Below are 55975 nucleotides of genomic sequence, written 5' to 3' on the forward strand. Positions count from 1 at the left end.
CGGTCCGGCCTGGAGCCTGTTGCGCAACCCGGCGGCGGGGGCCGCCACCTCAAGCAGCGGGCGCAGCCGCTTCGCGAGGTCCCGGGCGTCCGCCGCTGCCCTGTGCGCCTGCGGCCCGGCTTCCCGCAGAACCCAAAGAAGGCGAACCAGTTCGGGGTCGGGTGCCCCGTCGAGCGACCCGTGACGGCCGGCGTCCCGCACCGCGTCCACCGCCCGCGCGTAGTCCTCGGCTGCCCACCCGGCAGCCTCGGCCAGCCGGGTCGCGCGGCGCACGAGCCGCGCCTCCACGCCGAGGATCCGGGGAAGAGCGCGGAGGTTGCCGCCGACCAGCCCGATCAGGATGAGCGCCACCCCCAGCAGCAGGAGGGTGTCCGAGGTGGTGAAGCCGTCCTCCGGGAAGGCTTCGAAATCGTCCAGGTCCCCCCGGTCCGGCCCTTCCGTGAACATGAACCCGGTCGCCCAGCCGTAGCCCCGGCTGTCCGGGTAGTTCGGCGCCTTGAGGCTGTCGTCCCGGCCGGCGTCGCAGTGGTACGGCCCCTCCCGCGTCTTCTTCTCGTAAGGGTCGTTCCACCGGACCTTGCAGGTGCCGTCAGCCTTCTCATCGACCACCGCCAAGTCGATCTGACGCGTCGCGGGCAGCTCCGGATCCGACTGGATCGCGTACAGCCACGCCGAACACGCGAAGAGCATGAAACCGGCCGTCAGAACCCAGCGGAAGAAAGGTGTGTGCCTCATGTCGTCATCCCCCCGCCGTCAGCCTCGCACAGCGCAGGCAGGTGAGCGAGAGGCCGGCTCCGGCAACGTGTCGCCACCGTCCCTGCCCGGATCCGGCAGGGCGCCGCGTCCGGTCCGCCTCGCTGGCGCTCCGCCCGCAACACGGCGATGGATGAGAGGTGCGGAAGGATGCCCGCCTCGAACCACGCAACTCTTCGACACCGTGCCCGGTGAACCGCTGACGAAGGCTACGAGCTTCGAACTCGCAAGGTCTCACCGCCCTTCACACGGTTTCCGACTGTCCGCGCGGCCGTACGGGGGGCGTTCGCGAGGGTTCAACGGGGCAGGTCAGACGGGGTGTGCGTGCGGAGGTGAACGGTGACGGTCACCGGTGCATTGGACAGCGACCTCGGGTCATACGGCTGGTCGGGTGGGTCTTCATCGTGTTGTCGTTGTACCCGCTCGTCGCCGAGACGATCCGACTGTTCGTGTAGGTCTGTACACGGTCCTGAAAATCGTCGTGGCGCGAGTCACCGCGGGTTCATATCCCACACCCACTGCCATTTCAGAGAACGTGCAGGCCAGAGGCCGTGTCCCGCAACTGGGACACGGCCTTTCCAGGGAGTGTGCCGATGCTCGGTCAAACACCCCGTTCATGCACGGGTGGGTGCCCGCTCCTCCTCTGCCGCGAGGATCAGCGTTGCGGCCCGTGCGGCGCTCGCCTTCCCGGCCCGGCCGGTGGTCCACAGGGCGACGGCGAGCACGACGACTCCGCAGCCCACGACGATCCACCAGCCGGGGCGGGTTGCGGTGGCGAACCCGGTGGTCATGGGGCCGTGCAGGTTGTCGGCGAGCACGGAGCCCATGACGGCCACGCCGAGGGAACTACCGATCTGCTGGGTGGTGGACGTGATGGCGGAGGCGACGCCCGCCTGAGAGCGGGGCATGCCGGACATAGCGCTGTTGATGATAGGGGGGCCGACCCAGCCCATCGCGATGCCGAAGACCAGCCCGGACATGATGACGTACCAGATGGGCGAGGAGTCGGTCATCTGGGTCAGCATCAGCCCGCCCGCGATCAGCCCGGTGCCCGCGATGACCAGGGGGATCCGGGAGCCGCCGCGGGCGGCGATCGTCCGGCCGGCCAGCGGCGCGGACGCCGCGAGCATCAGCGCCATCGGCAGCAGACACAGCCCCGTGGTCAACGGTGAGTACGCGCGGACATCCTGCAGGTACAGGACCATGAGGAACAGGAAGCCGCCCATGGCCAGCAGTGCGGAGATCGCCGTGACGGCCGCACCGGAGAACGGCAGACTGCGGAAGAACCGGAGATCGATGAGGGGCTCGGCGCGGCGGGGCTCGTAGGCGAGGAGAATCACCAACGCGACGAAGGCTACCGCGAAGCAGGCCAGGATTCGGGCCGAGCCCCAGTCATAGGTCGGGCCCTCGATGATTCCGTAGGAAAGGGTGCCGAGCAGGAGGATGATCAGGGTCTGGCCGGCGGGGTCCAGTGTCCGGGTCCGGGCCGCCTTGCTCTCGGGGACGTACAGGGCGGTGAGGATGATGGCGGCGATGCCGACCGGGACGTTGACCCAGAACACGCCCCGCCAGCCGACCGAGTCGATGAGCGCGCCGCCGATCACCGGGCCGAGCGCCATCGACATGCCGAAGACGCTGACCGTGACGCCGATCGCCTGGGCCCGTTCCTTGGGATCGGTGAAAACGTTCGTGATGATGGACATCGTGACCGGGTTCAGCATCGATCCGCCGACGGCCTGCAGGCCGCGGAATGCGATGAGCCAGCCGAGGCTCGGCGCCAGGCTGCAGGCCAGCGAGCCGATGGTGAACACCGGCAGGCCGATCTGGAACACCCGGCGGCGGCCGATCTTGTCGGCCACGGATCCGGACAACATGAGCAGGCTGGCCAGGACCAGCAGGTAGGCATCGATCGTCCACTGCAGCCCAGAGACGGGCGCGCGCAGCTCGCGTCCGATGGAGGGCAGTGCCACGTTGGCGATCGTGGAGTCGATGCCCACGAGGAACAGGCTCAAGCAGCAGGTGGCCAGCACGAGATAACGACGCTGGCGTGTCAGCTCCGGCAGCGCGATCCCTCCTCCAGGACGGTGGGGGTGACGACGCTCGGCTCGAACATGCCCGCCGCCGCCCCGGCGTACCCGGCTGCGACGCCTTCCGAGAAGTTCCCGTCCTCGTCAACCATGCCGGGCACCGTACCGTTGCGCGCCGCGGAGGCGCCTGTCGTTTTCTCGCCGCCCGTGCGGACGCCCGCTGAGCTGGGATGGCGTTGACCTTGCGGCGGAGTGGCTGTCTCACTCCGATTCCCCGTGGTTCGCCGCCCGGCACCGATTGATCGGGCACGCATGGGGCATGAGGACTCAACGTGGGTGAGCAGGGCGCTTGGTCGGTGGAGCTCGGCAACGCTCATGATCAGTCGTCCTCGATGTACTCGGGAGCCGGTGACCACGACGGCGGCAGTTCATCGCCCGGCTGGCCGAAGACGCGGCGAGGGTAGCGATCGTGCCACCACCTGCCGTTTCGCCGGCCTTCGGCCTCCTTGCCCTGGGTCGGGGCTGTCGCAGCGGTGAACCGATCATCCATCTCGTCGAGAAAGGGCTGGCGTAGTGCGCGTACCCGATCGGTCAGGAGTGGCCATGCTTCACACAGCCAGTCACGGCAGGCCAATTCGTGGTGGTACTCCCAGACCCACTGCGTGTCGAAACCCTCCTCAATGTCTGTCACCACCTGGCCAGCGCCTCGTTGAGCGTCAAACCGCTGCGGTATCGACCGGTCAAGGTGTGCATCGCCGTGAGCACGGACGCGTAGTCCTCTTCCGTCAGTGGGGCGTCTGCCTGTTCATCCACGCAGCGCACCGTAGCCTGTGGGCCGGTGGAGTCTTAATGACCGGGTCAAGCCTTTGGAGCGCTGGTTCCTTCTTCCCAACCCCACTCGTGGCGGCAGTCGAGGCAAGTTTCGCGAGCTTCTTGTAGCAGGTCAGGGCGGTGGCCATGGCCAGGCCTCCGCCCTGCCAGTCGTTGCGGACCACGTACGGGATCTTGAGACCACGAGCAGCCCGTGGCAGGCTCATGCCGCATGATCGATGAATTCGCGAAGGACAACCTGCACGGGAGACTGCGGCGGGACCGCAAGGCGCTGCTCTGGAAACTCGACGGCTTGTCCGAATACGACGCCCGCCGACCTTTGACAGCGACCGGGACCAACCTCCTCGGCCTGGTCAAACACGTAGCCACCGTCGAGGCCAGGTACTTCGGCGAGGTCTTCGACCGCCCTTCCCCTGAACCGCTGCCCCGGTGGCAGGACTCCAACGGCGGCGATCTGTGGGCGACCGAGGACGAGACCCGCGATCAGATCATCGGGTTCTACCGGCGCACGTGGGAACACTCGGACGCGACGATCAACGAGCTTCCCCTCGAAGCCCCCGGGCACGTGCCGTGGTGGCCGGAGCCTTATGCCGACACGAACCTGTTCGCCATCGTGGTCCATGTCCTTGGCGAGTCCATCCGGCATGCCGGGCACGCCGATATCCTGCGCGAGGGACTCGACGGCCGGACTGGGTTGCGCGCCGAACACGAGAAGCAGATCAACGAGGAAGCCCGTGCAGCCTACTGTGCGAAGATCGAGCAGGCCGCCAGGTCGGCCGCACCGATCAAGGCTTAGAACCCTTAGCTTGTGTCGCAGGCGGGGTATGTGAGGGACCATCTGACCTGCTTCTTTCGTCGAGCGCAGCTCAGCCGCTTTGCCATGCTCAGTGGGCCGGCAGAACCCGTTTTGCGCAGCAACTCGATGCCGGCAGCCGAACGTCTTGCGCTTGAGCGTCCTCAACGACACCGGAGTTCCACGGCTGCGAGACGTCGGCGATGACGGCGTGGAGGTCGCGTTCCAGGTGCCGGGTGAATCGCTTTGCCCGCCGTGACGGGTGCGTGCGGCGGTGCCCGCCCCGCTGCGTGCCGGTCTCGTCAGCCGAGTGTGCGCACCACCCCGTCCAGGTGGGCCCGGTACGTCCGTAGGGCCGTGAGGCCGGCGGTGTAGCGGTCGCGGTGGCGGGCGATGTCCGCGGCCTGTTTCTGCGCCCGTACGGTGTGCCAGATCTCTGCCGTGTGGTGGCGTTGCTTGCAGGTGACGTCCGCGACGGCGGTGGCCCGCTCCGCTTGTGTGTGCCGGGTGTTGCCGTCGCTGCCCCGCTGCCAGGCCGGGTCCGTATAGGCGGCGACGGGGTCGGGGTAGCGGGTGAATCCTTGTGCGGCCACACAGCGGGACCACACATCCCAGGTCGCGCGCAGACGCGGGTCGTCCTTGACCGCCTTGTCGACCTCGACCGCCCGCCGGCCTGCGTAGAGCCAGTCCCGTGTGATGTCGATGCCGCGCATCAGGTCCCGGGAGGTGTCGGCGTTGCAGGCGGGCCAGTCCGCGTACTCGGCGCTGGTCATGCGGCGGCCCTTCGGCAGGGGGGACGGGTGCCGCGCCGGGTCCCAGCCGTAGCCCCAGCGGCCGGCGGTGTCCGGGTCGAGGACGCCGTAGTCGGTGGCGACGGCGGTGGCGACGATGGGGTCGCGGGGGAAGCGGGGGTCGAGCGGGAAGTCGCGGTGGCCACGGCCTGCCATGCACTGCCGGACCAGCAGCGCGGACGCCTGCTGGGAGCGCCGGTAGTCCTGCGCCGTCAAGGTGTAGCGGTCGGCCGGCAGGGGGCCGAGGTCGGAGGCCGCGCGCACGAGCTGCGGCTGCTCCGGTCCCGAGGCGCAGATCGCCGCCAGCACCGCCACGCCCGCCACGGCGCCTGTCCGCCATCCCCGCCACTTCATGGCACAGGATGCTAGCGGGCGGCATGTCCACGACCAGCCGCGGCCCCCACCCGCGGTACCGGGTGGTGGCCTTATCCGAGTCGGGCTCCCTTGGCCGCTGCTTCCTCCTCGAAGCGTGCCGTGTCGGTGCCGAGTGTGCCGGAGGCGTTTTCCAGGTGTGCTCGCACGAACCACTGGAACTGCTCGAGGTCGCGCAGCTGCTCGATCAGGAGGTCCTCAGTGGCGGGGTCGACCTGGCCCGCCTCCTTGGTCGAGGTGCGCACATCCTCGATCAGGCCGGTGTAGACCAGGTCGAGGGCTGCGAGATGGGCGAGGGCGTCGGCGCGGCCGATGGCGTAGTCGTCCCAGCTGCGTTCGCTCACCAGTGCGCCCGGGGTGCCTTGCGCCACGCCGCCCAGTGCGGCGAGGCGTTCGGCGACGTCGTCGGCCATGTCACGGGCCCGGTCGACCTGGGGGTCGATCATTTGGTGGACGGCGATGAAGTGGGGGCCGACGACGTTCCAGTGGACGTGCTTGAGCGTCAGGTGGAGATCGCTGAGGGCATGAAGCCGCATCCGCAGCAGGCCGATCAGCCGGCCGGCCGCCTCACGCTCGATACCGGGGACGGTGTACTTGGGGGGTCAGGTCACGGATCTCCTTGGCCATGGTTCACCTCGTGTCACTCAGCTACGGCATGCGATCGTGCATGAGCTCTGGTGCCCCGCCGCGGCGCTGTCAGACATGTCCGGTCCGCCAGTAGTACTGCCGGTCGGGACCGGCACGTGCACGGGGGAGCAGCCGGTGAGCCTGCCGCACAACCCTGCGTGCTCTCCCGCTAGGGGTCGTCAGGCGTGTTGGCCCAGCTCCTGAGGCAAGGGCCCGTGACGCGGAGCCGCGCTAGTAGTAGCCCTTCGCGCCGTCGAGCAGTTCCCGGACGATGTCCGCGTGCCCTGCGTGCCGACCCGTCTCCTCGACGAGGTGGATCAGCATCCAGCGGAGGTTGGCGCTGCCGGAGCGGAAGCCGGGGTGGCGGCCGACGTCGTCCAAGGATGCCGCGGCGACGATCTCGTTGCTGCGGGCGCACTGGGCCTTGTACTCCGCGAGGAGTTCGGTGAGGGGGCGGCCATCAGTGTGCCAGTCGGCGTCGTCGGTCGATTCGTCGAACGACGGGTTCTGCATCTCGTCGCCGCCGAGGAACAGCACCTCCAGCCACATGTGCTCGGTCCAGCGCATATGGGCGATGAGACCGGCCATCGGCATGAGCGGTGAGGTCGGGATGACCGGGCGGTACGCGTCCTCATTGCTCAGTCCCTCGCATTTCCAGCGCAGGATCTGCCGTTGCAGGCCCAGCCAGCCGATCAGCGCGGTGCGTTCGTCCGCTTGGAGCGGGGGCGTTCCAGTTCCGATGTCATGCCGGCGCACGTTACCGGGGCGGCCGGGAGGGGACACCTGGATTTGGGTCGAACCATCCAGGCCAACATACATCTGACCAATTGCGTAAGAGCCCGTTGGGTGCATGGTGTCCCTCCCGCGCCGATGTGGGCGCGGGTGCCGGCATGGTGCTGAGGCCGACGCGCAGACTTTCAGGGGACAGGACAGGGGGACCGGCAGGTCTGCCTCTGTTGCTGCCCGTGCGTACCTTCCGTGGACGGCTGCAGCCCGTCAGGCTGGCCATTTGCGGACATGCGAGGGGCCGGTCGGCCGTGGTGGCGGCCTGTACGACGGGAGTGGTGGGGAAGCGGTGCGTGCACGAGAAGAAGAGCCGGGCCCGGCACGGGCCGGTGCCGCCGTCCGCAGTGCCCTGCGGGCAGGAACCGGCAGGCCCCTGTCCGGTCCCGCTGCCGCGCTCGGCGAACTCCAGGCGACGGTGGGCAACTCGGTCGTGGCCGAGCTGGTGGCCCGAGCGCATGCTCCGGCGCCCCAAGTTGTGCCGCCGGTGGCCGTCCAGCGCGCCGGGAACGGTGTGAAGGAATACTGGGTGTCGACCAAGGAAGCCGGGCAGGGCTTCCTGCGAAAGGAAGGGGACCTGTTCAGCTACGACCCTCTGGCCGGCGAACGTCTGGCGGGCCTGTCCCAGAAAGAGATCGGCAAAAAGATCGGCCGCTTTGAGGACTTGGGTGCTGATCCTTTCGTCTCTCGTCCGCCGGACGAGTTGACCAACGCCACCGGCATCCCGGGCATGGTGATGGAGTTCGACGACTCGCCCTTCTCTTTCGCCCACCGGTCCTACAACGGCACCTCGGTGGGAGCGAACGGGCGTGTGCAGCCGAACGACCATCTCACCGTCGAGAACTCCCTGGCGGCGATGCTGGCCCACGCCCGCCACGCTCCAAGTTACATGCACCCGTTCCTCACCGAGCGCATGAAGAAGATGAAGCCGGACTTCAACGATCAGTTGGGTTGGCACGAGTACGGAGAGGTCGACAATCTCCACTTTCGGCCCGGAGCCGAGGACCAGCGACGGGCCAATGGAACCGCGGTCGAGGCGTCCGGTGTGGACACGGCCGTCTCACTGGGGCAATTCCTCGACTTCGTCGACGACACGGCGGAAAGGCTGGGGCTCCACGCCACGATCCGCCGTGGGCTCAGAGCGTCAGCCGAACAGGTCCAGGGCCGGATGGGGATAGCTGTCGACCGCATGTACTTCGGTGTCTCCGGCAGGCGCGACCTCGCGAAGTTCGTCGTTCTGGCACGGCAGCTGACGGGCCAGTCTGTGCCCCACGAGTTGCAGGGGTTGTCCAGACCGAGGGCGAAGCTGCCCTACGGCGGCGTGATGTGCACGGAGGGCAGTCCGGGTTTCACCGATGCGGTCAAGGAGCTCATCGGCGGCGAGCGGCCGGGAAGGTTCTGGCCGCAGATCGTGGCATGGGCGACGAACCTCCAGCCGGCGGAGTCCGCCGCCACCGCCACTCGCTGAGCCGTCCGGGCTTGTGTGCCTTTGGTCGTGGGACGGCGCAGGAGCCCGGCGCATCCCCCGGCCGCGGACCGTGGTGAGGAGCGAGGCCGTAGGGGGCCGCGTCGATTGCCCGTGCGGCCATGCGACCCTGCCCATCGGTACCTGGTGCCCGCAGCCGTCCACCGCGTAGGTAAGAGGGGAGTCGGTATCCCTTCTTTCAAAGAGGCTGTTGTGCGGGACCACGAACACGCCGAATCGGTTCGGACCGAGAACCGCCGTACTCCGGCGGCCGGAGCGGGCACACCGTCCTGGGGGCTGCTCGCCCTGCAGAGCTCCGCCGGGAACGCGGGTGTCGTCCAGATGCTCCGCCGGGCAGGGCACTCCTGGGAGCGGGGACAGCATGAGCATGACGCCGACTGCGGCCGGCAGGCCGAGCCGCCTGTCGTGCAGCGTTCCGCCGTCCACGATGTTTTGCGTGGCGGCGGGCGGCCCCTGGACGAGGCGACCCGGTCCGACATGGAGGCCCGGTTCGGTACGGACTTCTCCGACGTCCGTATCCACAACGATGCCGCGGCAAGGGTGTCCGCCGCCGAAGTCGGCGCCCGCGCCTACACCTCGGGCAGCCACATCGTCATCGGCGAGGGGGGAACCGACAAGCACACCTTGGCCCACGAGTTGACGCACGTCATCCAGCAGCGCCAGGGCCCGGTGGCGGGCACCGACAACGGCGCGGGCCTGAAGGTGTCCGATCCGTCCGACCGGTTCGAACGCGAAGCGGAAGTCAACGCGACCCGGGTGATGGCCCGATCGGCCCCCGAGAGCGCACCGGCTGCAGACGGGGGCGGGGTGCCTGCGACGGGGACGGTGCAAAGGGCCATCGACATCGGTCTGTGTGTGGTCGACGGGAAGCACAAGACGATCGATGAGCTCGCTCGCTGGAAGGCGAACGTGCCGACCTTCTTCACCTTCGGCCAGTCGGCAAAGCGTAGATGGGGTATCCGGAACACAAGTGACGAGCAGCGCGTGCAGGGCGAGCTGTTCGCCACCCTGAACCGCTTGATCGACTCCGACGAGCGATTCGAGGCCAAGACCGCGGATAAGCTCAGAAACCTGGTCAAGGACACGCACGGAAAGTCGCCCGCTGCTTCGGCTGCGACTCCCGGACCGTCCGCCGCCGTCGGCGCGAGTGATGACTCGGCTGTACAGGCGGGCGCGCGTACGGTCTTGACCGAGCTGACGGCGATGGGGGATCGCGCCTTCCCCCGGGACGAGATCCAGTCCCTGGCGCGCAAGGCAGTGCCGGGCAGCGGATGGTTGTACGAGCTCCAGATGGGTCTGATGGAGCTGAACGAGGACCCGCAGTGCGTGGTCCAGTTCGGTGCATGCAGCCGGGACGACATCAACCACTACCTCGGCAGGGCTTCGGGCGCGGAGGGCGGCGGCAACCACATCGCCGCCTATGAACCGGACAAGCGGTCCGGCAACGTCGGCGCCGACTGGGTGATCTGGCGGCCCGTCGCCCCTGGCGGGGACACAAGCGCCAGGGCTCAGGCGGCCGACATGTACACGGGCGAGTTCGTCCAGGCGAAGCAGACGGTCGAACGGAACTTCGCCGCCAATCTCAAGGCGGCCGCATTCCAGCTCGAAGGAAAGAACGCCAGCGGGCAGGGCAACGCCACGACCCAGCCGGAGCTCACCCTGCGTTCGGAACCCGGCAGTGCGAACCGCCACAGAGGAACCATCGCCATGCAGGTCACCGATGACATCCGGGACGTGCGCAAGGTCGAGAACGCCATTGAGAAGGAGCTCAGGGGCCCGGGCAGCAGAAACCCGAGGAACTACGTCGACCGCGTCGTCCTGGAAGAGGCCGCGGCGGGTGGCAAACGCACGGTGTACGAGCTCAGCAACGGAAGGATGGTGAAGACGACCGTACCCGCGACCCGGACGCAGTCGGCCGCGACGGACCAGCGATGACGGCGGCTCTCTTCCCCCGCGGGGCGCAGGTCCCCGGCGACGGCCCGCCGAGGGATTGCCCACCCGGCGGACGGCGGCAGGGTGCCGACGGCTGCTGGGGCGGGCCGGGCCTGCGCGCCGGTGCGGCTACAGGAAGCGGCGGATCGGGGTGATGGCGGCTTCCTTGGCGCGTTGCAGGACCGCACGCCGTTTCCAGCGGGTCAGGTCGATGGCGACGCTGTGTTCCAGATCGCGTTCGTAGTCGGCATCGAGGGCGGCGGTGAACGTCTCGTCCAGGACGGCGAGCATGACTTCTTCGTCGTGGTCCATGGAGCGGCGGTTGAAGTTGGTGGAGCCGATGAGGGCGGCGACCGAGTCCACGGTGATGATTTTGGCGTGCATCATCGTCGGCTGGTATTGGCGGATGTGCACGCCCGCCTGAAGCAGGCGCGTGTAGTGGTGCTGGCCGGCGAGTTGGCAGGCGCGCTGGTCGGTGTGCGGGCCGGGCAGGAGGATCTCCACGCGCACGCCGCGGCGGGCGGTTTCGCACAGCAGGTCGACGAAGTAGGTGTCGGGGGCGAAGTAGGCGGTGGCGAGGCGAAAGCGTTGCTCGGCAGAGGTGAGCATGATGCGGATGAGGGTCTGCATGTCCTGCCAGCCGATGCTGGCGGAGCCGCGTACGACCTGGACGATGGACGAGCCGGCCTGCGGGTGGTCGGTGAAGCGGTCGTGGTCGTCGAAGAGTTCGTCGTGGCATTCGGCCCAGTTCTGCGCGAACGCGGCGGCGATACCGTCCACGGCGGGGCCGCACACCTTTACGTGGGTGTCGCGCCACTCGCCGGGGTTGCGGGCGTTGCCGCACCATTCCTGCGCGATACCGACGCCGCCGGTGAACGCGGTGTGCTCGTCGACGATGAGGGCCTTGCGGTGGCAGCGGTGGTTCTGTTTGAACGGTGACAGCCAGACCGGTTTGCGGAACCAGGCCACCTGCACGCCGGCGGCGTCCATGAGGTCGAGCAGGCGTGGTTCGATCTTCTGGGCCCCGAACCCGTCGAGCAGCAGCCGCACCCGCACTCCTGCGCGGGCGCGTTCGGCCAGGGCGGCGGCGAAGTCGTGGGCGATCTGGCCGCGCCAGTAGACGAACGTCATCATGTCGATGGTGTGCCGGGCCGAGCGGATCGCGCCGAGCATCGCGGGGAAGATCTCGTCGCCGTTGCGCAAGGGGGCCAGTTCGTTGCCTTCGGTGGCGGCCACGCCGATCAGCCGCTCCAGGCGGCGACGCAGGCGCTGCTTGCGGGCCTGCACATCGGCTTCGGCGCCGGGCTCAGCGGGTGCGGGTATGCCGTCGAGGATCACGCCGGAACTCCCGTAGAGGCAGAAAGGACTAATAAGACAGTGCGGGCCGCCTGAGGCGCCCGCAAGAGCAGATGCCCGGCAACCCCCGCCTCACTCCTGGCACCGTCTCGACGCTAGCCGCGGCACCAGGACCCCGCGCGCTGCGGTACTACCGGGCGCGTAGCTTCGAAAGGCGGGTGTGCCGTGAGTAAGGGTGGCCTGCGGTCCATGCCTGCGCCCTCGACACTGCATGTCTCGACATCCGATGAGGCGGGCCACGTGAGACCGTATGGCCGAGGCCCGGCCGTCGTGGACGGTCGGGCCCCGGCAGGGGTGTGTGTATGCGCCGGTCAGGTCACCATCGGTACCAGCGGCCGCGGCTGCCGCCTGCGGAGGTGGAGCGCATGAGGAAGCCGAGCAGCCAGACCACGAGTACGGCCAGGGCGATCCACCACAGGATTTTGACGGCGAAGCCGGCGCCGAAAAGGATGATCGCGAGCAGCAGAACAAGAAGCAAGGGAACCATTGTTATCTACCTCCTGGCCCGCCGTGTGCCCTTGCGATGTTCGTTCATTCGCGAAGGGTGCCTTGTTTGTGTAGGGGGAGTTGGGGCACGTGGGTGTCACCGCGACAGCGGCACCCACCCCGGTTGTGAGGAGGCATGTTCCATGAGTGCGGGCGAGAAGGCGAAGGCGAAGACCGAGCAGGCCGAGGGCAAGGCCAAGCAGATCCTGGGAAGGGCCCTCGGCAACGACCGTATGGCTGCCGAGGGGCAGGCGGAGAAGAGCTAACGGATCGAGGCGGGACGCGGGCCGCTGAACGCTGGCCTTTACGCAGGCCCGGGCCGCCGCACACGACGCCCCCTTCTGACGCCGCACCACCAAGCCCTTCATCGGCGGGAGCCGCATTTGTCGGCTCACGAGGACGTCAAGGGGAAGACGCCTGTTCTTGCCCGTCATGACCAGTGCGGCGAGTGTGCGCGGATGACCGGATGGCCGCGCATGAACATGGCTCCGCTCATCAGCTCCCCTTGGAATCGATCATCTAGGCTGGCGTGGTGACTGATGAGCAGGAGCGGGTGCAGCCGTCGGGAGTGTGGGCCACGGCGGTGGGGGTGGCCAGGGTGCGGGCGCTGGAGACCGAGCGGGAGAACGCGCTGTTCCGCGACCCGCTGGCACAGGCCTTCGCCACCGCCGGCGGCTTGTGGCCCTCCTTGCCGCCGCTGCCCGATGACGAGGCGGCGCGCCGACGCTGGCTGGGCGTGGCGTTCTCCATCGTCATCAGGACGAAGTTCCTCGACGACCTGTTGCAGCAGGCCTCCGAGTCCGGGGTCCGGCAGGTCGTGCTGCTCGGAGCCGGCATGGACAGCCGGGCCTTCCGGATGGACTGGCCCGAAGGCACCCGGCTGTTCGAGGTCGACACCGCCGCGCCACTGGACTTCAAGGCTTCGGTGCTGCGCCGGGAGCGGGCCGTCGCACGCTGCGAGCGGATCACCGTCGCGGCGGATCTGCGTGAGGACTGGCCAGGCGCGCTGGCCGCCGCAGGGCACGACCCGGCGGTGCCGACCGTGTGGATCGCCGAAGGGCTGCTGATCTATCTGCCCGAGGACGCGGTGGAGCTGCTGCTGGCCCGGATCAGCGCGCAGTCGGCGGCAGGCAGTTGGATGGGGCTGACGTTGGGCTCGCGCGGCGTGATCGAGCGCTTCGGCGCGGACGCCGTGCCGGGATCGGCGGCGTCCATGTGGGTCTCGGAGATGCCCGACGACCCGGTGGGCTGGCTGGCCGGGCACGGCTGGGAGGCCGACAGCCACACCCTGCGCGAGCGCGCTGCCGCCTACGGCCGCCCGATCAGCACCCCGCCGCAGCGCGAGGAGCGGCCCGGCGGACTGATCGCGGCGGTCCGCCGGTAGAGCGCCTCCTCCCGGTTCCCCACCGAGGACGTAAGCACCTGACCGGTGTCAGTTCGCATCGACATTTTCCGGCCCTGTGATCATCAAGTGCTGCCCGGACTCGGTGATAAACGATGTCGCACGTCAGTTACGAAGCCAAGGTGCCCTAACCGCGTCACCGGGGAACTCGCCTACTACCGCTGTTTGTCGCCCCAGCAGGTGCGTCTGGCCGTGCTGACGCGCGTCGCCGGGTCGAGACAGCGGATGGAAGAGACCTTCCAGGCCGCAAGGGGGGTGACCGGACGGGGTGAGCGTCGGGTCCGCTGCTGTCCCTCCTGGGCCCGTTACGAACTCCTGACTGAATGACTCGGGGATGGGGTGAGCGGGGTGGCGGTCACTCGACGTTCGTTGCCACGGTGGACGGCTGCCGCCCTCCGATCCGGCCAAAGGGGGGACCTGGCCGCCCCGGGTCCGGCTTGCCCCCGGTCGGCTGTGACCCGGAGCGCTTAGGCTGTCACCGCTACGGAAGGGGTGCGATGGATGCTGACTCTCGGACCAGGGCCGCGGTCGAGGACCATTGGCGGGCCTCGGATCGTGGGGACGCCGAAGCCGAGCACGCCATCTACGCCACGGACGCGATCCTGGACTACCCCCAGTCAGGCGAGCGGTTCCGGGGCCGAGCGGCGATCTCGGCGCAACGCGGCGGGCACCCGGCCGACCGGCACTTCACCGTCCAGCGGATCACCGGCCGTGGGGATCTGTGGGTGAGCGAATGCCTCATCACCTACGACGGTGTGCCTTCGTACTCGGTGAGCATCATGGAATTCGCTGATCAGCGCGTGGTGCACGAGACGCAGTACTTCGCCGACCCTTTCGGCGCGCCGGCCTGGCGGGCCGCGCTCGCGGAGCGGATGCCGGGCCGGACTATCGCCGGAGCCTGATTCTCGGCCTTGCTCGGGTCAGCCGGGTCACTGGCCTGTCACGTTGTTGAAGTTCCAAGAACTCCTGTTGCGGGGGCTTCAAGCGCCTCCAGCAGATGAGCGCGCATGCGAGGGTGAGGAAGGCTTCGTGGATGTCGCCTGCGGATCTCCTAGCGGATCCGCAGGCCACGCAACCAGGCCAGGTGGGCGAACGCACGCTCCACGACCCAGCGTTGAGTGCCGAGTTAGGAACCGTGCTCGGTGCCGCGCCGGGCGATCAGCGACTTCACGCCGAGGTCCCAAACCAGCCGACGGTACTTGTCGTGGTCGTGGTCGTAGCCGCGGTCACCCAACACCACAGTCCGGGTCCGCGGGTGAGGTCACGCGAGGTGCCGTGTTTGACGGTCTTTTGGGGGCCGGGGGTGCATGGGGGCCGGTCGGCGGGCAATCCGCGAGGGGTGACGCGTATGGGAGTTGTCGTGGGTGCCTTGCTCGCCGGGCTCGGGGCCGTTGTGGCCGCGGTCAGACCGGCCTGATCGGCAACCCGGCGGCGGCAGCGGCTCTGAAGGACGCCGACACCCTCCTGCTGCTCGGTACCGACTTCCCCTACCGGGACTGGTATCCGAACGATCGCACCGTCATCCAGGTGGACACCGACGCTACCCACATCGGGCGCCGGGTACCGGTCGACGTCGCACTCGTGGGCGACACCGGCGCCACCGTACGCGACCTCCTTCACCACCTCGCTTGCCCACCCGCCGGCACGGACGGCGCACGCGACCGCTCGCACCTGACCCGGGCCCGCGAACGGTTCGAGCAGTGGCGCACCGGTCAGGCGCGGCTGGCCGACCCCGCGCACGACACGGGTCTGGTCGGCCGCGTCCGCTCCGCCCTGGACAACCGCGCCCACGACGTCCGCCCCGAGGCGCTGGCCGCGCTCATCGACCGCGTCGCCGCCGAGGACGCCGTCTTCACCTCCGACACCGGCATGGCCACCGTATGGCTGTCGCGTTTCGTTCAGATGCGCGGCCGGCGAGCACTCATCGGCTCCTACAACCTCGGTTCGATGGCCAACGCGATGCCCCAGGCCCTTGGCGCACAGTGCCTGGACCGAGACCGGCAGGTGGTGGCCTTCTGCGGGGACGGCGGGCTGAGCATGCTTCTGGGCGACCTGATGACCCTCAAGACCTACCGCCTGCCCGTCAAGCTCGTCGTCTTCGACAACCGGCGGCTGGGCATGGTGAAACTCGAACAGGAGCGGGTCGGTCTGCCCGGGTTCGGTACTGTCCTGGACAGCCCTGACTTTGCCGTTGTCGCCGGCGCGATGGGTGTCACCGGCGTCCGTGTGACGGGTCCGGGCGACTTGGTGGGCGCCGTACGCCGGACCTTCGACGCTCCCGGCGCGGTCCTCCTCGGCGTGGTGACCAAGCCCGACGAGATCGCGGTGCCTGCCGAGCCGGCCGTCGGGCAGGGTTGGGGTTTTGGGGTGGCCAAGGTGAAGGACGTCCTGCGTAGTCACACCGTCATCCGGGAGGGCGGCCACTGAGGAAAACCCGAAAGGAATTTCAGGAATGATGGTTCGGTGGTCGGGTACGCGTCTGCTTGCCGGTGGACAGGCCGGCGGGGTGAGACCGGACGAGCGGGAGGGGCGCGTCGTGGCGACGACGACCGTGCAGGCAGTCGAGGCGACCGTGCAGGTGGTCGAGCAGGCGGTGGAGGTGCCGCGGATCGCGGACCCGTCCAAGGTCGCGCCCCGGGACGCCCGGGAGTTGTCGAAGTTGTTTTTCGAGCAGCTGGCGGTGCTGGAGGAGGGGACACCCCAGTACAGTTACGCCCGCAACACGCTGATCGAGATGAATGTCTCCCTGGTCCGGTTCGCGGCCGGCCGGTTCCGCAGCCGCGGGCCGGAGGAGATGGAGGACATCGTCCAGGTCGGTGTGATCGGGCTGATCAAGGCCATCGACCGGTTCGAGATCTCCCGCGAGGTGGAGTTCACCTCTTTCGCCGTCCCCTACATCGTGGGGGAGATCAAGCGGTTCTTCCGCGACACGTCCTGGGCGGTGCATGTGCCTCGCCGGTTGCAGGAGGCCCGGGTGCAACTGGCCCGCGCGAAGGAGGAACTGCACAGCCGGCTGGGCCGCACCCCGACGACCAGGGAGCTGTCGGAGCTGATGAGTCTGCCCGAGGACGAGGTCGTCGAGGCCCAACTCGCCTCCAACGGCTACACGTCGGCCTCGCTGGACGCGGCGATCGGAAACAGTGAGGACGGGGAGTCGGCGCTGGCCGACTTCATCGGCGACGAGGACGCGGCTCTGGAACTCATCGAGGACTTCCATGCTCTCGCACCGATGATTGCCGAACTCGACGAACGCGAGCGGCGGATCATTCACTGGCGGTTCGTCGAAGAACTCACCCAGGCCCAGATCGGCGAACGTCTGGGCGTCTCCCAGATGCACGTCTCACGCCTGATCTCCCGCCTGCTGACCCGACTGCGCGAGGGCCTGCTCACCACCCGGTGACAGGCGGGGCGAGCTGCCGGTGTCACGGTGGCCCGAGCCGTGGCTTCTCATCACCCGCACCCGCACGCTTACACCCGCACCCGCACCCGCGTGCTGAACGCGGGCCGGTACACCGGCGACCTCGCCGTGCTGCGCCCGGACTGGAACACCGGCGCGCCCCGACCCGCAGGGAAGACCTGACGCACCGCACCCTGGGCACGCACCGCGGCGCTGCGTGCAGAGCGGTGTCGGGGCCCGGATGCGATCAGTCGATGTCCGGATCGCCGGAGTCCGCGAGTAGCCGGGAGGCGAGGTCGTCGGCCCACCGCAGGGCCCAGGTGCGCAGAGCGGTGATGGCTTCGTCGTCGAGGCCGTAGGCGGCAAAGGCTTCGTCGTCGGTCCATTCGGCGCCTGCCGGATTCGCCTGAAGGTCTTCGCGCTCGAAGCGGCCGCGGGCGTGGCGGCGGCCGAACTCCTCGAGCTCAGTATCGGCCCAGCGGCGAGAGGCTGCGAACACGTCGATCAGGTCGCGGGGCGCTCCGCGGTCGGCGAGGGCGCGGACTTTGGTCCCGATGACGTCCTCCTCTGCGAGGACGGGCCCGTAGGGGCTTTGGGCGATAGGCCGCCAGAAGACCTCCTTGAGGATGTCGACTTCGCACTCCTGACCGGTGACGGGGTCGGACACCGTGAAGCGGGCGGACAAAGGGGCCGTCTCCAGCGCCCGAACCTGCCAGCCTCGTGCTTGAAGGCCGTTACGGAGGGTGTCGGCGATGTCCGCCATGGGGGTCGGGTTCTCGGTGGCGACATCGAGGTCCTGGCTGGGGCGGTTCACCAGGTGATGCGCCCGTACGGCATATCCGCCGGTGAGGACCAGCGGATAGGGGGAGCCGAGAGCAATGACATCCGCCAGGAGCCGCGTGTGCAGCTCTGGCATGTCCGTCACGCGGCTGCCCGTGTACGCGAGGCGAGCTGGGAGAAGGCGTCTTCCCACACGGTGCGCACGGTGCGACCGACGAGGGTGCGCAGCACCGGCCACATCTGAAGGAGCAGGTCCTGGTTGAGGTAGCGGGGCAGGTCGTCGTGCAGGCCCTCGTGCAGGACGGTGCGGTACAGGCCCATGCGCTGGCGAGGCTTGTCCATGTCGTACGAGGTCATCCCGGACCAGGCCATGTGCAGCGGCAGATCCACGACTCCCTGGGTCGGACCGCGCAACTCGTCGAGCGACTTCGGCAGTCGGCGCTGGAACTTCTCCCGGTACAGCGCGAGGTCCTCGGCGTCCGCGCCCGAGAGGTTCCTTGACGGGGGCGCGGGGTGCTGTGGGCTGGAGGGCATGACTCCATTATGGCGGGCGGAGGAGGGGCATGGTGTGGGTTCTGGTGCCGAAGTGAGCGGGGGTGAGGGCGCGCACTGACGCGGCGCGCATCCGGTCCGATTTCGTGCTGGACGCCGCCCGTGCCGCCGGCTCGGCCGCCTGTCGGGCTTGTGGTCCCCGGGTCCGGGCCGCCGCCCGGTGCACCGGCGATCTCGCCGTGCTGGGCCTGGACTGGAACACCGGCGCGCCCCGACCCGCAGGGAAGCCTGGCGCACCGCATCCTGGGCACGCACCGCACCGCACCGCATGCTGGGCGCGCACCGCACCGCACCGCACCGCATCGCACCGCAGGGCGGCGAAGGCTCACAGTGGGCAAGTTTCCGGGGAGGGGGTGTCCCGGTTCGGTCGAGGGCGGCCCTGCAGACGGTCGGACCGAGTGCGGGCCGGCAATGCGTGGGGCTCCCGCCGCAGCCGGTCCTGCCTGCGTATGCGTGGGATCGCGATCGAGGCGATCATCCGGGTTTCTGCGGGCCGGGTCCGTCATTGCCGGAAGCTTGGGTTTTCGGGGTGGTCGGTCTTTGGCGTTCGACGGGACCGCCTAAGGAGTGGCTGCGACCGGTACTGCAATGACGCATGTGAGGCGGGCTACCGGGTTCAGGCCGCAGATGGCTGTTCCTCGGTGCGGGTGGACCGCTTGCCCAGGTTTCGCCAGCCGATGGCGGCCACAACAGGGAAGAGGGCCAGGATGAGCAGCCAACCCGCCTTGGGCAGTATTCGGATACGTGCCGCGGGTGTCCTGATGCAGTCGAGCAGGGCATACGCGTACAGCGCCGCGACTATGAGGTAGATCGCGTAGACCAGCAGCGACGTCATCCGGCCACCTCATGTGTAAGGGCACCTGCCCGCTTGGGTGCGGCACGGTGTGGCCCCACTGGCCGGTCATGCTAACGGGTGGGCCGAAGAGCGCTGAACAGGCACCCTGCTGTCAATGACCTGCGACTGCGCAAGTAAGCACTGTAGACATCTCGACTGCCCTGCCCGCGGCGCGATCATCGTCGACTGAGATCGCTTTCACAGCAGGCCGACAAGTCCTGGGTAGTCAGGCCGGCGCGTCGGCAGGTGAAGGGGCCGGTACGCCTTCGCCGTCGGCGGCGAGGGCGTCCGGGGCCGTGGAGTACACGCGGACGGCCTGGTCCAGGCCCGTCAGCCTGAAGTGAAGATTCGTGCCACCGCACCGGGCGCCGCTGCCAGGCGCAGCGCGCTCCCGCGTGCGGACGGCCGCGGGTGGATTGCGATCAGGCTGCTGATGCGGGAGGAGTCGCAGAAGTCGAGCCCGGCGCAGCCGATCACCGTCAGCCCGGGCCGGGAAGGCTCGGCCGCCATCCGGTCCGCCGCCTCTCGCAGCTGCACGGCGCTGTTGAAATCCGGCTCGCCGCGCAGCGTCAACAGCCACGCCTGTTTAGTCTGTCTGACCTCGACTGCGAACATCCTTTAGCTGCCTCCCCACCCGCCCCGACGGGACCGATGATACTGACGGCGGCCCACAGCGGAACTCGTATGACCCCTGTTGCGAGGATTTAAGGTGCTTTGGCGTGTCTGTCAGGGGTTTGTCGGGGGCCGTCGGGGGGCGGGGAGGAGGCGTCCTTGGGCCCGGTGCAGGCGACGTGGGTGCGCGGCACCGGAGCAGGGCAGATCCCAGATCGGGGGAGCGGAGCGGAAGTCGTCGTGCAGGGCCCTCGTGCAGGACGGTGCGGTACAGGCCCATGCACCGGTGGGGCTCGCTCGCCTCGTATGTTGCGAGGGTTCGGGTGCTTTGGCGTGTCTGTCAGGGGTTTGTCGGGGGCCGTCGGGGGGCGGGGAGGAGGCGTCCTTGGGCCCGGTGCAGGCGACGTGGGTGCGCGGCACCGGAGCAGGGCAGATCCCAGATCGGGGGAGCGGAGCGGAGGTCGTCGTGCAGGGCTCTCGTGCAGGACGGTGCGGTACAGGCCCATGCACCGGTGGGGCTCGCTCGCCTCGTACGTGGTCGTTTTGGACCGGGCCATATGCAGCGGCAGATGCACACCCTTTGGATGGGGGCGTGGACCCGGCGGGCGATGAACCGGGGCAGGGTCCGCCTTGTCTCCGCGGAGGTCGTGTGCGGTGAGCTCGTGTCGTCATTGAGCAGGTCCGCTGCTGGGACCACTTTCGCGATGATGCGACGGACACGTGTTGCATTCCAACCTTGCCGATGTGGTGTCGATCATGCGACTAGGGAGGCGGGGGCACCGTCTGCGGAACCCCCGCCCGGTACTCGATCAGCTCCAGGTCATGTTGATCTCACGCTCGAAATTGATGTATCCCGCGCGCTGGAAGGCGTTCGCCATCGGGATGTTGCCGAGGTCTGTGGACGCGCGGATGCGGGGGACGCGCTGTTCGGCGAGGATTCGGGTGCCCTCGGCGAGGATGTCGTCGATGTGGCCGTTGCCGCGGTGCGATGGCAGGACCGCGATGTAGGCGATGATCGCGTTGTAGTCGTTGCGGGCCGGGATGACGAACCCCACTGGTTCTCCATGGGGCAGTGTTGCGATGCGCCACCAGTCCCGTGGGCTGGTGTAACGCGCCAGCTCGGCCTCGTAGTGCCGGGCGGCCGCTTCGTGTACTGACATCCGGGTCAGGTCGTCACGGCCGTGTGCGTCCAAAGTCCCGTCCAGAACTGAGGACATCAGGGCTACGAGTTCCTCGCCATCGCGGACCGGCCGGTAGACGAGGCGCCCATTGGGCTCGGGAACTGGCGATCCCGGACGCCATTCCAGGCGCAGTCGTTCGACGAAGAGCCGGGCACCGGTCCGTTCGAGTACCGTCATGCGGTCTTCGACAGCTTGTCTCGTTACCGCGTTCTCACGCCAGTCCGGTGGGACGAAACGGCTGTATTCAGGGGGGCGCGACCCGTTCGGGAGGGTAGCGGCCATCGCGGTGTGCAGAAGTCGCGCCCCGATGTCCACGTGATCGGGGCCCGAGGGGCTGTCTTCGATGTCGAGGATGTCCAGGATGAGTGGTGCGTCGCCGGCTGATCGGCTCCACCAGGCTGTCCTGGCGAGTAGGCGGTCACCCCGGAGGGCGACCCACATCCATTCCGGACGGCGGCGGCCAGCGGCAAGGTCGTCCGCCAGTTCCTCATTGAGGATGTAGGGCAGTTGGGAGAAGAGGTCGAGTTCGTCGTGTCCGGTGATCGGACGCATGGTCAGGTCGTTCGTTTTCACGGTCAAGGCACGCTCCGGTGAAGGCGCCCGTCCGCTCCGGGGTCAGACGTGGTCCGCAACCCGGGGGGACACAAGCGCGGTGTTCTTGGGGATCATGGGCTTATCCCTCCTCTCGCAGTCGTGGCCCCTCAACCCTCGTGGTGGGGGTCCAGCGGTTACGTCTATCCAACCGCAGCCCTCGCCCGCAAACCCTTTTCGATCACTGTGCTTCCGACAGCACCGAACAGCGAGCCTGGGGCTGTCAGCCGCAGGTTCCCATCACTGTGCTTCCGGCAGCACCGAACAGCGAGCCTTGGGCTGTCAGTTGCAGGTTCCCATCACTGTGGTTCGCGGCGCGGGCCGGCGACTCACTGGGCTTGTCCCGGCGGCGGACTCGCGAAGCCGGACGATCTCCTCGTGCTGGGCGGCGAGTCGGGCGAGGACCTGACCGCGGAAGTCCGCGAGCTCGGCGATCGTCTGTTCCGATCCGCCAGCCGTTCCCGGAGCTTGACGTTCTCCGCCGTGGCGTGATCTGGGCTTCGCGGGGGTCGGGGATCTCGCCAGCCTCGCGCATGGCGTTCAGGCGCCGTTCGAACTCGACGCGGAGGTGAGAGCAGGGGCGGGTGCCCGTAGAAGGCGGTGCGGTCGACCGCACCGCCTTCTACGGTGAGGGTCTTGATGTCACACAGGCGTTGGTGGTCGAGTTCGCCGGCACTGCTCCGGTGCCGGTCCGTGAGCCGCTGGTGTGCGCCAGGACTGCGAACAGCATGTTGTGGTCCCGTGGCCAGAGCCGTTCCAGGATCTCGATAGCTCGGGCTACGGGGGGCGCCGACCAGCCAGACGGCAGGGACCGGCCTCGTCGCCTTCGCCCTTGCTGCCTTCGGCTTGTCAGGGTGACGTGGGGACGTCGGGGATGGGTGTGACGGGGTGGCCTCGGGCGTGGGGGTGCATCGGTGTGTTCGGTTCGTGCGGCCGGCCTCCCTTGACGATAGGCAGGTGATTGCCTGCATAATGGGGGTGTGAGTTTCGAAGCAACCGTGATCGATTCGGTGTTCAAGGCGTTGGCCGATCCCACCCGGCGGCTCCTTCTGGACCGTCTGCGTGAGCACGACGGGCAGACGCTGCGTGAGCTGTGTGAGCGTCTTGGCATGACGCGTCAGTCGGCGACGCAGCATCTGGACGTCCTGGTGGGGGCCAACCTCGTCACCGTCGTGCGGCGTGGCCGGGAGCGGTTGCACTATCTGAACCCCGTTCCGATCCACGAGATCGAGGCGCGTTGGATCTCCGGTTTCGACAAGCCGCGCCTTCAGGCGATCAGTGCCATCAAGCACCAGGCAGAGGAGTACGCCATGACCCATGCATCCACACCGGTGCCCAACTACGTGTACGTCACCTACATCCGCGCCGGTGCGGAGCAGGTGTGGCAAGCCTTGACCGACGCCGACCTGACAGCGCGCTACTGGGGACACGCCAACGTCTCCGACTGGCAGCCGGGCTCGGCCTGGGAGCACCGGCGAGCCGACGGCTCAGGCAAGATCGACGTGGTGGGTCGTGTCCTGGAGGCCGAGCCCCCGACGCGGCTGGTCATCACCTTTGATGACGTCCCCGATGCCGAATCGCCGAGAGAGCCGTCAGTCGTCACCTTCCTCGTCGAACCGCATCAGGACATCGTTCGCCTCACCGTGACCCACGAGAACCTCCCCAACCAGGAGATGCTGGGCGGTATCTCGGCCGGCTGGCTGGCCGTGCTGGCGAACCTCAAGTCGATGCTGGAAACCGGCGAGGTCCTGCCTCAGGCGCCCTGGGAGATGTCCCGCGCCCACAGCTGAGCCGCGCCCTCTGCGCCCTTTGTTCTTTCCGTATCCGCCCGTGCAGAGAGGTGCAGCACATGCTGGACACCGCCCCGCTCCAGGACGCCTACCGTGCACTGCTGGATGCTGCCGCCACCGTGGCCGTGGCCGACGCCGACGCCGACGCCGCCACCGTGGCCGACACCACCGACGCCGACGCTGACGCCGACGGCCCCGGTCCCGCTGCGCCGAACGGCGAGTGGAACGCCGATCAGATCCTTGCGCATGTCTGCCTGGTCGGCGCCGCCACCCTCGCCGTCCTCGCGGGTGTCGCCGCGGGGGCCAACACGACGTACGACAACCGGATCGCTCTCGACGCCTGGACTATCGAGCAATCCATCGCGCACGCCGGCGGCAGCGCCGGGCTCCGGGACCGCATCAGCGCTCAGGCGGCCGCCCTGTGCGCACTGGCCGGAGGTGCGGCGCTCAGCGACGCCGAACTCGCCACCCTGGTGCCCGCCCGGCTCTTGTCCAACGGCACCCTCCTGGTCGATCAGCCCGTGCCGCTGCACGACATCGTTACGGGACTGGCAGAGGTGGAACTGCCCGGCCATACGAAACAGCTCCTCGCCCTCCTGCCAGACCGGGCCGTGGCCGGGGCTGCGCAGTGACTTACAGCGATACCGACGTCAGCTCGTCAGCTCGTCGCCTCGTCGGCTCGTCGGTTCGTCGGCTCGTCGGCTCGTCAGGGGGAGTGCACGGAACTCGCCGATGGTGATGGGCGTTGGCTGTAGTCCCTGGGTGTGAGGTATGCGGACGGGGGCGGGTTGAGGCTGGAGGCACGCCGATGCCGGAAGGTGGTGCGGATGCAGGCGGCGGAAGTATTCGCCCAGAAGGTCAAGCCGCCGGAGGCTGCGGTGGCTGCGGTGAGTGGGAAGTCGGCCTGGCAGTGGCACCAGATAGGGCGCCGGAGGCTGCGGTGGCTGCGGTGAGTGGGAAGTCGGCCTGGCAGTGGCACCAGATAGGGCGCCGGAGGCTGCGGTGGCTGCGGTGAGTGGGAAGTCGGCCTGGCAGTGGCACCAGATAGGGCGCCGGAGGCTGCGGTGGCTGCGGGTGAGTGGGAAGTCGGCCTGGCAGTGGCACCAGATAGGGCGCGGGAGGCTGCGGTGGCTGCGGGTGAGTGGGAAGTCGGCCTGGCAGTGGCACCAGATAGGGCGCGGGAGGCTGCGGTGGCTGCGGGTGAGTGGGAAGTCGGCCTGGCAGTGGCACCAGATAGGGCGCGGGAGGTGAGGAGGCCTTTGTCTGGCGGGGCCCGGTGGATCGGGGTGTCGTCTGTCTCGGGCATGTTTGCGGATGCCGGTCGGGTATCTGGAGCAGGGCCCGACCGCCCACGGCTGGGTGGGGGACCGGGTGTGGCGTTGAGTATCCCTGGCGTCACCGGCGGCTCGGGTATCTGAGTCGGGAGGGTCAGCAGGTGTCTGATCGCGGCGAATGTGTAGTTCGGTGAACTCTTGGTTTGCAAGGTCCCCGGCGGACTGCAGCGGACTGCCCGGACTTGCGCCGGGTCCTTGTGCCGGCCGGGGAGCGGAAGACGGGAGATGTCGAAGACCGGCTCACGGCTGTCGTGCCCTTGGAAGGGGACCGGAAGACCTTGCGGCGAGTTGATCACCGGGCGGGTCAGGCTTGTTGGACTGCGTGGGAGGCACCGCGGGCCGTCCCGGGTTTGTGCTGCCTCGCCCTGTCTGCTTCATGGCTGGGCTTCTCCGGGATGCCCCACCAGGGGAACGGTGTCGCCCCGATCTTCGAGAACGGCGCGTCCCGGATGTCCTGGCAGGTAGCGGGAACGAGCGCCATCCGGGTCTTCCTCTCCAGCTCCTGCACGGCATGTGATGGCGGAGCCGGGCATCGGCGCTGTCTGCATACCCCTGCGGTCAGAGGGGATCGAGGAGCATCAGGACCTCGTCCCGGGTGTCGTCGGGTGCGAGGCGCAGGGCGAGCGGCCGACTTCACGCCGTCCGAGCCGGCTGTAGAAGTCCTCCAGCCCCTCTCCTTGCCGGGCGGCGAGGTGGAGTTGTTCGAGCTCGAGTTCGTCGCGGGCGATCTTCGGCAGCTGACGCATGAGGGCGGAGCCGACACCACGGCCGTGGAATTCGGGGTGGGTCTGAAGGTGGTTGACCGTGCGACAGTGTCCGACGAGCTGGTAGGGATCGCGGTTGAGGACGACCCATGCGGCAAGAACGTCGTCGAATCTGGCGGTGATGAGGCGGCTGTGTTGCGGCTGGTGAGGACCGAGGAGCTTGTCCGCGGCTGGCGCGACGTCGTCGTCCTGAACGGGTGGGAAGGGGAATCCGGCGGCACCGCCCGAGTGGGTGACCGCGATCCGGCAGTCGATCAGCTGACGTCGGAGTTCGGGAGTGGCCTTGCGGGCGTCGGTGATCTGTGCGAGCTCGGGCATGCGTTCGCCTGTCATGAGGAGCCGCAGGTCAGCGAGGTCTGACATCCGGGTTGGGTCAAGCTTTCGAGTTCCGGTGGCCGGCCGGCGGCGAACCCGGTCGAGTGGATCGCCGAACACCCTGACCTGGGCCAGACCTGGGCCGTGTCTTCAAAAGATCTCGAGTGGTGGATCAGTGTTGGGTGATATGTCGCCATGAACTGTCCGATGCCGAGTGGGAGTTCGTCGGGCCCCTGCTGGTGTCACTGCGTGGCCGGGGGCGGTTGGGCGACCGCACGGTGCTCGACGGGATCGTGTGGAAGTTCCGCACGGGGACGGCCTGGCGGGACGTGCCGCAGCGGTACGGCCCGTGGGCCGTGCTGCACGCCTGCTTTCGGCGGTGGGCGCTGGAGGGCGCATTCGAGTGCATGCCGCTGCGCCCCGGAATGCCGCACTCAGGCATGCCGACAGGCTAACGGCCCGTGAAGCTCCCGACGTCGATGCCATCCCTTCTGAGCCCGCAGACTGCGGCTGCTGCCCGCATGCTCGAACGAAGACGCACGTTTGATGACGCGCGCAGGGTCCGGTGCACCGACATGTGCAAGGTTCGTGCGGCTGGTGACGATCAAGACACCTGTGACCGTAGCGAGGCGTGGTCGTGATCTCGACTTGGCAGGGTGGCCACATGCGCACTCTGCGGCGGGACCGTCGCCCCCGCAGGGGCTTGAGTCGGGAAGCGGGCCCGGTCATCCGTGCGTGCACGGCTGCCGTCGGTCTTCTGCTCTCGCTGGCCGCCATGACGTCCGTCCTCTCCGGGTGCTCCTCGAGCGGGGCCGACGTGAAGCTGGTCGTTCCCTCGGTCTTCTACGTTTCCCGCGATCCACAACAGGCCGTATCTGACCTGCGGGTCGAAGAGAGAGCCGGCGGTGCGACGGTCAGGCTGAGGGTGACCTTCGACGCGAGTGATCTGAAGGGCGTCGTCACCGTCAAGCGGGCGCTCGATGCATGTGTTGTCCACTTGCCCGTCTACCACTGCGTCACGCAGGCGGGTCCAACGGGTGGAGGGGGCATCCAGGCCTTCCACCTGAGTCCCGCGAAAGGCGCGAAGGCGGGCGACTTCGCGGTGCTGCGCTACCGTGTGACCGCGCCCGGCCTGCCGCCGGTCAGCGGTCACTCCCTCATCGTGGTCGGCAGACCGAAGCTCCGGGTCTGGCTTCACCCCGATCCGGGCCCGGTGACACCTGGCGGGAGCCTGTCGGTCCGGCTGACCGTACGCAACGTCGGCGACGTGCCCGCCCGCGGAGTGGCCCTGCGCATGGAAGCACGCGATGGCATCACCCTGACCGACCGGCACCGCAACTGCCGCTATCGAGGCGGCACTTCGGCGTGGTGTCGGCTCCTCGCGGACGACATCGTCATTCCGCCCGGCCGGTCGTACGGCCTGGGTGCCCGCGAGCACTTGCGGGCCGCACGGGATGCCACCTATCCGACCGTCACCTTCAGTGCTGATGCCATCGGCACCGACTACGTTCCCCCGGCCGAAATCGCATCAAGGTACCGGCCCGGCAGCGGGCCTCCACTGCATTTCGTTCCGGCCTCCCAGACCGACGCCGGTGTGACGAGCACAGTCGGCGACGATCCACAGGTGCTCCACGTGAGCGTTGACAACCGGAGCGAGTTGGCCGCAGTCGCCGACACAGCGCGCGGTCCCATCGGCAGTCTGTCCACCGTGCGGATCGGCGTGCGGAACAACGGTCCCGGTTCGCTGACGGCAGCGGTGAAGGTCGTCTTCACGGTGCCCGAGGGCACCACTGTCATGGCGTCGCCGTACAGCTTCGAACGTGACGAGGAGGTGATCGCCCAGGACTGCCGGGCCGTCACCGCCGACGGCACGCCACTTGCGGAAGCCTCCGCAAGGCAGCCGAGTGCCAGACGGTACGTGTGCACGGCGCGCGTCGGAGCGGTGGGGGCCACGACGACGTTCCCGTTCACACTGCGCATCGACAAGAACAGCGCCGACGGCAGCGGCCGGGTCACGGTCTCGGACAGCGACCCGAGACGCCCCAGCGGCGACACCGAGCCGGCTGACGACGCGGCGGACGTCGCTGTGTCCGTGTGGCCGGGGCCGGCCTGGGCCACCCCCGGCTTCTACATCGCCGCTGCCGTCGTCATCCCGCTGCTCAGCCTCGCCGTCGCCTTGTATGTGCGGCGCCGAAGGCTCTTCCGCCACCGCGAAGAGATGACACCCCCCGCAAGGTGAGGCCGACGCGGAGCATGGAATACCCCAGAGACAGGACAAGGCGAGACCGGGACGATCAAAGGCCCTCAAGGTCAACGCCAACACCACCAGCCCGGGTGTGATGAAGAATCTCAAACAAGGCCGGCGACGCCGGTCCACATCACTGCAGCCAGACATGTGGCCGCGCCCAGCCCGACCAGGGCGTGTCTTCAAAACTTGCGGCGCTGAACACCGACTTCCATCCGGCCGCTGTCATCGGCATGTTGTGTTTGCCCGGTCAGAGCATGGCCGGCTCCGGGCCTGCCTCCGTTTTTGTCGGCAGTCGTTGTCGCTGAACGTCCTTGAGCCGGTGCCGCTTCAGCCGCCGCGCATGGTGTCCGGCGGCGTGAACAACGTGCGGCATGCACAACCGGCCAGGACCGGCGGGCAAGGGACCCGGAGCCGCGTGTGCAGCTGTGGCATGTCCCTCACGCGGCTGCCCGTGTGCGTCGGGTGAGCGGGCGGAGGGCGTCTTCCCGCACGGTGCGCAGGGTGCGGCCGCGGAGGGTGCGCAGCACGGGCCGCATCTGCAGGGGCAGGCCCTGGTTGAGGTGGCGGGGCAGGTCCTCGCGCCGGCCCCTCGTGCAGGACGGTGGGGTACGGGCCCGTGCGCCGGCGGGGCTTGTCGATGTCGTACGAGGTCATCCCGGACCGGGCCATGTGCGGCGGCGGTTCCGCGGCTCCCTGGGTCGGGCCGCGCAACGCGTGGAGCGACTGCGGCAGTCGGCGGCGGAGCTTGTCCCGGTACAGCGCGAGGTCCTCGGCGTCCGCGCCCGGGAGGTTCGTCGTTGCCGGTGCGGGGTGCTGCGGGGTGGAGGGCATGGTTCCGTGTAGCGGGCACACGTCGTGCGGTGTGCTGCGGGTTGGAGGGCATGGTTCCGTATGGCGGGCACACGTCGTTGCGGGGTGTTGGGGGTTGGAGGGGATGGTTCCGTGTGGCGGGCATACGTCGTTGCGGGGTGTGGTGGGCGTGCCGGTGTCCGGGGCGGGTGCGGGTGCGGGTGCGGGTGCGGGGGAGGGTATGGCCGTGTCCGGCGTGCACGGGGTGATGGGCGCGGCCGCCGGCCGGGCGCCGCTTGGGCGCCCGACCGGCTGCGGGCGGACTGCTGTCAGCCCTGCGGCTGGGCGATGTTGACCATCCAGGTGATGCCGAAGCGGTCCGTGCACATGCCGAACACGTCGCCCCACATCTGCTTGTCCAGGGGGACGGCGACGGTGGCGCCGTCGGACAGCTTTTCCCAGTAGCCGCGCAGTTCCGTGTCGTCGTCGCCGCTCAGGCTCACGGAGTAGGCGTTTCCCGGTTTGTGTTCGCCGGCGGGGGTGTCGGCGCCCATCAGCGTGTAGTTGCTGGGGGTTTCGAGCATGCCGTGCATGATTTTGTCGGCCATGGCGGTGTCGGGTTGGCCGGCCTCGCCGTAGGTGCTGAGGACCAGGGTGCCGCCGAAGACCTCCTTGTAGAACTCAAGGGCCTGCCGGGCGTCGCCGGCGAACATCAGGTACGGGTTGAGACGTGAGGCCATGATTCCTCCCGGATGGGGGTGAGCGGTCAGTTGCGCCGCACCCTAGCGGCGGCCACTGACAACGGGCCCGGGCCACACAGCGCGTTGCGACATCTTCCGGCGCCCGGCGGCGAGCCGGCCTGGACCCGGTGTCCGACTGTCGTTGCCGGCCGGCCTGCGTCCAGGCCGGAACTGCGGTCGGGTCGTCCGGGTGGATCGCGGGGTGCACCGCCAAGAACCGCGGTGCCGGCCCCGGTCACGTGAAGCGATGCCGTAGCAGCCGGGGTTCACAGCACGAGGCTGGACGGTGTGGGATCAGTTCTCGCCGTCCAGCCTGCGGGCCAGTTCTTTGCGGATGTCTGCCGTGAGGTTGCCGGTGACACCCAATGTGACGGCCAGGTCGGCCACGTGCCGCAGTTTGGTGTTCGTACACATGGACGTCTCGCACAGCAGGTCCCAGGCCTCCGCGGGGGTCAGACGTCCCACGGCGACCACGACACCGATCGCCTGATCGATCACGGCGTGGGAGTGCACGGCACGCTCGAGCTGGGCGACCTTGGCCTGGAGTTGCTGAACCTCGTCGGCAGGACTCCCCGGCTCCTGAACCACGCCGGGGGACTCGTGCGAGCGGATATCCACGTTCCCTCCGAGATAGGGGGTGACCGCATTCCCTAAGACGCCTGTCCGGCCGTGCGCCGGTCATGCCTGCGTTCTTCCCTTCACCCTCACACTGAAGGACATCCCCGTGCAACAGCGACACCACCTGCACCACCGGGGGAAGACGCCGTGTGCGGAAGGCGGCTGATCCAGGAACGCCTGACCTCTGCCGAAGCGCGATCAGCGTTGCTGTCCCCCCGGCTCGCCTGCTGCACAGCCTGGGAACGGGCGGGCACGGCGCAACCCGAGAGCGGGCACGAGTACCCGGTTCCGGTCCGGGGTCAGGCGGGCTCGTTCGCGGCAATCTCGTCGGCGTGCTCGCCCGTCACCAGGTAGATGACGCGCCGGGCCACCGAGACCGCGTGGTCGGCGAACCGCTCGTAGTAGCGGCCGACGAGGGTGACGTCCACGGCGGTTTCCACGCCGTGCTGCCACCGGTCGTCCATCAGGTGCTGGAAGATCATGCGGTGCAGCTCGTCCATGCGGTCGTCGTCCTTCTCCACCTGCAGGGCCGCATCGACATCCTGGGTGAGGACCACCTCGGCGGCCTGCGCCATCAGGCGCTGCGCGAGCTGGCCCATCTCCAAAATCGTGCGGCGCAGATCGCGCGGCACCGCCTTCTCGGGGTAGCGCATCCGGGCCAGCTTGGCCACATGCTGGGCCAGGTCACCGCAGCGCTCCAGGTCCGCGCTCATCCGCAGCGACGTGACCACGATGCGCAGGTCGGTGGCGACCGGCTGCTGCCGCGCCAGTACCGCGATCGCCTGGTTCTCCAGGTCACGCTGGAGGTCATCGACCTTCTCGTCGGCCGCTATCACGCGCTCGGCAAGCTCCAGATCGGCATCCATGAGAGCGGTCGTGGCCCGGCCGATGGCCGAGCCGACCAGGTTCGCCATCTCCACCAGGCGATCACTGATCGAGGCCAGCTCCTCGTGATAGACCTTCCGCATCATGTCCCCACCCTCCGTCGTGCGGGGCCGACCGCCGACCCCTATCAAATTCGAACACATCATGCAGGAACCGCTCAGCTTCTGCCCGGCCCCGGGCAGGTCAGCCGCCCTGCCCGGGGCCGGCGTGGATGGTTGCCGGCCGTGTCGTCGCCGGCCGTCCGTCCTTGGACGACAAGGCCGGGAGGCGAGCTGCCGGGCACGACTGGGGCACGCCGGGAGGCCGGTCGGCAGCGGTCCTGGCCTACCGGGGTGCCGGTGCGCCTGCCCTCGGGCCGGGTTTCGGGGTCATCGTGACGGCCTTGGTGCGGCGCTCGGGACGCCAGGTCGCCATCAGCGCGCCGGCCAGCAGGAGTTCGGCGATGTCCCCGCCGTAGTACATGATCTCCGCGCCCTGCTGCACCTGGCTGATGGGGGCGCGGATGTCGACGAAGAACCCGCCGTACATGGCCTGGGCGATCAGGGCGTGTGCGGTGATGGCAGCGCCCAGGTATACGAGGCGGGCCCGCACGCCGGGCCGGGCGGGTGCGGGGTCGGGGCCGGCGATGGCGTGGGCGAGCAGGCAGCCGGAGGCCAGGAAGTGCGCGTGCATGAGCCAGTGCCCTGCCGGGTGGCCCCAGGCGGTGTTGTACAGGGGGGTGAAGTACAGCGCGGCCAGGGAGCCGGTGCTCAGCGCGAACGCCGTCGCGGGATGCGCCGGCACGCGGGCGGGCCGGCTGTGCAGGACCGCCGTCACCTTGCGGGCTGTGGAGGTGGGCAGTGTGCGCAGCAGGAGCGTGAGCGGTGCGGCGAGCACGAGGGCTTGCGGGGCGTACATGCCGATGAGCATGTGCTGGGCCATGTGGGCGCGGAAGTCTGTGTGCGCGGTTGAGTCCAGCGGCGGCAGCAGCCCGACGGCGAGCAGAGCCAGCCCTGTAACGAACGACGTCGTCCGCCAGGTACTCCAGCCCCGTGCCCGGTTGCGGCGCCGAGCCTGTTGCGCAGCGAGCAGGTAGGCGCCGCCGGCTGCGAGGAGGAGGAGCAGCGCGGTCAGGGACGTCCACGGCAGGCTCGTTCCGCCGTCGTGGTGGTGCATGCCGTCCATCAGGTGCGGCCTTGGTGCGTCACGGCGCCGCGGTCGCTCCCGGGGTCGACGGGTCGGCCGCTGCGCTGGAGCAGGTAGCCGCCGATCAGGAACAGGCCGCCCAGGACGAGGAAGCCGGTGTCCCACCAGGCCTGGTAGGGGCCGCCGTGAACGTGGTGGATGCCCAGGATCTGGTGGTCCAGGATGCCCTCGACCAGGTTGAACAGGCCCCAGCCGACGAGCATCCAGCCCCACAGGACCCGCGAGGTCCACACGGCCCGCCGGTTGTGGGTGACACGCGCATACAGCAGGGCCAGGCCCCACAGGACCGCGATCCAGCACACGGCGTGGAAGATGCCGTCCCACAGGGTGTTCATCTCCAGCCCCGAGACCGTGTGGGGGTTGTAGTACTTCACCCCGATGCGGTCGTGGTTGGTGCTGGAGAGCATGTGGTGCCACTGCAGGAGCTGGTGCAGCAGGATGCCGTCGACGAACCCGCCGAGGCCCACTCCAAGGACGATTCCGGGCAGTTGCAGACTGCTCGGTGCCGTCGCAAGCGCCCAGGCCGGGCCCGCTGCGGTGGCCATCACTGGGCTCCATCCCGTCGACAGTGGGCATACGAAACTCGCCGTTAGGGCTTCCCGCCCTTCCCGCCTGACTCACTCTGCGTGCGGGGCTTCAGCCATCTCGCCCATCCGCGCACCATCACGCCCCCTCCCGCCCCTCCCCGCCCCTCCCCGCCCCTCCCCGCCCCTCCCCGCCCCTCCCCGTCCCTCACCGTCCCTCACCGTCCCTCCCGTCCCCTCCCGTTCCCTTCCGTCCGCCGCCGCCCACATCGGGGCGTGGTTTTCCCTGGTGGCCGGGGGGGAGCGCGCCACGGCACGGGTGAGAGGTGAGGAATGTCCCCGGCCGGCCGATTGTGTGCTCCCGCCGATAACCTGTGTCGGCGCCGGGTGCCGTGCTGCGACACTTCCCGCCATGACCGCACCCGAGCTCGGCGAAGAGGACTACCTCCGGGAGATCGAGCGTCTCGCCCACCGCGTCAGCGTGGAGGCCTTTCGGGAAGGCTGGGTCTGCCTCCCGGCCGACCCCGAGGATGCGACACCGCTGCAGGCGAGCGTGAACGCCCTGGCCCGGGCCCTGCGCAGCTACCACTTCCCGGGCGACGGATGCACGCAGGAGGACCGGCCCCTGACCAGACTGGTCGGGGGCCGCCGTGTTCAGGCCCCAGGTCATGCCGGCCGGGGTCCAGGAGAGCTACGAGGAGGCGTGTGCGCGCCTCGGCGTCGCGCCCAGGCCCGAGGGCTGGGCCTTGTGGAACACCTGGGGTGAGGGGGATCTGGAGGTGACCTTGGTGGTGTCCGCCATCGAGACCACCGAGGGGCTGCTGGAGAACTGGTCACGGGGCAGGTCCGTCGACCCCGTATCGCCGCTGCCGTCCCAGATCGCCCTGGTCCGCCGGGGCTGGATCGGACCGATGACGTTGGCGCCCCGCGCCGCCCACCGGGCCGGCCTGGCCGGCCGGCCGCTGTCCTAGGCAGCCCCCGCCCCTGGCAGCCCTCGCCCCTGCACCCGGCAGCGCAGGCCAGACGGGACGAAGGCGAAGGGCATCGACGGCCCCACGGCCGGCACCGCAGGCCAGTCAGGCCAGGCCGGGCCACGCGAGGCGAGTCAAAGGCGCCGGATGCCCGGTGTCCGACGCCTGACCCTCGATACCGGATGCCCGAGCCCCAAGGCCCAAGCCCCAAGCCCCAAAGCCCAAGCCCCGAGCCCCAAGCCCCAAAGCCCAAGCCCCAAAGCCCAAGCCCCGTACCCGTACGCGGGCGGGTGTGCCCGTACCCGCCACCGGCCCGGGCGGGTGGCGGCCCGCAGGGCCCGGCGGGCGGGTCGGCCTGTCGGGCCTGCGTACCGGGGGCGCGGTATGCAGTTCCGGTGGCCGTGGTGGGGGTGATGGCGGAGACTGGGTGTGTTCTCGGTGCCCGGCGGAGTCGAGCTGACCTTCCTTGCCCGGGCCGGAACGCCCGCCCGGGGGGAGGTCGCGTGGAGTCGTATCGGCGACCGAGTATCTCGAAGGGCCTGTCATATGGTGCGTCCTGCCGGAATTTCGGCATCTGAAACCGACACGTCTGAAACCGACACGTCTCCCGATACGTCTGAAACCGATACGTCGGGAAACGGCAACCACGGGTATGTCGATTCACCAGCTGCTCTCCAGAGTCGGTTCGCCGACGTCCTCGCCGGGGTCCTGCAGAGGGACCAGGTGAGCCTCGACGGGCACTTCTTCGAGGAGCTGGGCGCGAATTCACTGGTCATGGCGCAGTTCTGCGCGCGGGTGAGGAAACGCGCGGACCTGCCCTCGGTGTCGATCAAGGACATCTATCAGCATCCGACGATTAGGAGCCTGGCCGCTGCGGTGGGCGGGGACGGCGAGGAGCCGGCGCCCGAACCCGAGTCGGGGCCGGTGCAGGCGGAAGCGCCGGTCCGGGTCAGTACCCGCCGCTACATGCTGTGCGGGGCGGTGCAGATGCTGCTGTTCGTCGGCTACGTCTTCGTCGTCGGGCTGGTGGCCGCCCGCGGCTACCACTGGGTGGCCGCGGGTGAGGGGGTGCTGCGCATCTACCTGCGGTCGGTGGTGTTCGGCGGGGCCGGTTTCGTGGCGCTGTGCGTTTTCCCGATCGCGGCCAAGTGGATCCTGGTGGGCCGTTGGAAAGCCGGCGAGTTCCCGCTGTGGGGGCTTGCCTACGTGCGGTTTTGGATCGTGCGGGTGCTGGTGCGCGCCAACCCGATGTTCTTCTTCGTGGGCAATCCGCTCTACGTGCTGTATCTGCGCCTGTTGGGCGCGCGGATCGGCAGCGGTGTCACGATCCTCTCCCGCCGCATACCGGTGTGCACCGACCTGTTGACGATCGGGGACGACACGGTGCTGCGCAAGGAGTCGTTCTTCCTGTGCTACCGGGCGCAAGGCGGCCGTATCCAGACCGGCCCGGTCACCTTCGGCAGCAACGTCGTGATCGGCGAGAAGACCGTCTTCGACATCGACACCTTCGTCGGTGACGGTGCCCGGCTGGGCCACGCCTCCTCACTGCACCGCGGCCAGCGCATCCCGGGCGGCGAGTACTGGCACGGCTCACCGGCGCAGCCGGCCCGCACCGGCATGACGCCGGTGCCGCCGGCGCGCTGCGGCACCGCCCGCCGAACCGCCTATGCGGCGATGACGTTGGCGCAGGTTCTGTTCGTGGTGGTGCCGCTGGCGGTGGGCGGCTCCTACATGCTGCTGGCCACCTCCCCGGCGATCGCCCGCACGGTGGGCACCACCGCAACGGACACGCCCGGCATCACCACGGCCGGCTTCTACACCGACGCGCTGCGGGTGTCGGCGCTTGTGTTCTTCGGATTCGTCGTCCTGGGCACCACGGCGCTGTGCACGGTGCCGCGCCTGCTCAACCGGCTGGTCAAACCGGACACCGTGTATCCGCTGTACGGGATGCACTACTCGGCGCACCGGACGATCGCCCGCACCACCAACGTCAAGTTCTTCAAGCGGCTGTTCGGCGACAGCTCCTACATCGTCCACTACCTCAAAGGGCTCGGCTACAAGCTCACCCCGGTGCAGCAGACCGGCTCCAACTTCGGCACCGAGGTGGAGCACGAGTCGCCGTTCCACAGCGCGGTGGGGACCGGCACGATGGTGGCCGACGGCCTGTCCGTGGTGAACGCCGACTTCTCCAGCACCTCCTTCCGCGTCGGCGAGGCGCGGATCGGCCGGGACAACTTCATCGGCAACAACATCGCCTTCCCCGTCGGCGCCCGCACCGGCGACAACTGCCTGCTGGCGACGAAGGTGATGGTGCCGCTGGACGGTCCGGTTCACGAGGGGGTCGGCCTGCTCGGCTCGCCGCCCTTCGAGATCCCGCGGTCGGTGGAGCGCGACAGCCGCTTCGACCACTTCCTGGCCGGCGACGAACTGCCCCGCCACCTCGCCGTGAAGAACCGCTACAACCTGGCCACCATGGGCCTGTTCCTGGGCGCCGGCTGGGTGTACTTCTTCGCCATAACCCTCCTGGGCATGGCCACTCTCGCCGCCCGCGGCGCGGCGGGATCGGTGATGGTCGCCGTGTCCACGGCGCTCACCGTGGTGTTCACCGCCTTCTACCTCATCCTCGTGGAACGCCTGGTGGGCCGGTTCCGCCCACTGCGCCCGCAGTTGTGCTCGATCTACCACCGGGACTTCTGGCTGCACGAGCGGCTGTGGAAGCTGCCCGTGGAGTACTTCCACATCTTCAACGGCACCCCCTTCAAACCGCTGGCCTGGCGTCTGATGGGGGCCCGGGTCGGCCGGCGGGTCTTCGACGACGGCTGCTACCTCACCGACCGCACGCTGGCCGCGATCGGCGACGACTGCACCCTCAACCTCGCCAGCAGGATCCAGTGCCACTCGCAGGAGGACGGCACGTTCAAGTCCGACCACAGCACGCTGCACTGCGGCGTCACCCTCGGCGTGGCCGCCCATGTCCACTACGGCGTGAGCGTGGGAGCGGACGCCACCTTGGCACCCGACTCGTTCCTCATGAAGGGCGAGGAAGTCCCCGCCGGGGCCCGCTGGTACGGAAACCCCGCCACCGAGACCAGGACCGAACGCCGCTGCCCCGTCCCCGCATCCTGACCACCCACCCACCCTGCAGCCGAACGAACCCCTCCACGCGGGCCCTCCCACGCGGGCCCGCGTGCGGCGCACCCGGTCGGTGCACCCGCACGATCCCGCGCCGGGCCGACGGCGGTGCGCCGAGCCCCGGTGGGTTTGCTCGGCTGCCGTCGATCTTGAGTGCAAGGGGAGCAGGCTGTGCGCGACGCCGTCGTGACACCCGAGGGTGACCGGATCCGCTGGGTCGAGCTGCCGGGGCGCGAACCCGCACGCGTCTACGTCCACGGTCTGGGCGCCACGTCGCCGGCCTACTTCACCCAGGTTGCGGTCCATCCGCTGCTGGCCGGCCTGCGTTCGCTGCTGATCGACCTGCTCGGGCATGGCATCAGCGACCGGCCGACGGACTTCGACTACACCCTGCACTCGCACGCCGATGCCCTCGCCGCGGCACTGACCTTTGCGGGTGTCACCGGCGCCGAACTGATCGCGCACAGCATGGGCGGCTCGGTGGCCGTCGTGCTGGCCACCCGCCACCCCCACCTGGTCTCCCGCCTGGTCCTGGTCGACGCCAACCTCGACCCGATCCCGCCCGACCCCACCTCCGCGGGCAGCAGCGGCATCGCCGCCTACTCCGAGCAGGAGTTCCTGGCGGGCGGCTGGAAAGACATCCGCGACCGGGCCGGCGCCCACTGGTGGGCCACGAGGCGCCTGGCCGGCCGGGAGGCCCTGCACCGCAGCGCGGTCCACCTCACCCGCGGCTCCGTCCCCACCATGCGTGAGCTGCTGCTGGAGTTGGCCATTCCCCGCGCCTACCTGCTGCCCGAGGCCGACGGCCCGCTCCCGGGCACCGATGCGCTCACCGCAGCCGGGGTGAGCGTGGTCCCGGTCCCGGAGTGCGGGCACAACATGATGCTGGACAACCCGGAAGGCTTCGCCCGCGTCACCGCGGCGGCGCTGGCCGACTGACACCGGCAAGAAGTAGGCAGTCCGCGCGGTGGACAGGGCACGACGAGAGCAGGACCGCACCCGCCCCACGTGCGATGACGAACCATCAGACCGTGCGGGCTGTCCCCCTCCTGCATCCGCTCGTGGTTACTCTGCCGGATTCAGCGCAGTGATGCCGGTGCCTGCATACAGCCGGGGATCGAGGGAGAGGACGGTGACGGGATCACCCGCTTTCGCGGCCTGCCGGGCGATTGCCGCACAGTGGGCCACCGGCCACTCGCTGCTTGGCCACACTATGGCTTGCCGGGCATGCAGCGAGGTGAACGGCACCTGTTCGGCGAAGCGGAGCGATGCGGCGTGGGCGCCGGAGCCTGGGGTGCGGCGCTCAGCGGCCACGACGGCCAGCGACGGGATGAGGACGCGCCCGGTACCCCGGGAGGCCTCGATGTACAAGCCGGCGAAAAAGTGGTCTGCCCGGTACAGGGCGGTCAGCGCGGTGTGATCCAAGACGGCTGTCAGACTCACGCTGTAGCGCTGCTCTGGTGTGCGCGGATCTTCTCCCAGGCGGACCGGCCTGCGTCCTCGACCTGCGCGGTGTAGTCGACACCAAGCTCCTGTGCAGCTTCAGCGGCGCGTTCTGCCCGCTCGGCCTCGGTCAGTTCGCCTGTGGCGAGCTCCTCCAGCAATTCCGTGATCGTCGTACCGCGTTCCGCTGCGAGAATGCGCAGTCGGTCGCGTACAGCCTCTGTGGTCTTGATGCTGGTCGGTTTACTCATACCGGAATTCTACCACCGGTAGAATCTGTATCGGTGTGCCTGTCGAACCATCAGGTCGAGGAACGGTCCCTGTGCCTCAGGGTTGCCCCCGGTCATCGCTGGGCGTTCGGTATGTACACGAAAGGGCATCCACGGTTTGCCGGGGGGCCAGGCCGGCCACTTGTCTCCCGCGCCCTGGCCGCCTGTCTTCAAAACGCCCTCGTCGGATTCCCGGGATCGCACAACGCTGGTGGGGCGTCCTCGGCGGAAGTGGGCCCGGATGCAGGGCGACGAATCCGTACCCCATCTGCGGCGTGCCGGCGGACCGGGCCAAAGGCTCGACATCGTGCCCCCGGCCGACGCGACCCCGACCTCACTCTCGTGGCCGTCCAGGCTTCACTCGTGCGGCCGTTCACGCCCCACTCGTGCAGCCGTTCAGGCCTGACCCATGTGGCGGTACAGACTTGCTGCACCGGTTCGACCGGCACCGGCCGCCGCTGCGGCCGGTGCCGGTCGCGCCACGTCCGCCCCCCGGCCCGCACCCCTCCCAGGACTCTCACGCGATTAGATTGCGCACAATGTAAACGTGTACTAGGTTTCTCGGTGTCGCCCCGGGCCGGCAGGCCAGGGGAGAGGCAGTGCCACAACTGCGCCGTCCATGGCGCGCTTTGATGAGAAGGAGAGTGTCCCGTCATGAACCTCAAGCCCGTGAACCACTCGGCCGGCACCCCGTCCCTCCCGACGATCGTGCTGGTGCACGGCGCGTTCGCGGACTCCTCCAGCTGGAACGGGGTCATCGAGCGCCTGCAGCGCGCGGGATATCCGGTCATCGCCGCCGCCAACCCGCTGCGCGGCCTGGCCGACGACGCCGCCTATGTCGCGAGCGTGCTGGAGGGTGTGCAGGGGCCGGTGGTACTCGCCGGCCACTCCTACGGCGGCGCCGTGATCAGCGAAGCCGCGGTCGGCAACACGCAGGTCAAGGCGCTCGTCTACATCGCCGCCTTCACTCCCGACGAGGGTGAGAGCGCGCTGGAGCTGTCCGGCAAGTTCCCCGGCAGCACCCTGGGCGCCGCCCTCACCCCCGTCCCCTTCCCGCTTCCCGGCGGCACCGGCACCGACCTGTACATCGAACCCGCAAAGTTCCACGACCAGTTCGCCGCCGACGTGCCCGAGCCGGTCACCGCCCTGATGGCCGCCACCCAGCGCCCGGTCGCCGCATCGGCCCTGGAGGAGAAGGCGAGTGCGGCCGCCTGGAAGACCATCCCCTCCTTCAGCCTGATCGCCACCGAGGACTACAACATCCCGCCGGCCGCCCAGCAGTTCATGGCCGAGCGCGCCCACGCCCACACCGTCGAGGTGAAGGCCTCCCACGCGGTCGCGGTCTCCCGGCCCGACGCGGTCGCCCGCCTGATCGAGCAGGCCGCCCAGTCCCTCGCCCACTGACACCCCGCCCGGCCCGCCCGCCCGCCCGGCCGGCGCCGCGCGGGCGGGCCCGCCGTGGGCCGGCAGGCGTGCCGGGCGGTGCAGCGCTCGGGCGGGTGCCCTGGGCGGCGTACAGCGCTCGGGCGGGTGCCGGCCGCTACCGGCCGGCCGGGCGTGGGCCCTGTCCTGCACCCGGCGTAACCTCCGGGCATGGCCCGCATGGCGCAGCCGGTACCGGTCACGGCCTTCAGCCTGGTGCGCGTGGACTTCCACACGTTCGAGTTGACCGACTCCCACCGGCGCGCCCCGGCAGGTTTCGGCCCGTCCAACGGATTGGTCTTCTCACAGCCGGGCATGGCCGTGATCTGCACCGGCATCAGCACGGGCTGGGTCCACGTCCGGGTGCGGGTGCGGGTGCGTCCCCCCACCCGCGTGGAGAGGGGCGCATGGGAGGAGATCGCCGACCACAGTGTGGAGACCGCCACCGGCGCGCTGCGCGTCACGAGCGTCATGAGCGACACCCCCCGACTGCCCCTGCTGACGCCGCAGGGACCGGGCACCTATCGCGTTCGGGTACATGCGCGGGGCCGTGACACCGCCTCGGACGGCGACGCCCACGAACCCGTCGAGGACTACCTGCTGATCGGGTGGCCGGCCGGTCCGCAGCCGGACGAGATCCACCGGCATAGGGACCGTTACGGCGCCGGGCTGCGAGCCGGGCCGGGCCGGCCTGCGCCCGCGCCGCCGGCCGGTGATGCCGAGGACGACATCCGGCGGCGCCGGCGCGCACGGCTGCTTCGCCCCCGCACGCCCTGAGCCCTCTTCCGCCGGGCGGGCCGCACCTGTTGCCCCTCACGCCATCGGCTCGGGCCGAGGTCCGCTCCGGTGTCCCGGTCGGCGCCCGGGGCTTTCCTCGACCGGCCCTCTATCCTGAAGCCGCAGCAGGACACGGGGGAAGGAGCAGCGGGTGGACTGGTTCTGGTGGGTCCTCATCATCTTCTGGACGGGCGGCTTCGCGTGGGTGGCCGACAACATCCGCACCGCCCTGCGCAACCGGCATGAACGCAAGATGCAGTTGATGGAGGCGGCCCGGCAGGAACGCCTGGCCGTCGAGGCGGCGCACCAGCCGCCGGAGCCGGTGTGCGGGTGCACGCACCATCTGGCCAAGCACGACAAGCAGGGCCGGTGCCACGAACGCGTCGAGGTGCCCACGGCGTGGGACGAGAACAAAAAGCCCCTGCGCTACGAGGCCGGCCAGTGCAACTGCCAGCAGTACGTGGGACCGCAGCCGCTGTCACAGGTGTTCGCCGAGGAGCTGACCGACCGCGCCTGACCGGACGGCCGCGGGGACTCCAGGGCGGATGGGCCCTTCGGTCGCCCCGCAGCCCCGCGGCCGTTTTCCGCTTCCTTCGGGTATCACGGCGAGAGGTGCTGGAGGGGAAGTTCGACCACACCGTAGGCGATCGGCGAGAAGACCAGGGCGGTCAGCAGGGTGAGCGCGCGTTCCTTGTGCCTGCGGGCCATCGTCAACGGCACGAGGACGAGCAGCGCAGCGCAGCCCCACGCCTGACCCTCGTAGTGCAGCGCCCAGGCCGCCAGGATGGCCTCCATGCCGAACACTCCGGCGAGCGCGGCCAGTCCGACCACGCGTCGGAGCGTGGTGTGTCCCCGTCGCCACCACGCCCCCGCGACGCCGAACAGAGGACCGCTGACGACGGCCATCACCAACCACACCAGGGGCCAGGCCAGGCTGCCCATGCCGGACCGGCCCAGCTCGGCGTAGCCGTAGTAGCCGACGACCAGACCGATCGTGGTGCACAGGCCGACGAGCGCCGACGCACGTACGGCCGTCTTCTCTGCGACCACCGCGCCGGCGGCGAAGGCAGGAACACTCCACAGTGCCCCGGAATTCGCGATCTGGTTGAACGAGCCGGGGAGCCAGCCCTGAGCGAGGTTGGTGAGGACACCAAGGGCGATACCGGCTACTGCCGCGGACAGCCACCATCGGCTGACTCTTGCCACAGGAAGGGAAGCGCCCACCATCTCGAAGATCCTTACGCATCTATACACAGCAGCTATACACGGCGACTATACATGCGGGCTATACATGTGGGGTATAGATGCCCCGGGGGCGGCGGCCGTGGTCGGCACCGCAGCGTCGAGTCTCACTGCGGTCTGTTTGACCGGGGGACACAACGGCCCCGGCAGGCCTTGCGTTCATGTCTTCGACTCAGGGTGCCGCGCCACCGTGTCACAGGGAGCGGGGCTGCCTCGTCTCGGGTGCAGCCACCGACGATTCCCGAGGAGCACGTGATGGACGCACGAGTGAACTACTTCGCCAGCCCGACGGCGGGGAAGGCCCTCAAGCACCTGATGTCCGCAGGCAAGGCGCTCAAGGAGTCGCCGCTGCCGGCCGCGACACAGGAACTGGTGGCCTTGCGCGTCAGCCAGATCAACGGCTGCGCCGTCTGCATCGACATGCACACCAAGGACGCCACGGCCGCCGGCGAGAGCGCGGTGCGACTGCATCTGGTGGCGGCATGGCGGGAGGCGACGGTCTTCACCGAGGCCGAACGGGCCGCCCTGGAACTGGCCGAACAGGCGACCCGGGTCGCGGACGGCGCCGGCGGAGTCAGCGACGCGCTCTGGGCGCGTGCGGCCACGCACTACGACGAAGAGCAGCTCGTCGCCCTGGTGGTCCTGGTCTCCTTCATGAACACGGCGAACCGGCTGAACATCATCGCCCGGCAGCCGGCCGGCGACTACGAGCCCGGACAGTTCCACTGAACAGCCGTCAGGTTCCGGGCCGTGGAGCGGACTGAGGCCACGGCCGGGAGCCAGGGGGTGTTGCCCGGTTCCGCCGACGAACCGGATGATCTTCGCAGACCGTCTCCGGCCGGCCCGAAGCCGACCGGGCGTAAGGACACGATCGGGCGCAAGGACATGAGGGAGCAGAGTCTGTGAGCAAGGTCGAGGAGTTCGAGGAGCTGCGGCCGCTGCTGTTCTCGATCGCCTACCGGATTCTGGGCAGTGTGAGCGAGGCGGAGGACGCGGTGCAGGAGACCTGGCTCCGCTTCGACGCCTCGCCGACCCGGCCCGCGTCCCTCAAAGCGTTCTTGTCCACCACCGTGACCCGTGTCGCGATCGATGTGCTGCGCTCCGCGCGGGTGCGGCGGGAACAGTACGTCGGACCGTGGTTTCCGGAGCCGCTGCTGAGCGATCCCTACGAGGACCCGGCACGAGCGGCCGAGCTGGCCGATTCGGTGTCGATGGCGGCGCTGCTGCTCCTGGAACGGCTCAGCCCGCTGGAGCGGTCGGTGTTCGTACTGCGGGAGGTGTTCGCTTTCGGCTTCGACGAGATCGCCGCGGCGGTGGGGCGTTCGCAAGCGGCGTGCCGGCAGCTGCTGGTGCGGGGGCGGCGCCACATGCAGGACGGACGGCCACGGTTCGAGGCGGACCGCCAGGAGCGGCAGGAGCTGGCGGCACGGTTCTTCGACGCCCTGCGCGAAGGCGACGTGCACGGGTTGCAGAATCTCCTCGCCGCGGACGTGTCGATGGTCGGTGACGGCGGCGGCAAGGCCCCGCAGCTGGCGAAGGCCGTCCTCGGCGCCGGGAACGTGGCCCGGCTGCTCGCCTCCGTCTTCCCCCTGATGGCCCGCATCGACGTGACGTTCACGCAGGCCGAGGTCAACGGCCAGCCCGGCGCGATCTTCCGCGACCGCGACGGCAGAGTGCTCCACACCCTGGCCCTGGACGTACTCGACGGGCGGATCCAGACCATCCGCTCGGTGATCAACCCCGACAAGCTCGGCCACCTGGGGCCGGTCGCCGACGCCTTCACCGTCGCCCGCGAGGTGAAGCAGGCCCGCCGGCAGACGAACTGACCCGAAATCGGCCCGGACATGCTCGCGCTGACACCCCATGACACCGCTCAGTGAACAGCCGCCCAGCCGTGCGGCGACGTTGAGGGGCCGAACCCCGACCGGTCCAGGAAAGTGATCACCGTCACCGGGCGGCACCGGCGTCCTCCTGCCCTGCCCGGGAGGAGGATGGCGGCGGGCGGCGCGGCGCGTTGCCGGGCCGGACCGTATCGGGGAGGACATCATGGGCAGCGCTTTCGAGGACATTCCCACCACGGCCGTCGCGGACCTCGTGGGTCGTGAGCAGGTGATGGACATCGGCATCCGCCCGCTGTGGGGCGCACCGCACGTGGCCGGGCCGGCGTACCCGGTGCGGTGCGCGCCGGGCGACAACCTGATGCTGCACGCGGCGATCTACCGCGCCGAGCCCGGCTCGGTGATCGTGGTGGAGTCCGGCGACCTCAACTACGCGCTGGCCGGAGGCAATGTGTGCGCCATTGCCCAGCGCCGGGGCGTGGCCGCTGTCGTGGCCGACGGCCTCATCCGCGACCTGGGCGAAGTACGCGAGGCCCGCTTCCCGGTGTTCGCGCGCGGTGTCATCCCCATCCCCGGCGCGAAGCGGGGGCTCGGCAGCCTCGGTGAACCGGCCCGCGCGGGCGGGGTGCTGGTGCGCGGGGGAGACATCGTGATCGCCGACGAGGAGGGCGTCGTGGTGGTGCCCGCCGCCCGCGCGCAGGAGGTCCTCGCGGCGGCGCGCGCACGGCTGGCGAAGGAGGCCGAGCAGGGCCTCGACGACTGGGAGCAGGAGCACCGGGCCCGCATCGACAAGGCGCTGGACGAGGCCGGGTTCACCGGCTGAGCGAACAGCGCGCGACCGCGCGCCGGTGCGCGCGCCGGGCGGCCGCCCGGCCGGTCCGGGAGCGTCGACCGCGGCGTGCCCCGGTCGGCGTGGGCGCGCCGGCGCCGGCGCCCAGCCGGTATCGGCCGCCGCACGCGAGGGAGGGGGGCACAGTCCAAGTGGGTGTGCAGCCGTCACGGCAGACACCGTGGCCCGCACTTCACGGTCCTACGGCGCTTCCTGCAGCGGCCAGACCTCGACCACGCCCTGGGCAACAGCGCACGGGGTCTTCGACACGAGCCGGACGGCCTCCTCCAGCGTTGCCGCTTCGATGATCGCGAACCCGGCCACCGGCAGGGCCGAGGACAAGAAGGAGCCGCGCTCCACGCTTATGCCGGCGCCGTCGTGGTTGCGCACCTGTACGGGTGCGCCGGCGATGCCCACAACGGTCCCGGCCTCCAGCAGGCGGGCGTCATGCGCATGCGCCTCGTCCCGCACCGCCGCGTCGGTGCGGTCGTAGCCTTCCTGGTCCCCGTATCCGATGGTCACGAATTTCGCCACAACAGGCCCCTCCACTCGCTCGTTCGCAGGCAATGCTCACCGGTTTTGACCCTCGGCCGTGCCCGAACTCATCGTTGTGCCGGAAGATCAGTACACCGGCGGCGCAGCCGCCCGCTCGCGAGCACCTGCTGCCCTCTTCGGGCGCAACCGGCACGCCCCGCGAGGCATCCGCAGCCCGGCCGGGTCAGCCGTCGGTGGCGTCGACGGCTTCCCCCGCGGGCCCGCTGGCCTCGGGGGCACGGTCGTCGGGGCCGAGGGGAAGACCTTGCCAGGACACGACCCGCCAGCCGCGGTCCGGGGCGCCGGACAGGATGACGACACCGGTGTTGCGCAGCTCGTGGGTGGAGGCGAACTCGACGTCGATGTTCTCCGCCCGGGCCGCCGCCCACATACGGATGACGGCGCCGTGACTGACCATGGCGATGGTGTGTGCCGCGCAGGCGGCGGCCTCCGCGACGACGGCATCGAAACGCTTCAGGGCCTCCACCCCGCTCTCCCCGCCCGGCATCCGCCGCTCGGTGTCGCCCGCGGACCAGGCGAAGGCGGTGCTCAGGTACGTCTCGACGGCCTGGTGGTCGCCGCGCATCTCCAGGTCACCGGCGGACAACTCCCGAATACCCTCGCGCACCTGCACCTCAAGACCCCGGTCGGCCGCCAGCGGCGCCGCGGTGAGCTGGGTGCGCACCAGCGTGGACGCGTACAGGGCGCCGATGTCCTGCGCCGCCAGCGCCGCGGGCAGCGCGGCCGCCTGCTCCTCGCCCAGGCGGGTCAGCCCGGGCCCCGGCACGGCGGTGTCCAGGAGGTGCTTGACGTTGGAAGGGGTCTGGCCATGGCGGATGAGGAGCAAACGCATGCGGGGGCCTGTCTCCCGGGAGGCTGGGTGCGGTCCCCTCACTGTGCCATTGCGCGGACCTGCCCACCCCGGCGGGGCCCGCACACCCGCCCCGCCGCCCCGCGTTCGCACCCTCGTCGGCCTGCCGCCACCGGCACGCCCGCGGCACGCGGCCCGTACGGGATACCGCGCGGCACACGGCCGGCTGCTGTCGGCCCTCGAGGCAGGCGAAGCCCGGGCCGGAACCCTGCCGGGGGAGTGGGCGCGGCACCGGCACGGTGCGGTGCGAGCGACCGGCGTCGTCGCTCAAGGACGCCGGGCGTGGGCGGGCACCCCGCCTACGGTGGCAGGCACCGGGAGTCCACGGACCCGCATCACCACGGCGCAGGACGGCTCCGACCGCCACCCGCACGGCGGGAAGAGCCCTCACCCATCGCATCGGTGAGGCCGACGAACTCGCCCGGGTGATCCTTTTTCTCCCGCCAGGTCGGGCCTCCTCGTCACCGGCGGTCGGACATGGCCGACCGGCGGTGAGGGCGTGAACGCAAAGCCCGGCACCCCCTCGCGCGCACCGCGGTTCCGGGCAGGCCCGGCGCCCGCCCGGTACCGCGGTGCGCACGGCCGGTCCGGCAGAACCGGCTCAGTCCAGGGCGGCGGCGATGCGCGCCCGGGCTTCGTCGAGTTCCGCGGCCGGCACATCGCTGTTCGCGCGGCGGAAGTCGAAGTCTTCCAGTCCCCACGCCGGGAAGACGTGCAGATGGCAGTGCGGGACTTCGAAGCCGGCCACCACAAGACCGGCCCGCGGGGCGTCGAAGGCACGCCGCTGGGCAGCACCGATCCTGGCCCCGACGGTCATGAGATGGCCCATCAGGTCGGGCTCGAGGCCGGTCCAGTCGTCGACTTCTTCCCGCGGGACCACAAGGGTGTGCCCCATGGTCAGCGGCGCGATGGTGAGGAAGGCGACCGCCCGGTCGTCGGTCCAGACGAACCGGCCGGGCAGCTCACCGTTGATGATCCTGGTGAAGAGCGTGGGCATGAGGCCATTGTGGCGTGCGCCGGGCCGCAGCCGTCACCGGGCCGCCGGGCCCCGGCAACACGGCGCGGACCGGGCACGTCCCCTACCTGCACGACGGGTACGCGGTCGCGCGCCACGACTGCCTGACGGGCAGCCGGCCACTTGATCGCCGAAACGCTCTGCACCGCGGCCCGGAACGACGATCCGCCCTACCGCCGCCACCGGACTCAGCAGTTGGATGACGTCTGCGCCGCGTCGTCGGCAACCGCAGTCACCACGCGCCCGGTTGACCGTTCTCGATGCCGGCAGGTGTGGTCGGCCTCATCCCGAGGCTGCACGTGGGCGTCCTGCAGTGACCACGCCCGGGCCGGCGCGGGCAGGCCACCGACCCGACGCGCTGCACCGCCCCCGACCGTCAGTAGCAGTCGTAGCGCCAGTCCCACGGGAGACCGGGGCACTGGCGGCAGCGGAAGAAGTAGACGCCGCCGCAGTCGCCCAGTTGCATGTCGCCGGTGATGGTCAAGAGGTGCTCCATACGGTGTCCGCTCTCGCAGTCCGGCCAGTTACCGGTCTGCGTCCAGGCCGGCCAACCGCCCACCTTCGTCCCGACGACGTTGCAGTCCTCGTCCGGCAATGCGACACGCGATCCCCAGAGAGTCAACGTGTCCTCGGACAGGTCATGCCAACTCGGATAGTCCTGCGCGATCGTCGGAGACAACGCGGACCGCTCGGGCATGTGGTCCTCGTCGTACTCTCCCTCGCTCACCTCGGGGATCTCGGACAGCAGCCCGCCGGCCACGACCTCCGCTTCGTTGCGCCAGTACAGTCGCGGCACCACCGGCCCGGGGTCCTGCTCATGTATCAGCGCGCACCACACCAGCTGCAGCAGATCCTTGCCCTCCGGGAACTCCAACCCCGGCACATCCCGAGCGAACAGCTGAAGGATCGGCACCATCGGCACCGCGCCCGGGGAAACCTGGGTGTTGTCGGGGTAGACGGACGTCCAGTGCTCATCGTTCGCGCAGTACGGCCACGGCTCATCTGCCGGCCACAGCAGCGCACCTCCCAGCGAGCTCTCCTTCATGCCGGGATCGCCGGGCTCCGGGTTGAGGAGGGTGGTTTCCCGGCCAAGGGCCGCGTACTCCGGAATCAGGGCGCGCAGATCGTGCGCGGGCGGTTCGGGTGTGTCTGCGGGCATCGTGACTCCTGGGGTGTGCAAAGACCGACCGGACGCTGCGGGCACGCTAATACGTGCCACCGACAACCTCATGCAGCAACGGGCGGGTTGGGGACGGGGAAGCGCCTGTGTCGGTTGCTGTCGGGTTCCCGCCGGGCCCCGCTGCCGCTCCGTCTGGCTCTGTTCACGAGATTGGGTTCTGGCTCGCTTTCCGTAAGGCGGTCACACACTGTTGACGTCGGCCGCTGAGATGATCGTTGCTCGCTCGTAGTCGAGGAGCCGGGGTCCCAGGATGAGTAGTTGGTCACCAGAGACAGGTGAGGTGCTGGAGGCGTCGGGATGGACGCCTGGGCGGAAGGTAGGTACGGACCACTGGCGATCCATGTTCGAAGCAGCCGGCCTCGCCATGCATGACGCAGCGGAAGTCTTCCTGCAAGAGTTCGGTGGTTTGACTGTGAACGTCAGCGGACCAGGGATCAGCTGTGCACGCACGCCGTTCGAACTGGACCCCGAGCTGGCCTGGGGGGAGGATGACCGATTTGCGGAGTGGGGCGAGTCGATCGGGCATCGTCTTTTCCCGCTCGGCGAGCTAGATCACGGCCGGTTCTTCCTGGCCATCGATGAGGTGGGCGTGATCTATCTCGTTGAGACGTGGGTTGCCAGCTTCGGACCGATGCCTCAGGCGATGGAGAACTTGGTTCTCGGCGTGGCTCCTCGCCGGATCGATGGGGACGAGCTGGCGGGCCAGGCGTTCTGACACGTCGCTCACCTGTAGAGCAGAACTCGCTTTCGGAGGAGTTGAAATCCGGCTCGGCCGAACATCTGCCGTTTGAGCACCTTGATCCGGTTGACGTGCCCCTCTACGACGCCTGAGTTCCAAGGGAGGGTGAGACCGGGCGATGACAGCGCGGACGGCGTCGAGCCACTTGGGCAGCCGCTGGCCTTCCCGCTCGGTGAGGATCTAGGCGAAGGACCGGACATGTCCAGTGAGTGCTTCCATCTCGGGGCAGTTGACCATGACGGCCTTGAGACGGAGCTGTTCGGCCTCTGTGAGGGTGTCGGGTGGCGGAGGATCCAGCCGGCGACCGTGCGAGGTGAAGGTGGCGGTGCAGTGACCGGATCTGCCCAGAGGCGCTTGGTGCGGAAGTAGGCGCGAACTCGCTGGTAGCTACCGGCGTAGCCGAGCGGCACGATCTCCTCCCACGCCTTCCAGGCGTTGGTGCAGCCTTGGTTCCAGCGGTCGTCCAAGTAGGGTTTGTACTCGTCGAGGACGGAGGGGCGCCCCTGCCATTGGCCGCGGAAGAGTTCCTCGGGCACGGTGGCATCGGCGAGGATTTTGACGGTGCGGTAGGTCATGCCGAGTTGGCGCTGGATCGCGCGGCGGCTATGGCCGGTAGCGTGCAGAGCATGGACGGCCGCATGGCTGGCCCGAGTCCGGTCGGCGAACCGGTGGCCGGTGGGCCACGGCGAGCCAGAGGGTGTCTTTTCCACGACGCGCACTGTCAGCCAAACCAAGATCGGCACTGACCATTTTCGGGCAACTCTCGGAGGCCGATCCGCGCGTCAGCCGTCACTCATGTCAGCGGTCACGCTTTCCCCACGATCTACATGATCAGCGTCACGTAATTCCCCACCCGGACGGTCACGCTTCCCCACGGGGATGGCGGTTGCGAGTGGATGCCCAACGACAGGGGAAGGCCCAACCACGCCTCTCCCTGCCGTTCACATGAACAGCGGGTCGACCGGCGGCCACGGGTAGCCCAGTTGCTCGGCATCATGCGAACCTCCCCAGACCTCGGCGGTGGCACGGGGATCGCCTGCGGTCAGCCGCGCTTCAAGGCGCTCGGCTTGGACCGATGGGGCGTCCGCAGAGACCGGGAGGGTCATCCCGAACTGGAGCCAGGGCAGATCTGCATCGGCCCGGTTACGGGGATGCCACAGGACGACGTGGATTCGATCGGGTTCCTTTCGGGAGGCCCAGACGCCTTCCAACTCGCAGTCCCACCTGACGAGCCAGTCCCCGCGTCCCCTCAGCCCCGCCTCAAGCAGCCGCGCAACCGCTCCTGCCGGCCACTCCCAACTGCGGTCCTCTCCGGCTCGCAGGACTTCGGCCTCGTACTGACCTGCGGTGAACCGAAGCTCCGGCAGATCGAAGTCCTGATTGGCCAGGTCGCGCCAGCCCGCCCAGACAACATGATCCCCGTTACGCGTGACCGTCATGTACAGCGCGCCACAGCACTCCTCCACGCCGCACCCGGACCAAGCGAGACGAACGTCGTGGGGCGTCGCCGTGGCATGCAACGGCCCGTCCTGGCCCAGCAGATCCCTGGGACTTACTCCCAGGTACCGGGAGCCTCCCACGCCACCGGGGACCACCTCGGCCAGAAGATCCCGGCCATTGACGATCGGGCGAACCTCCACGCCGCCTTCGTCGGGTTGGGGGCACGCGATGCTCAGACTGAGAAGGTCCGGTCTCGTAGTCATCCGCCAATGATCGCGGAGCTGGCTCGCAACTCATGTGAATTCGCGTGGCCTCCGCTCAGGGCGGTAGTTCGGGCCGCCTTCAGGGACGCTGGCCCCGGACACCCCTCCGGAACGACGGGATGGCAGCCTGGGGAATTACGTGACCGTCCACAACTCAGTGTGCACCCGTCACGGAAAGCGAGTCAGAACCCCAGTTTTGACAGCACGTCCGCGTCACCATTTCGCCTGCCTGCTCGGTCCGGTCTGTCTCGCAGAGCAATCGGATGAGGGTGTAGAGAGCGTCGCGGTCGTCGTCCTCTGCGCGCTCGTGGAGCATGGCTTCCATACCGCGGTCGCGAAGCGCTCGGTTGAGCCGTCGACGTGCATGGACGTCCGTGCAGGCCAGGTCCGTGAGCTCTGTGAGCCGTTCCGCGTGGGCGAGCAGGGCCATGTGCCACAGATGGTTGCTGTGGGCGTAGTGGTCGGTGGAATAGCACTCGGCGTGGGTGCTCACCAGGGCGATGGCGGTGTCCCAGTCACCGGACTGCTCTGCTGCCCGTGCCTGCTCGAACCATGTCACCGGTCGAGTATCGCCCAGCCCTGCTGAGCGGCAAGGCCCGCGCGGACGCCACCGCCTCGCAGTCCGTCCGGTAGGTCACCCCCGTACTTGCGCTCCAGGGCCCGCATCGACTCACCAGACTCCTGCGAAAACGGGTCCTACTCGGTGACTGACTTCTCAGTCTTCGAACGGAGATCATGAATCGGGAACGTCGTGGGTGAGGAATGTTCTTTGCACGTTCCTCCTTCTCGATGCAGTTCTTCGGGTCGCAGTGCCCAGGCGATGGCCTCGCCCGGGCCGCAGAATGAGGGTTCGAGGTGGAACGTGGTCCGTGTCCCGAAGGGTTTCGGCGCTATGAACTCTTCCCGTGGACTGGCAGGATCCATCCCGGCCAGCTCCTGTCGATAGCCGCGGCCATCCAGCCACACCTCGATGACCGTGCGGGCGCTGAGTGCGGCAGCTGCGGAGGGAGCCCAACGCTGCATGTCGAATATGTCGAGCAGGGAACCGAAGAATTCAGGAAGAAGCCTCTCCCGTTCATCGGCACTGGGGCGCTGATCGCTCTCCACGGTGAAGCTGAGATCAGATCCGATCTCGACACTGATCTGTCCATGCCTGCCGTCGCGACGGTGCAGCGCGTCCCAGGCCACCGCCCGCAGGACTTCGGTGGGAAGCTCGGGGCTGCCCTGCTCAACCAGAAAGTACATCTGTGGGCAGCGCCGCACATGCTCCATGAGGTCAGCCACCCGAAGCGGCTCGACGGTGAACCTCTCCACTCACCCTCCCCATCTCTGCACTTTCCAGCCAGGCGCAGCCGATCATGGCACCCGCCACCGGCAATCACCACGCTCCCCGCCCATCCAGTAGCCGTGACGGATTGTCAACCGATCACGGAAGTTGAGCCAGAACCCGAGATTGGACAGCAGATGCCGGCCCACTTCGGCAGGCGCGAGAGTCTGGCGCTGTTCGATCGCGCGACGGCTAGAAGAGGTGGGTCGAGGTGCCCTGCGTGAGGTTCTCGAGGACCGTGCGCAGCCATGGGCTGCGCACGGCCGGTAGCCGGACCAAGGTGTGCTGGAACGTTTTCCGGTCGGCCCGGAACAGGTAGTTGGGGAGCGGCGGGAGCGGGTCGTCGCGGAGTACGTCGTGGGGTATGCGGCCTGACGCGGGGACCGGCAAGTACGGCTGGGGAGAGACCAGCCAGAGCCACACCCCCAGCGGCAGGGGTACCGGGTATGCCGACGCAGTCGGGCCGGCGGGGGTCCAGGTCCGTCCTGTTTGAGGATGGACCGGTACGAGGAGGATGTCGACGTCTGCGTCCGGGGAGGGCTGTCCCGGTCCAGCCAGGACGGCGCGCCGCTTCGGGGGGCCTGCCGGCAGCAGGGCGTCGAGCGCGCGTTGGAACACGTCCGTGGTCAGACCGCCCGGGACCTTGACCGGCTGCCCTTGGGAGGCAACCAGCAGGTGGGCGAGCGCATGGCCGGCTGCCGCCTCCCACCGCGGGCTCCACGACCAGGAGTGGTTCGACCCCGACCGTCCTCCCCACGGGGCAATCGGCTCGAAGGGAGGCGTTTTCTCCCCCTTCTGTGCCAGCTCCGCCCAGGAGAGGGGCGCAGCATGGATCCCGTCAACGGGGACGCGGTGCACGGTGTCCGAGCTGAGCCGTACTGCCTGCCAGAGGGAGCAGTCGTCGACCCTGGTCGCCACGGGGAGGTCGCATGCCTCGCAGACCATGTTGGGTCCGTCGGCTCCGTCGAGGCCGCAGCAGGCACCGCCGCGCTTCTCGGGAATCAGCCGGGTTCCACGGATATCACCGGGCGCAATGACACTCGCCCCGGGCGTGCTGTCGGACAGGGCGTAGACCGGCGCGTAGATGCCGCGTGCCTCCGCCTCGCCCGGATCGATCTCATCCCACAGCCGCCACGGCCCTCCCCAGGGGTCCGGGTCCACGGCAAACGTCCCGGGCTCCATGAGCACCGGAAGCTGGGCTCCGTTCCCGTAGTTCTGACGGGCGTGGACCGGCAGTGAGACCTGGGACAGCGGGGTGGTCAACTCGGCGCCGCATCCCGCACACACGAAAACGAACAACTGTCCTCCGCCTGGGAAACAGACGCATCGTCGCAGCTCGCCGGCCCCCGGCCAACATGTTTTCTCACCCGTTGCGGGAACGGCACCTGCCGCCGTCGTGGAGCATCAAACGCAGTGCGGGCAAGTGCCGGCCGCCGCCTCTACGGCAAGCGACTTGCGCAGTGTTCGAATTCCCGGTGTGTTCTGGCGTCGTCCGAAGTGGTGAACATCTGCTGACCGGGTTCCCCGTGCCTCTGCAAGGAACACAGGATCAGCCGCAGGCCTGCCGGGCCGGGAACCGGGGCCGGTAGAGCCCGAACCCGCGACAAATGGTCGCAGCTTCCCAGGCTGAGAGCCCGAGTTCGGTTCCCGACACCACTCCGGAAAGGTGCCTGCGAGTGGTACGTCGACGTCGGCTACTGGACATGCTTTGACGCATAGTCGACGAAGACCTCGATGGCTTCCCCTGCCGCGTCGTTCAGTCGCCGCCGTTCTACCTCGCTCTCAGCACCTGAAATGTCGCGTGTCTGATTCAGCGCTGCCCCTGCACGTGCCACCAGGGCATGGTCTTCCGTCACCAGCTTGACGCGGTAGAACGCCTGCCGCGCGGCTGTGCGCAGACGGTGGCCTTCGTGGTACGCCACCCTGTACGCCTCCCTCTCGGGGTTCTCTTGCTTTCGGAAGAAGCGCTCGGCTTGCCCATGCCGGAAGTCCTCCACCGCAGCGGCGAAGGCGGTGTACGCGGCGATCCGCTCGTCGCGCAACCTCTGCTGCTTGGCCGCAAGCCGCTGAAACGGATAGGTGGCAACGGCGCCCAACAACGTGCCGACCACTGCCACAACGCTGGTCCATATCGGCTCCATTGCCACAGGTGAGCACAGGCGTACCTGTGCTTGGGTGACGTCGACCTCCTCTTCATCAAACATCCCCATGCGGAGAGACAGAGATCCCACGACGGGCATGTGGAGCTTGTAGCGCCAGCCAGCTCCCAGGACCCCATCAGCAGACAAAGCCGTTGCTGTACAACAACGAAGTGCAGCAACTCCAGCAAACGACCGCGGCCGGCAGCCGCTTCGACTGATCCTGCGACGGCCTCAATGACCCTCGTTGACTGATCTCTGTAAAGGTGCGGATCAGAAGGTCACACCGCCCACGAGACGGCTCGGCCGTGCATCGGGCTCACTGGTGTGGGCAGGTCGAGAGCCCGGCTCATGGCGGAGGTGACAGGGGTGGCGTGATCAGGCAGGCGCCCAGCAGCCCAGACGGCGACTCGTTGGAGGAAGCCGACCAGATCGCGCTCGGCGCCGGCGAGCAGGTGACGTAGGTCCGTGACGGGCACTTCGATCACCGCACTGTTGTCATGTTCGGCGTCGACGGTCAACCGGACGATGTCGCCGTGCCGTTCAGCGAGCGGAGAGGGGTCGTGACCGAACGAGGCCCAGCCCTTGCCGTCGACGACCTCGAGCCAGTCGCGCCTCTCCTCCAGCCCGTTGCAGCAGCCCGGCAGCAGCGTGGTGCCGGTTGCGGTGTCAAAAATCCGCAGGCCGCCAGGTGCGAAGAGGGCGTCCATGGTGAGCAGTCCGTGCAGGAAGCCCTCGAGTGGGTCGGTGGGGCGGGCTGGGCGACCGTCGTTCTCGGGAGCGATGCTGTTGCAGTCGGCGATGCGCATCACCGCGGTGCCGACCTCGGCAGCATCGAGTGCGCCGCTGAGCGGCAGGAAGCCGTACGGCTCGGACTCGGCGACAGGCCAGAGGGCGAAGCCTTCGCAGACGTAAGTCTCAAGGACGGGCTGCACAACGATCACCCAGGAAGTCTGCGGCACGCCTGCTCGCGCCGCACTGCGATTACTGGCTCATGCTGAAACCTCGGCGTTGGCCACGCTGAACCACCCCGGCCGCACCTCGGTCAGCATGGATTGCAGCGACGTCACTGCGGATCGCAGGTCGTGATCCGTGAGGCCAAGAGGCTCCGGCAGACTTTTCCCATAACAGCGCAGCTGCCAGAGGTCGAAGATTTCCCTCCCGTCGGCCGTGAAGTCCACATCCATCCCAGCGTCGTTGCCGCTGATGAAGCGGCAGCCTGCGCCCTGGACCTTGTAGAAGTAGGTGCCGATGGGATCGCTCCGACTGATCCGCTGCGAACGGGCCAGGCCGAGCACGGCCGCCAACTACTTGAGCCAGGGGATCGCCACCTCCATCGCTTCGCACCGCACCTTCGGTAACCGCAGGCACCACGCGCCTGGTTGACCGTGACACGCGTGCAACTGACTGACGGGGTGGGAGTTCATCGGGCCGTACCTGCCGATGGCGGGTACGGCCCCTACTCCGAGCGGTTGCGCCGCCGGTCATGGCGGCTCAGCGGTGCGACCGCATTCCCACGCGTTACTCAGCGCCACATGCCACGTGGCCGTAGGTGCACGACTCGGACCGGTCGCTGTGCCGCGGCCGGTCCGGCCCGTGTGTCGTCACCGAAGGGTCGGTCGTGGCCCCCTACATGAGGGACCGGGCGAGGGCGTCGGACAGCCGTGGGGCGGCGAACGCGGTGCCGCAGGTGAAGCGCAGCAAAGGTCCGAATGTCGCTGCTGCATGGATGCCGGTGAAGTACAAGCCCGGCACGGACGAGCCGA

General features: G+C 69.0%; 57 protein-coding genes and 3 pseudogenes (2 of these 60 only partly in view). 23 read left to right on the plus strand and 37 right to left on the minus strand.

Translation table 11 applies throughout. The features are described 5' to 3' along the window. The 5 genes from ACSHXN_RS43330 to ACSHXN_RS43350 form a co-directional block, all read right to left on the minus strand. Positions 1 to 735 carry the 5' portion of a hypothetical protein gene (locus tag ACSHXN_RS43330; protein WP_438306388.1) on the minus strand. Its footprint begins 261 nt before the window's first position, so only the first 735 of its 996 coding nucleotides appear in the window; the start codon lies at positions 733 to 735; its stop codon lies beyond the left edge, outside the window. Between the two features lie 632 nt (positions 736 to 1367). Continuing rightward, on the minus strand, positions 1368 to 2783 hold the full coding sequence (locus tag ACSHXN_RS43335; RefSeq protein ID WP_438306389.1) for an MFS transporter: 1416 nt from the start codon (positions 2781 to 2783) through the stop codon (positions 1368 to 1370). Positions 2784 to 2803: 20 nt separating this feature from the next. Next, entirely contained in the window at positions 2804 to 2932 is a 129-nt protein-coding gene (locus ACSHXN_RS43340; RefSeq protein ID WP_355136764.1) for a hypothetical protein, read from the minus strand. A gap of 227 nt (positions 2933 to 3159) precedes the next feature. After that, a complete protein-coding gene (locus ACSHXN_RS43345) occupies positions 3160 to 3471 on the minus strand; it encodes a hypothetical protein (RefSeq protein WP_438306390.1) in 312 nt (103 codons plus the stop codon). Next, on the minus strand, positions 3468 to 3593 hold the full coding sequence (locus ACSHXN_RS43350; protein ID WP_438306391.1) for a hypothetical protein: 126 nt from the start codon (positions 3591 to 3593) through the stop codon (positions 3468 to 3470). The genes ACSHXN_RS43345 and ACSHXN_RS43350 overlap by 4 nt, the downstream gene beginning before the upstream one ends. Before the next feature lie 229 nt (positions 3594 to 3822). On the opposite strand from ACSHXN_RS43350, the gene ACSHXN_RS43355 reads away from it, so the two are divergent. Then, positions 3823 to 4407, plus strand: coding sequence for a DinB family protein (locus ACSHXN_RS43355; RefSeq protein WP_355136760.1), 585 nt, complete (start codon positions 3823 to 3825; stop codon positions 4405 to 4407). Positions 4408 to 4706: 299 nt separating this feature from the next. On the opposite strand, the gene ACSHXN_RS43360 is transcribed toward ACSHXN_RS43355, so the two are convergent. The 3 genes from ACSHXN_RS43360 to ACSHXN_RS43370 form a co-directional block, all read right to left on the minus strand. Further along, positions 4707 to 5549 carry a hypothetical protein gene (locus ACSHXN_RS43360; protein WP_438306392.1) on the minus strand — a complete coding sequence of 281 codons (843 nt, stop codon included), beginning with the start codon at positions 5547 to 5549 and terminating at the stop codon, positions 4707 to 4709. 71 nt (positions 5550 to 5620) lie between these two features. Further along, complete coding sequence (locus ACSHXN_RS43365) at positions 5621 to 6103, minus strand: Dps family protein (protein WP_438306393.1); 483 nt, start codon at positions 6101 to 6103, stop codon at positions 5621 to 5623. Between the two features lie 322 nt (positions 6104 to 6425). Continuing rightward, complete coding sequence (locus tag ACSHXN_RS43370; RefSeq protein WP_438306546.1) at positions 6426 to 6935, minus strand: DinB family protein; 510 nt, start codon at positions 6933 to 6935, stop codon at positions 6426 to 6428. Between the two features lie 475 nt (positions 6936 to 7410). On the opposite strand from ACSHXN_RS43370, the gene ACSHXN_RS43375 reads away from it, so the two are divergent. Then, positions 7411 to 8445, plus strand: coding sequence for a hypothetical protein (locus tag ACSHXN_RS43375; protein ID WP_438306394.1), 1035 nt, complete (start codon positions 7411 to 7413; stop codon positions 8443 to 8445). A gap of 210 nt (positions 8446 to 8655) precedes the next feature. Then, complete coding sequence (locus tag ACSHXN_RS43380; RefSeq protein ID WP_356114259.1) at positions 8656 to 10398, plus strand: eCIS core domain-containing protein; 1743 nt, start codon at positions 8656 to 8658, stop codon at positions 10396 to 10398. A 126-nt stretch (positions 10399 to 10524) separates the two neighbouring features. On the opposite strand, the gene ACSHXN_RS43385 is transcribed toward ACSHXN_RS43380, so the two are convergent. After that, entirely contained in the window at positions 10525 to 11733 is a 1209-nt protein-coding gene (locus tag ACSHXN_RS43385) for a phospholipase D-like domain-containing protein (protein WP_438306395.1), read from the minus strand. Positions 11734 to 12067: 334 nt separating this feature from the next. After that, positions 12068 to 12238 carry a hydrophobic protein gene (locus tag ACSHXN_RS43390; RefSeq protein WP_355136723.1) on the minus strand — a complete coding sequence of 57 codons (171 nt, stop codon included), beginning with the start codon at positions 12236 to 12238 and terminating at the stop codon, positions 12068 to 12070. A gap of 142 nt (positions 12239 to 12380) precedes the next feature. Here ACSHXN_RS43390 and ACSHXN_RS43395 point away from each other — a divergent pair. The 6 genes and pseudogenes from ACSHXN_RS43395 to ACSHXN_RS43420 form a co-directional block, all read left to right on the plus strand. Beyond that, positions 12381 to 12500 (plus strand): annotated as a pseudogene (locus ACSHXN_RS43395) (CsbD family protein); the annotation flags it as partial. Positions 12501 to 12805: 305 nt separating this feature from the next. Continuing rightward, entirely contained in the window at positions 12806 to 13621 is an 816-nt protein-coding gene (locus tag ACSHXN_RS43400; RefSeq protein ID WP_438306547.1) for a class I SAM-dependent methyltransferase, read from the plus strand. Between the two features lie 515 nt (positions 13622 to 14136). After that, positions 14137 to 14541, plus strand: a complete 405-nt coding sequence (locus ACSHXN_RS43405) for a nuclear transport factor 2 family protein (protein ID WP_438306396.1) — start codon at positions 14137 to 14139, stop codon at positions 14539 to 14541. A gap of 499 nt (positions 14542 to 15040) precedes the next feature. Next, positions 15041 to 16066, plus strand: a pseudogene (locus ACSHXN_RS43410) (thiamine pyrophosphate-dependent enzyme); the annotation flags it as partial. Positions 16067 to 16175: 109 nt separating this feature from the next. Further along, positions 16176 to 17039 (plus strand): RNA polymerase sigma factor SigF, encoded by an 864-nt coding sequence (locus ACSHXN_RS43415; RefSeq protein WP_438302346.1) that lies wholly within the window; start codon positions 16176 to 16178, stop codon positions 17037 to 17039. Between the two features lie 39 nt (positions 17040 to 17078). Next, positions 17079 to 17219, plus strand: a complete 141-nt coding sequence (locus ACSHXN_RS43420) for a hypothetical protein (RefSeq protein ID WP_383357833.1) — start codon at positions 17079 to 17081, stop codon at positions 17217 to 17219. Positions 17220 to 17283: 64 nt separating this feature from the next. Here the strand turns inward: ACSHXN_RS43420 and ACSHXN_RS43425 are convergent, their stop codons facing one another. The 5 genes from ACSHXN_RS43425 to ACSHXN_RS43445 all read right to left on the minus strand — a co-directional run bounded on the left by ACSHXN_RS43425 (position 17284) and on the right by ACSHXN_RS43445 (position 21548). After that, the gene (locus ACSHXN_RS43425) at positions 17284 to 17952 is read right to left on the minus strand and encodes a nucleotidyl transferase AbiEii/AbiGii toxin family protein (RefSeq protein ID WP_438306407.1); all 669 of its coding nucleotides are present in this window, start codon (positions 17950 to 17952) and stop codon (positions 17284 to 17286) included. A 5-nt stretch (positions 17953 to 17957) separates the two neighbouring features. Continuing rightward, the gene (locus tag ACSHXN_RS43430) at positions 17958 to 18350 is read right to left on the minus strand and encodes a hypothetical protein (protein WP_355136712.1); all 393 of its coding nucleotides are present in this window, start codon (positions 18348 to 18350) and stop codon (positions 17958 to 17960) included. A 634-nt stretch (positions 18351 to 18984) separates the two neighbouring features. Next, on the minus strand, positions 18985 to 19203 hold the full coding sequence (locus tag ACSHXN_RS43435; protein ID WP_438302345.1) for a PLDc N-terminal domain-containing protein: 219 nt from the start codon (positions 19201 to 19203) through the stop codon (positions 18985 to 18987). A gap of 330 nt (positions 19204 to 19533) precedes the next feature. Beyond that, complete coding sequence (locus ACSHXN_RS43440; protein ID WP_438302344.1) at positions 19534 to 19818, minus strand: STAS domain-containing protein; 285 nt, start codon at positions 19816 to 19818, stop codon at positions 19534 to 19536. 806 nt (positions 19819 to 20624) lie between these two features. Then, positions 20625 to 21548 (minus strand): GNAT family N-acetyltransferase, encoded by a 924-nt coding sequence (locus tag ACSHXN_RS43445; RefSeq protein WP_438306406.1) that lies wholly within the window; start codon positions 21546 to 21548, stop codon positions 20625 to 20627. 1040 nt (positions 21549 to 22588) lie between these two features. On the opposite strand from ACSHXN_RS43445, the gene ACSHXN_RS43450 reads away from it, so the two are divergent. Beyond that, positions 22589 to 23377, plus strand: a complete 789-nt coding sequence (locus ACSHXN_RS43450; protein WP_438306548.1) for an ArsR/SmtB family transcription factor — start codon at positions 22589 to 22591, stop codon at positions 23375 to 23377. 59 nt (positions 23378 to 23436) lie between these two features. Then, the gene (locus ACSHXN_RS43455) at positions 23437 to 24009 is read left to right on the plus strand and encodes a hypothetical protein (RefSeq protein ID WP_438302343.1); all 573 of its coding nucleotides are present in this window, start codon (positions 23437 to 23439) and stop codon (positions 24007 to 24009) included. A 1280-nt stretch (positions 24010 to 25289) separates the two neighbouring features. Here the strand turns inward: ACSHXN_RS43455 and ACSHXN_RS43460 are convergent. Next, positions 25290 to 25838, minus strand: coding sequence for an N-acetyltransferase family protein (locus ACSHXN_RS43460; RefSeq protein WP_438302342.1), 549 nt, complete (start codon positions 25836 to 25838; stop codon positions 25290 to 25292). A gap of 134 nt (positions 25839 to 25972) precedes the next feature. Here ACSHXN_RS43460 and ACSHXN_RS43465 point away from each other — a divergent pair, with 134 nt between their 5' ends. Continuing rightward, complete coding sequence (locus ACSHXN_RS43465) at positions 25973 to 26245, plus strand: transposase (RefSeq protein ID WP_438302341.1); 273 nt, start codon at positions 25973 to 25975, stop codon at positions 26243 to 26245. Between the two features lie 320 nt (positions 26246 to 26565). Beyond that, positions 26566 to 28029: a hypothetical protein gene (locus ACSHXN_RS43470; protein WP_438302340.1), complete on the plus strand. Its 1464-nt coding sequence runs from the start codon at positions 26566 to 26568 to the stop codon at positions 28027 to 28029. A gap of 1127 nt (positions 28030 to 29156) precedes the next feature. Here the strand turns inward: ACSHXN_RS43470 and ACSHXN_RS43475 are convergent. The 5 genes from ACSHXN_RS43475 to ACSHXN_RS43495 all read right to left on the minus strand — a co-directional run bounded on the left by ACSHXN_RS43475 (position 29157) and on the right by ACSHXN_RS43495 (position 32800). Further along, entirely contained in the window at positions 29157 to 29567 is a 411-nt protein-coding gene (locus ACSHXN_RS43475; RefSeq protein ID WP_438302339.1) for a VOC family protein, read from the minus strand. Between the two features lie 294 nt (positions 29568 to 29861). Further along, complete coding sequence (locus tag ACSHXN_RS43480; protein ID WP_438302338.1) at positions 29862 to 30185, minus strand: ANTAR domain-containing protein; 324 nt, start codon at positions 30183 to 30185, stop codon at positions 29862 to 29864. A gap of 299 nt (positions 30186 to 30484) precedes the next feature. Beyond that, a complete protein-coding gene (phoU, locus tag ACSHXN_RS43485; protein ID WP_355136826.1) occupies positions 30485 to 31153 on the minus strand; it encodes a phosphate signaling complex protein PhoU in 669 nt (222 codons plus the stop codon). Positions 31154 to 31394: 241 nt separating this feature from the next. After that, entirely contained in the window at positions 31395 to 32234 is an 840-nt protein-coding gene (locus ACSHXN_RS43490) for a cytochrome c oxidase assembly protein (RefSeq protein WP_438302337.1), read from the minus strand. Then, on the minus strand, positions 32234 to 32800 hold the full coding sequence (locus ACSHXN_RS43495; protein WP_355136687.1) for a DUF2243 domain-containing protein: 567 nt from the start codon (positions 32798 to 32800) through the stop codon (positions 32234 to 32236). The genes ACSHXN_RS43490 and ACSHXN_RS43495 overlap by 1 nt, the downstream gene beginning before the upstream one ends. 629 nt (positions 32801 to 33429) lie before the next feature. Here ACSHXN_RS43495 and ACSHXN_RS43500 point away from each other — a divergent pair. From ACSHXN_RS43500 to ACSHXN_RS43510, 3 genes are all read left to right on the plus strand, one after another. Beyond that, complete coding sequence (locus ACSHXN_RS43500) at positions 33430 to 33750, plus strand: hypothetical protein (RefSeq protein WP_438302336.1); 321 nt, start codon at positions 33430 to 33432, stop codon at positions 33748 to 33750. Between the two features lie 723 nt (positions 33751 to 34473). Next, positions 34474 to 36876: a Pls/PosA family non-ribosomal peptide synthetase gene (locus ACSHXN_RS43505; protein WP_438302335.1), complete on the plus strand. Its 2403-nt coding sequence runs from the start codon at positions 34474 to 34476 to the stop codon at positions 36874 to 36876. Positions 36877 to 37053: 177 nt separating this feature from the next. Next, positions 37054 to 37821, plus strand: coding sequence for an alpha/beta fold hydrolase (locus ACSHXN_RS43510; RefSeq protein WP_438302334.1), 768 nt, complete (start codon positions 37054 to 37056; stop codon positions 37819 to 37821). Between the two features lie 126 nt (positions 37822 to 37947). Here ACSHXN_RS43510 and ACSHXN_RS43515 read toward each other — a convergent pair whose 3' ends face one another. Both ACSHXN_RS43515 and ACSHXN_RS43520 read right to left on the minus strand, forming a co-directional pair. Beyond that, entirely contained in the window at positions 37948 to 38325 is a 378-nt protein-coding gene (locus ACSHXN_RS43515) for a PIN domain-containing protein (protein ID WP_438302333.1), read from the minus strand. Further along, entirely contained in the window at positions 38322 to 38576 is a 255-nt protein-coding gene (locus tag ACSHXN_RS43520) for a ribbon-helix-helix protein (RefSeq protein ID WP_438302332.1), read from the minus strand. Before ACSHXN_RS43520 ends, ACSHXN_RS43515 begins: the two co-directional genes overlap by 4 nt. A gap of 672 nt (positions 38577 to 39248) precedes the next feature. On the opposite strand from ACSHXN_RS43520, the gene ACSHXN_RS43525 reads away from it, so the two are divergent. The 3 genes from ACSHXN_RS43525 to ACSHXN_RS43535 all read left to right on the plus strand — a co-directional run bounded on the left by ACSHXN_RS43525 (position 39249) and on the right by ACSHXN_RS43535 (position 41310). Next, positions 39249 to 39998 (plus strand): alpha/beta fold hydrolase, encoded by a 750-nt coding sequence (locus tag ACSHXN_RS43525; protein WP_438302331.1) that lies wholly within the window; start codon positions 39249 to 39251, stop codon positions 39996 to 39998. Positions 39999 to 40187: 189 nt separating this feature from the next. Further along, on the plus strand, positions 40188 to 40793 hold the full coding sequence (locus ACSHXN_RS43530; RefSeq protein ID WP_438302330.1) for a hypothetical protein: 606 nt from the start codon (positions 40188 to 40190) through the stop codon (positions 40791 to 40793). A 151-nt stretch (positions 40794 to 40944) separates the two neighbouring features. After that, entirely contained in the window at positions 40945 to 41310 is a 366-nt protein-coding gene (locus ACSHXN_RS43535; RefSeq protein WP_355136673.1) for a hypothetical protein, read from the plus strand. 83 nt (positions 41311 to 41393) lie between these two features. Here the strand turns inward: ACSHXN_RS43535 and ACSHXN_RS43540 are convergent, their stop codons facing one another. After that, positions 41394 to 42020 (minus strand): DUF6518 family protein, encoded by a 627-nt coding sequence (locus ACSHXN_RS43540; RefSeq protein WP_438302329.1) that lies wholly within the window; start codon positions 42018 to 42020, stop codon positions 41394 to 41396. A gap of 270 nt (positions 42021 to 42290) precedes the next feature. On the opposite strand from ACSHXN_RS43540, the gene ACSHXN_RS43545 reads away from it, so the two are divergent. The 3 genes from ACSHXN_RS43545 to ACSHXN_RS43555 all read left to right on the plus strand — a co-directional run bounded on the left by ACSHXN_RS43545 (position 42291) and on the right by ACSHXN_RS43555 (position 44696). After that, on the plus strand, positions 42291 to 42764 hold the full coding sequence (locus tag ACSHXN_RS43545) for a carboxymuconolactone decarboxylase family protein (protein WP_438302328.1): 474 nt from the start codon (positions 42291 to 42293) through the stop codon (positions 42762 to 42764). Between the two features lie 173 nt (positions 42765 to 42937). Then, positions 42938 to 43861, plus strand: a complete 924-nt coding sequence (locus tag ACSHXN_RS43550; RefSeq protein ID WP_438302327.1) for an RNA polymerase sigma-70 factor — start codon at positions 42938 to 42940, stop codon at positions 43859 to 43861. 220 nt (positions 43862 to 44081) lie between these two features. Next, complete coding sequence (locus tag ACSHXN_RS43555; protein ID WP_355136665.1) at positions 44082 to 44696, plus strand: RraA family protein; 615 nt, start codon at positions 44082 to 44084, stop codon at positions 44694 to 44696. 207 nt (positions 44697 to 44903) lie between these two features. Here the strand turns inward: ACSHXN_RS43555 and ACSHXN_RS43560 are convergent, their stop codons facing one another. The 4 genes from ACSHXN_RS43560 to ACSHXN_RS43575 form a co-directional block, all read right to left on the minus strand. Then, positions 44904 to 45236: a YciI family protein gene (locus tag ACSHXN_RS43560; RefSeq protein WP_355136663.1), complete on the minus strand. Its 333-nt coding sequence runs from the start codon at positions 45234 to 45236 to the stop codon at positions 44904 to 44906. Positions 45237 to 45420: 184 nt separating this feature from the next. Continuing rightward, positions 45421 to 46089 carry a histidine phosphatase family protein gene (locus tag ACSHXN_RS43565; RefSeq protein WP_355136661.1) on the minus strand — a complete coding sequence of 223 codons (669 nt, stop codon included), beginning with the start codon at positions 46087 to 46089 and terminating at the stop codon, positions 45421 to 45423. Positions 46090 to 46708: 619 nt separating this feature from the next. Then, the gene (locus ACSHXN_RS43570) at positions 46709 to 47104 is read right to left on the minus strand and encodes an HIT family protein (protein ID WP_355136659.1); all 396 of its coding nucleotides are present in this window, start codon (positions 47102 to 47104) and stop codon (positions 46709 to 46711) included. A 394-nt stretch (positions 47105 to 47498) separates the two neighbouring features. After that, the gene (locus tag ACSHXN_RS43575; protein WP_438302326.1) at positions 47499 to 48281 is read right to left on the minus strand and encodes a DUF1963 domain-containing protein; all 783 of its coding nucleotides are present in this window, start codon (positions 48279 to 48281) and stop codon (positions 47499 to 47501) included. Positions 48282 to 48552: 271 nt separating this feature from the next. Between ACSHXN_RS43575 and ACSHXN_RS43580 the strand changes: the two genes are divergently transcribed. Continuing rightward, positions 48553 to 49017, plus strand: a complete 465-nt coding sequence (locus ACSHXN_RS43580) for an SUKH-3 domain-containing protein (RefSeq protein WP_438302325.1) — start codon at positions 48553 to 48555, stop codon at positions 49015 to 49017. A gap of 8 nt (positions 49018 to 49025) precedes the next feature. Here the strand turns inward: ACSHXN_RS43580 and ACSHXN_RS43585 are convergent. The 9 genes and pseudogenes from ACSHXN_RS43585 to ACSHXN_RS43625 form a co-directional block, all read right to left on the minus strand. After that, positions 49026 to 49254 (minus strand): annotated as a pseudogene (locus tag ACSHXN_RS43585) (ISL3 family transposase); the annotation flags it as partial. Between the two features lie 728 nt (positions 49255 to 49982). Beyond that, entirely contained in the window at positions 49983 to 50744 is a 762-nt protein-coding gene (locus tag ACSHXN_RS43590; protein ID WP_438302323.1) for a hypothetical protein, read from the minus strand. 154 nt (positions 50745 to 50898) lie between these two features. Beyond that, positions 50899 to 51303 (minus strand): hypothetical protein, encoded by a 405-nt coding sequence (locus tag ACSHXN_RS43595; protein WP_438302322.1) that lies wholly within the window; start codon positions 51301 to 51303, stop codon positions 50899 to 50901. Between the two features lie 137 nt (positions 51304 to 51440). Beyond that, a complete protein-coding gene (locus tag ACSHXN_RS43600) occupies positions 51441 to 52058 on the minus strand; it encodes a hypothetical protein (RefSeq protein WP_356114958.1) in 618 nt (205 codons plus the stop codon). Between the two features lie 205 nt (positions 52059 to 52263). Beyond that, positions 52264 to 53370, minus strand: coding sequence for a hypothetical protein (locus ACSHXN_RS43605; RefSeq protein ID WP_438302321.1), 1107 nt, complete (start codon positions 53368 to 53370; stop codon positions 52264 to 52266). 395 nt (positions 53371 to 53765) lie between these two features. Beyond that, positions 53766 to 54311: a hypothetical protein gene (locus ACSHXN_RS43610; protein ID WP_438302320.1), complete on the minus strand. Its 546-nt coding sequence runs from the start codon at positions 54309 to 54311 to the stop codon at positions 53766 to 53768. A gap of 179 nt (positions 54312 to 54490) precedes the next feature. Further along, a complete protein-coding gene (locus tag ACSHXN_RS43615) occupies positions 54491 to 55153 on the minus strand; it encodes a hypothetical protein (RefSeq protein WP_355136649.1) in 663 nt (220 codons plus the stop codon). 48 nt (positions 55154 to 55201) lie between these two features. Continuing rightward, complete coding sequence (locus ACSHXN_RS43620) at positions 55202 to 55507, minus strand: DUF6896 domain-containing protein (protein ID WP_438306405.1); 306 nt, start codon at positions 55505 to 55507, stop codon at positions 55202 to 55204. A gap of 331 nt (positions 55508 to 55838) precedes the next feature. Then, on the minus strand, positions 55839 to 55975 hold the end of the coding sequence (locus ACSHXN_RS43625) for an FAD-dependent oxidoreductase (RefSeq protein ID WP_438302319.1). It continues 1042 nt past the right edge of the window; 137 of the gene's 1179 nt are visible here — the last part of the coding sequence; its start codon lies beyond the right edge, outside the window — the gene reads right to left on this strand; the stop codon is at positions 55839 to 55841.

This window comes from Streptomyces sp. HUAS TT11, assembly GCF_051553595.1.
Classification (GTDB): Bacteria; Actinomycetota; Actinomycetes; order Streptomycetales; family Streptomycetaceae; genus Streptomyces.

Coding starts and splice junctions, on each gene's coding strand:
- ACSHXN_RS43365 (WP_438306393.1), bottom strand. CDS start 6,103: ATGCGGCTTCATGCCCTCAGCGATCTCCACCTGACGCTCAAGCACGTC.
- ACSHXN_RS43530 (WP_438302330.1), top strand. CDS start 40,188: ATGGCCCGCATGGCGCAGCCGGTACCGGTCACGGCCTTCAGCCTGGTG.
- ACSHXN_RS43445 (WP_438306406.1), bottom strand. CDS start 21,548: ATGCGTCCGATCACCGGACACGACGAACTCGACCTCTTCTCCCAACTG.
- ACSHXN_RS43435 (WP_438302345.1), bottom strand. CDS start 19,203: ATGACGTCGCTGCTGGTCTACGCGATCTACCTCATAGTCGCGGCGCTG.
- ACSHXN_RS43565 (WP_355136661.1), bottom strand. CDS start 46,089: ATGCGTTTGCTCCTCATCCGCCATGGCCAGACCCCTTCCAACGTCAAG.
- ACSHXN_RS43355 (WP_355136760.1), top strand. CDS start 3,823: ATGATCGATGAATTCGCGAAGGACAACCTGCACGGGAGACTGCGGCGG.
- ACSHXN_RS43495 (WP_355136687.1), bottom strand. CDS start 32,800: ATGGCCACCGCAGCGGGCCCGGCCTGGGCGCTTGCGACGGCACCGAGC.
- ACSHXN_RS43430 (WP_355136712.1), bottom strand. CDS start 18,350: ATGCCCTCCAGCCCACAGCACCCCGCGCCCCCGTCAAGGAACCTCTCG.
- ACSHXN_RS43580 (WP_438302325.1), top strand. CDS start 48,553: ATGAGTAGTTGGTCACCAGAGACAGGTGAGGTGCTGGAGGCGTCGGGA.
- ACSHXN_RS43340 (WP_355136764.1), bottom strand. CDS start 2,932: ATGGTTGACGAGGACGGGAACTTCTCGGAAGGCGTCGCAGCCGGGTAC.
- ACSHXN_RS43570 (WP_355136659.1), bottom strand. CDS start 47,104: ATGCCCACGCTCTTCACCAGGATCATCAACGGTGAGCTGCCCGGCCGG.
- ACSHXN_RS43540 (WP_438302329.1), bottom strand. CDS start 42,020: ATGGTGGGCGCTTCCCTTCCTGTGGCAAGAGTCAGCCGATGGTGGCTG.
- ACSHXN_RS43525 (WP_438302331.1), top strand. CDS start 39,249: ATGAACCTCAAGCCCGTGAACCACTCGGCCGGCACCCCGTCCCTCCCG.
- ACSHXN_RS43610 (WP_438302320.1), bottom strand. CDS start 54,311: ATGCCCGTCGTGGGATCTCTGTCTCTCCGCATGGGGATGTTTGATGAA.
- ACSHXN_RS43460 (WP_438302342.1), bottom strand. CDS start 25,838: ATGTCAGACCTCGCTGACCTGCGGCTCCTCATGACAGGCGAACGCATG.
- ACSHXN_RS43475 (WP_438302339.1), bottom strand. CDS start 29,567: ATGGCCTCACGTCTCAACCCGTACCTGATGTTCGCCGGCGACGCCCGG.
- ACSHXN_RS43360 (WP_438306392.1), bottom strand. CDS start 5,549: ATGAAGTGGCGGGGATGGCGGACAGGCGCCGTGGCGGGCGTGGCGGTG.
- ACSHXN_RS43545 (WP_438302328.1), top strand. CDS start 42,291: ATGGACGCACGAGTGAACTACTTCGCCAGCCCGACGGCGGGGAAGGCC.
- ACSHXN_RS43470 (WP_438302340.1), top strand. CDS start 26,566: ATGACGTCCGTCCTCTCCGGGTGCTCCTCGAGCGGGGCCGACGTGAAG.
- ACSHXN_RS43520 (WP_438302332.1), bottom strand. CDS start 38,576: ATGAGTAAACCGACCAGCATCAAGACCACAGAGGCTGTACGCGACCGA.
- ACSHXN_RS43490 (WP_438302337.1), bottom strand. CDS start 32,234: ATGGACGGCATGCACCACCACGACGGCGGAACGAGCCTGCCGTGGACG.
- ACSHXN_RS43590 (WP_438302323.1), bottom strand. CDS start 50,744: ATGACTACGAGACCGGACCTTCTCAGTCTGAGCATCGCGTGCCCCCAA.
- ACSHXN_RS43390 (WP_355136723.1), bottom strand. CDS start 12,238: ATGGTTCCCTTGCTTCTTGTTCTGCTGCTCGCGATCATCCTTTTCGGC.
- ACSHXN_RS43425 (WP_438306407.1), bottom strand. CDS start 17,952: ATGCCAGAGCTGCACACGCGGCTCCTGGCGGATGTCATTGCTCTCGGC.
- phoU (WP_355136826.1), bottom strand. CDS start 31,153: ATGCGGAAGGTCTATCACGAGGAGCTGGCCTCGATCAGTGATCGCCTG.
- ACSHXN_RS43555 (WP_355136665.1), top strand. CDS start 44,082: ATGGGCAGCGCTTTCGAGGACATTCCCACCACGGCCGTCGCGGACCTC.
- ACSHXN_RS43455 (WP_438302343.1), top strand. CDS start 23,437: ATGCTGGACACCGCCCCGCTCCAGGACGCCTACCGTGCACTGCTGGAT.
- ACSHXN_RS43405 (WP_438306396.1), top strand. CDS start 14,137: ATGGATGCTGACTCTCGGACCAGGGCCGCGGTCGAGGACCATTGGCGG.
- ACSHXN_RS43575 (WP_438302326.1), bottom strand. CDS start 48,281: ATGCCCGCAGACACACCCGAACCGCCCGCGCACGATCTGCGCGCCCTG.
- ACSHXN_RS43440 (WP_438302344.1), bottom strand. CDS start 19,818: ATGTTCGCAGTCGAGGTCAGACAGACTAAACAGGCGTGGCTGTTGACG.